The sequence below is a fragment of the Sphingomonas sorbitolis genome (assembly GCF_036663875.1).
Classification (GTDB): Bacteria; Pseudomonadota; Alphaproteobacteria; order Sphingomonadales; family Sphingomonadaceae; genus Sphingomonas.
In genome coordinates this window covers 1-57671 of record NZ_JAXOJS010000001.1, presented here as the reverse complement: position 1 = coordinate 57671, position 57671 = coordinate 1, and the positions used below count along the sequence as shown (strand labels likewise).

General features: G+C 63.1%; 44 protein-coding genes and 7 pseudogenes (1 of these 51 running past the window's edge). 25 read left to right on the top strand and 26 right to left on the bottom strand.

All coding sequences use genetic code 11. The annotated features are described in order from the left end of the window. From U1763_RS00260 to U1763_RS00250, 3 genes and pseudogenes are all read right to left on the bottom strand, one after another. On the bottom strand, positions 1-213 hold the 5' portion of the coding sequence (locus U1763_RS00260) for a GH35 family beta-galactosidase (protein ID WP_332753592.1). 1404 nt of this gene lie to the left of the window's left edge; 213 of the gene's 1617 nt are visible here — the first part of the coding sequence; the start codon lies at positions 211-213; its stop codon lies off the left edge, out of view. A 664-nt stretch (positions 214-877) separates the two neighbouring features. Further along, positions 878-2431 (bottom strand): annotated as a pseudogene (locus U1763_RS00255) (hydantoinase B/oxoprolinase family protein); the annotation flags it as partial. A 10-nt stretch (positions 2432-2441) separates the two neighbouring features. Next, positions 2442-4490 (bottom strand): annotated as a pseudogene (locus U1763_RS00250) (hydantoinase/oxoprolinase family protein). A 188-nt stretch (positions 4491-4678) separates the two neighbouring features. Here U1763_RS00250 and U1763_RS00240 point away from each other — a divergent pair. Continuing rightward, positions 4679-6181: pseudogene (locus U1763_RS00240) on the top strand (aldehyde dehydrogenase family protein). A gap of 888 nt (positions 6182-7069) precedes the next feature. Here U1763_RS00240 and U1763_RS00235 read toward each other — a convergent pair. Further along, a complete protein-coding gene (locus U1763_RS00235; protein WP_332753590.1) occupies positions 7070-7612 on the bottom strand; it encodes an OmpA family protein in 543 nt (180 codons plus the stop codon). Between the two features lie 274 nt (positions 7613-7886). On the opposite strand from U1763_RS00235, the gene tagH reads away from it, so the two are divergent. Beyond that, complete coding sequence (gene tagH, locus U1763_RS00230) at positions 7887-8783, top strand: type VI secretion system-associated FHA domain protein TagH (protein ID WP_332753589.1); 897 nt, start codon at positions 7887-7889, stop codon at positions 8781-8783. Here tagH and U1763_RS00225 read toward each other — a convergent pair. Beyond that, the gene (locus U1763_RS00225) at positions 8755-10362 is read right to left on the bottom strand and encodes a type VI secretion system ImpA family N-terminal domain-containing protein (protein ID WP_332753588.1); all 1608 of its coding nucleotides are present in this window, start codon (positions 10360-10362) and stop codon (positions 8755-8757) included. The genes tagH and U1763_RS00225 overlap by 29 nt on opposite strands. Before the next feature lie 1170 nt (positions 10363-11532). Here U1763_RS00225 and U1763_RS00220 point away from each other — a divergent pair. Then, the gene (locus U1763_RS00220) at positions 11533-12063 is read left to right on the top strand and encodes a molybdopterin-dependent oxidoreductase (protein WP_243643171.1); all 531 of its coding nucleotides are present in this window, start codon (positions 11533-11535) and stop codon (positions 12061-12063) included. A gap of 34 nt (positions 12064-12097) precedes the next feature. Further along, positions 12098-12814 carry a ferredoxin reductase gene (locus U1763_RS00215; RefSeq protein ID WP_443026864.1) on the top strand — a complete coding sequence of 239 codons (717 nt, stop codon included), beginning with the start codon at positions 12098-12100 and terminating at the stop codon, positions 12812-12814. A gap of 160 nt (positions 12815-12974) precedes the next feature. Here U1763_RS00215 and U1763_RS00210 read toward each other — a convergent pair whose 3' ends face one another. After that, the gene (locus tag U1763_RS00210; protein ID WP_332753586.1) at positions 12975-13706 is read right to left on the bottom strand and encodes an SDR family oxidoreductase; all 732 of its coding nucleotides are present in this window, start codon (positions 13704-13706) and stop codon (positions 12975-12977) included. Between the two features lie 179 nt (positions 13707-13885). Between U1763_RS00210 and U1763_RS00205 the strand changes: the two genes are divergently transcribed. Next, positions 13886-15973, top strand: a complete 2088-nt coding sequence (locus U1763_RS00205) for an epoxide hydrolase family protein (protein WP_332753585.1) — start codon at positions 13886-13888, stop codon at positions 15971-15973. 109 nt (positions 15974-16082) lie between these two features. Here the strand turns inward: U1763_RS00205 and U1763_RS00200 are convergent, their stop codons facing one another. Next, on the bottom strand, positions 16083-18563 hold the full coding sequence (locus U1763_RS00200; RefSeq protein ID WP_332753584.1) for a PAS domain-containing hybrid sensor histidine kinase/response regulator: 2481 nt from the start codon (positions 18561-18563) through the stop codon (positions 16083-16085). An 83-nt stretch (positions 18564-18646) separates the two neighbouring features. Next, positions 18647-19219 carry a TetR/AcrR family transcriptional regulator gene (locus U1763_RS00195; RefSeq protein ID WP_332753583.1) on the bottom strand — a complete coding sequence of 191 codons (573 nt, stop codon included), beginning with the start codon at positions 19217-19219 and terminating at the stop codon, positions 18647-18649. A 63-nt stretch (positions 19220-19282) separates the two neighbouring features. Between U1763_RS00195 and U1763_RS00190 the strand changes: the two genes are divergently transcribed. Together U1763_RS00190 and U1763_RS00185 are read left to right on the top strand one after the other, a co-directional pair. Beyond that, positions 19283-19450, top strand: coding sequence for a hypothetical protein (locus U1763_RS00190; RefSeq protein WP_332753582.1), 168 nt, complete (start codon positions 19283-19285; stop codon positions 19448-19450). Between the two features lie 116 nt (positions 19451-19566). Then, a complete protein-coding gene (locus U1763_RS00185) occupies positions 19567-20679 on the top strand; it encodes an alkene reductase (RefSeq protein ID WP_332753581.1) in 1113 nt (370 codons plus the stop codon). Between the two features lie 204 nt (positions 20680-20883). Here U1763_RS00185 and U1763_RS00180 read toward each other — a convergent pair whose 3' ends face one another. Both U1763_RS00180 and U1763_RS00175 read right to left on the bottom strand, forming a co-directional pair. Further along, on the bottom strand, positions 20884-23358 hold the full coding sequence (locus U1763_RS00180; protein ID WP_332754382.1) for a PAS domain-containing protein: 2475 nt from the start codon (positions 23356-23358) through the stop codon (positions 20884-20886). A gap of 618 nt (positions 23359-23976) precedes the next feature. Continuing rightward, positions 23977-24927 (bottom strand): M28 family peptidase, encoded by a 951-nt coding sequence (locus U1763_RS00175; protein WP_332753580.1) that lies wholly within the window; start codon positions 24925-24927, stop codon positions 23977-23979. A 296-nt stretch (positions 24928-25223) separates the two neighbouring features. Between U1763_RS00175 and U1763_RS00170 the strand changes: the two genes are divergently transcribed. Together U1763_RS00170 and U1763_RS00165 are read left to right on the top strand one after the other, a co-directional pair. Then, positions 25224-25613, top strand: coding sequence for a hypothetical protein (locus U1763_RS00170; protein WP_332753579.1), 390 nt, complete (start codon positions 25224-25226; stop codon positions 25611-25613). Positions 25614-25844: 231 nt separating this feature from the next. Then, positions 25845-26960, top strand: a complete 1116-nt coding sequence (locus U1763_RS00165) for a helix-turn-helix transcriptional regulator (protein ID WP_332753578.1) — start codon at positions 25845-25847, stop codon at positions 26958-26960. A gap of 508 nt (positions 26961-27468) precedes the next feature. Here U1763_RS00165 and U1763_RS00160 read toward each other — a convergent pair. The 4 genes and pseudogenes from U1763_RS00160 to rpsI form a co-directional block, all read right to left on the bottom strand. After that, positions 27469-30957 (bottom strand): DUF3857 domain-containing protein, encoded by a 3489-nt coding sequence (locus tag U1763_RS00160; RefSeq protein ID WP_332753577.1) that lies wholly within the window; start codon positions 30955-30957, stop codon positions 27469-27471. Positions 30958-31402: 445 nt separating this feature from the next. Continuing rightward, positions 31403-31584: pseudogene (locus tag U1763_RS00155) on the bottom strand (cysteine--tRNA ligase); the annotation flags it as partial. A gap of 10 nt (positions 31585-31594) precedes the next feature. Continuing rightward, on the bottom strand, positions 31595-32698 hold the full coding sequence (locus tag U1763_RS00150) for a HupA family protein (protein ID WP_332753576.1): 1104 nt from the start codon (positions 32696-32698) through the stop codon (positions 31595-31597). 261 nt (positions 32699-32959) lie between these two features. After that, positions 32960-33121 carry a 30S ribosomal protein S9 gene (rpsI, locus tag U1763_RS00145; RefSeq protein WP_279388885.1) on the bottom strand — a complete coding sequence of 54 codons (162 nt, stop codon included), beginning with the start codon at positions 33119-33121 and terminating at the stop codon, positions 32960-32962. Positions 33122-33424: 303 nt separating this feature from the next. On the opposite strand from rpsI, the gene U1763_RS00140 reads away from it, so the two are divergent. Further along, the gene (locus U1763_RS00140; protein ID WP_332753575.1) at positions 33425-33757 is read left to right on the top strand and encodes a hypothetical protein; all 333 of its coding nucleotides are present in this window, start codon (positions 33425-33427) and stop codon (positions 33755-33757) included. Positions 33758-33882: 125 nt separating this feature from the next. Here U1763_RS00140 and U1763_RS00135 read toward each other — a convergent pair whose 3' ends face one another. The 3 genes from U1763_RS00135 to U1763_RS00125 form a co-directional block, all read right to left on the bottom strand. Continuing rightward, positions 33883-34212, bottom strand: coding sequence for a hypothetical protein (locus tag U1763_RS00135; protein WP_332753574.1), 330 nt, complete (start codon positions 34210-34212; stop codon positions 33883-33885). Positions 34213-34360: 148 nt separating this feature from the next. Beyond that, on the bottom strand, positions 34361-34651 hold the full coding sequence (locus tag U1763_RS00130; RefSeq protein WP_332753573.1) for a hypothetical protein: 291 nt from the start codon (positions 34649-34651) through the stop codon (positions 34361-34363). 186 nt (positions 34652-34837) lie between these two features. Next, a complete protein-coding gene (locus U1763_RS00125) occupies positions 34838-35740 on the bottom strand; it encodes an SDR family oxidoreductase (protein WP_332753572.1) in 903 nt (300 codons plus the stop codon). Between the two features lie 96 nt (positions 35741-35836). Between U1763_RS00125 and U1763_RS00120 the strand changes: the two genes are divergently transcribed. Continuing rightward, on the top strand, positions 35837-36673 hold the full coding sequence (locus tag U1763_RS00120; protein ID WP_332753571.1) for a helix-turn-helix transcriptional regulator: 837 nt from the start codon (positions 35837-35839) through the stop codon (positions 36671-36673). A 49-nt stretch (positions 36674-36722) separates the two neighbouring features. On the opposite strand, the gene U1763_RS00115 is transcribed toward U1763_RS00120, so the two are convergent. Continuing rightward, complete coding sequence (locus U1763_RS00115; protein ID WP_332753570.1) at positions 36723-37415, bottom strand: VIT1/CCC1 transporter family protein; 693 nt, start codon at positions 37413-37415, stop codon at positions 36723-36725. After that, positions 37412-37933 (bottom strand): DUF3833 family protein, encoded by a 522-nt coding sequence (locus U1763_RS00110; RefSeq protein WP_332753569.1) that lies wholly within the window; start codon positions 37931-37933, stop codon positions 37412-37414. The genes U1763_RS00115 and U1763_RS00110 overlap by 4 nt, the downstream gene beginning before the upstream one ends. Positions 37934-38303: 370 nt before the next feature. On the opposite strand from U1763_RS00110, the gene U1763_RS00105 reads away from it, so the two are divergent. The 3 genes and pseudogenes from U1763_RS00105 to U1763_RS00095 all read left to right on the top strand — a co-directional run. Continuing rightward, positions 38304-38747, top strand: coding sequence for a thermostable hemolysin (locus U1763_RS00105; protein WP_332753568.1), 444 nt, complete (start codon positions 38304-38306; stop codon positions 38745-38747). A gap of 83 nt (positions 38748-38830) precedes the next feature. Then, positions 38831-40651, top strand: coding sequence for an AMP-binding protein (locus U1763_RS00100; RefSeq protein WP_332753567.1), 1821 nt, complete (start codon positions 38831-38833; stop codon positions 40649-40651). Positions 40652-40768: 117 nt separating this feature from the next. Further along, positions 40769-41002 (top strand): annotated as a pseudogene (locus U1763_RS00095) (integrase core domain-containing protein); the annotation flags it as partial. Between the two features lie 207 nt (positions 41003-41209). Here the strand turns inward: U1763_RS00095 and U1763_RS00090 are convergent. From U1763_RS00090 to U1763_RS00075, 4 genes are all read right to left on the bottom strand, one after another. After that, complete coding sequence (locus U1763_RS00090; protein WP_332753566.1) at positions 41210-41410, bottom strand: hypothetical protein; 201 nt, start codon at positions 41408-41410, stop codon at positions 41210-41212. A gap of 183 nt (positions 41411-41593) precedes the next feature. Continuing rightward, on the bottom strand, positions 41594-42022 hold the full coding sequence (locus U1763_RS00085; protein WP_332753565.1) for a hypothetical protein: 429 nt from the start codon (positions 42020-42022) through the stop codon (positions 41594-41596). Beyond that, on the bottom strand, positions 42019-43665 hold the full coding sequence (locus U1763_RS00080) for a polyprenyl synthetase family protein (protein WP_332753564.1): 1647 nt from the start codon (positions 43663-43665) through the stop codon (positions 42019-42021). The genes U1763_RS00085 and U1763_RS00080 overlap by 4 nt, the downstream gene beginning before the upstream one ends. A gap of 7 nt (positions 43666-43672) precedes the next feature. Next, positions 43673-44605, bottom strand: coding sequence for a hypothetical protein (locus tag U1763_RS00075; RefSeq protein WP_332753563.1), 933 nt, complete (start codon positions 44603-44605; stop codon positions 43673-43675). A 259-nt stretch (positions 44606-44864) separates the two neighbouring features. Between U1763_RS00075 and U1763_RS00070 the strand changes: the two genes are divergently transcribed. From U1763_RS00070 to U1763_RS00050, 5 genes are read left to right on the top strand one after another with little or no spacing between them, the layout of a single operon-like run. After that, on the top strand, positions 44865-45716 hold the full coding sequence (locus tag U1763_RS00070; protein WP_332753562.1) for a hypothetical protein: 852 nt from the start codon (positions 44865-44867) through the stop codon (positions 45714-45716). Next, positions 45713-47479, top strand: coding sequence for a hypothetical protein (locus U1763_RS00065; protein ID WP_332753561.1), 1767 nt, complete (start codon positions 45713-45715; stop codon positions 47477-47479). Before U1763_RS00070 ends, U1763_RS00065 begins: the two co-directional genes overlap by 4 nt. A 26-nt stretch (positions 47480-47505) precedes the next feature. After that, positions 47506-48927 carry a hypothetical protein gene (locus tag U1763_RS00060; protein WP_332753560.1) on the top strand — a complete coding sequence of 474 codons (1422 nt, stop codon included), beginning with the start codon at positions 47506-47508 and terminating at the stop codon, positions 48925-48927. An 11-nt stretch (positions 48928-48938) separates the two neighbouring features. Then, entirely contained in the window at positions 48939-49466 is a 528-nt protein-coding gene (locus U1763_RS00055; protein WP_332753559.1) for a hypothetical protein, read from the top strand. Continuing rightward, entirely contained in the window at positions 49463-50050 is a 588-nt protein-coding gene (locus U1763_RS00050; RefSeq protein WP_332753558.1) for a hypothetical protein, read from the top strand. The genes U1763_RS00055 and U1763_RS00050 overlap by 4 nt, the downstream gene beginning before the upstream one ends. Here U1763_RS00050 and ispH read toward each other — a convergent pair. Beyond that, on the bottom strand, positions 50041-51372 hold the full coding sequence (gene ispH, locus U1763_RS00045; RefSeq protein ID WP_332753557.1) for a 4-hydroxy-3-methylbut-2-enyl diphosphate reductase: 1332 nt from the start codon (positions 51370-51372) through the stop codon (positions 50041-50043). The two genes, U1763_RS00050 and ispH, sit on opposite strands and share 10 nt — an antisense overlap. A gap of 744 nt (positions 51373-52116) precedes the next feature. On the opposite strand from ispH, the gene U1763_RS00040 reads away from it, so the two are divergent. The 3 genes from U1763_RS00040 to U1763_RS00030 all read left to right on the top strand — a co-directional run bounded on the left by U1763_RS00040 (position 52117) and on the right by U1763_RS00030 (position 53873). Beyond that, positions 52117-52287 carry a hypothetical protein gene (locus U1763_RS00040; protein ID WP_332753556.1) on the top strand — a complete coding sequence of 57 codons (171 nt, stop codon included), beginning with the start codon at positions 52117-52119 and terminating at the stop codon, positions 52285-52287. A 439-nt stretch (positions 52288-52726) separates the two neighbouring features. Continuing rightward, the gene (locus U1763_RS00035; protein WP_332753555.1) at positions 52727-53266 is read left to right on the top strand and encodes a hypothetical protein; all 540 of its coding nucleotides are present in this window, start codon (positions 52727-52729) and stop codon (positions 53264-53266) included. Positions 53267-53636: 370 nt separating this feature from the next. Then, the gene (locus U1763_RS00030) at positions 53637-53873 is read left to right on the top strand and encodes a hypothetical protein (RefSeq protein ID WP_332753554.1); all 237 of its coding nucleotides are present in this window, start codon (positions 53637-53639) and stop codon (positions 53871-53873) included. 62 nt (positions 53874-53935) lie between these two features. On the opposite strand, the gene U1763_RS00025 is transcribed toward U1763_RS00030, so the two are convergent. After that, entirely contained in the window at positions 53936-54841 is a 906-nt protein-coding gene (locus U1763_RS00025; RefSeq protein WP_332753553.1) for a LysR family transcriptional regulator, read from the bottom strand. A gap of 89 nt (positions 54842-54930) precedes the next feature. Between U1763_RS00025 and U1763_RS00020 the strand changes: the two are divergent. Next, positions 54931-55164 (top strand): annotated as a pseudogene (locus tag U1763_RS00020) (aldo/keto reductase); the annotation flags it as partial. Positions 55165-55296: 132 nt separating this feature from the next. On the opposite strand, the gene U1763_RS00015 reads toward U1763_RS00020, so the two are convergent. Continuing rightward, a complete protein-coding gene (locus tag U1763_RS00015; RefSeq protein WP_332753552.1) occupies positions 55297-55638 on the bottom strand; it encodes an MFS transporter in 342 nt (113 codons plus the stop codon). Between U1763_RS00015 and U1763_RS00010 the strand changes: the two genes are divergently transcribed. Both U1763_RS00010 and U1763_RS00005 read left to right on the top strand, forming a co-directional pair. Then, the gene (locus U1763_RS00010; RefSeq protein WP_332754381.1) at positions 55632-56429 is read left to right on the top strand and encodes a TonB-dependent receptor domain-containing protein; all 798 of its coding nucleotides are present in this window, start codon (positions 55632-55634) and stop codon (positions 56427-56429) included. The two genes, U1763_RS00015 and U1763_RS00010, sit on opposite strands and share 7 nt — an antisense overlap. An 8-nt stretch (positions 56430-56437) precedes the next feature. Further along, positions 56438-57403 (top strand): annotated as a pseudogene (locus tag U1763_RS00005) (DUF6607 family protein). Positions 57404-57671: the final 268 nt, after the last annotated feature.

The following is a 57671-nucleotide window of genomic DNA, read 5'->3' as shown; positions in this document are numbered from 1 at the left end:
CGCGAGCACGGTGTTAAGATGCATCGCACGCAGCTTCTTCCAGTGCGGCGCCATGTAGGCTGCGCTGGACGCTGCCGAATTGCTCAGCTCGCCGCCGATGATCAACATTGGCTTGCCGCCGACGATCAACTGCGTCGCGCTACCCTGTTTGCGTAGGGAGGGTGCATCGGCAAACGCCGGCGTTGCCGCTGTAGTTGCAAGGGCCGCCAGCATGAGCAGAGCCGATCGAGATTTCATTATTTGACTCCAAATAAGACAGGAATTTATTCAATTAAGGAATGAGGTAAGATCCAAATTGGGTACTGGCCGTCGGATCTACCAACGCCGATGCAGATCCCTGCAATTCAAGGGCGTTGTCGCATCTTGGAATGTTATGAGCATTGAACAGTCGAGTCCGGCATCGCCCGCTCGGGACATTGCGCCTTGGCATCGTATCTCGAGCTTGCCATTTGCGACCAAGGCTTCGACCTCTCCTCTCACCGAAAGCCGCATTGTTACCGATGCTGTCACCTTGATAGCGATAACATGTCTGACAAACCGAGCAATTGTCAACCGAAGGCGTACCAGTATGGGCGTGAGGCCGTGGCGATCTCGAATGTTGCGGCGTGCCATTCGGTCCTGTGAACTAACGGGTCAATAACCCCGCGGGCACCACGACAGAAGCGTATTGGCAGCGTAGCGGACGGCTGCGGAGCCCGGACGGCCGATCCGACTTTCTAATTTCCAATGCCACCACAGCCTGCAGATTGTCGGACATAACACATCCAGCGGGGGGCGCTACGGATCGTTAGGCGGTCGATTTCCACTGCGGCATCGACCGCTTTAATTGAATTAGGACCAAACGAGACTATCGGCTTTGCACACTACGTCGTGCGGGCTCGCCAGCCTCGACCGGATAATCCTCCAGCTTGTTGCCGAGCACGATCTCGGTCCCGTCGTTCTTGACCAGCACCTTCCGCGCCCGCGTCCCTGGTTCGCCGCCGTTGACGCCCCAGGGCGGCACGAACCAGCGATCGTCGTGGATCGCGATCACGCCGGGCTGGAGGAAGCGGTCCACCATGTTCATGCCGTTGCCGCCGCGGTGCAGCCCTGCCCCGCCGCTGTCCGCGACCGTCTCGTACGTCTCGATCCGGAGCGGGAAATAGCGTTCGAGGAACTCGTTCGGCACGTTGGTAAAGCCGGGCCACAGCGAGTGCCCATCGGGCCCGTCGCCCATCGGCCGTGCGGGGATCCCGCCGAAGCCGATCTGGAACAGCGGGAACCATTTTCCGCTCTCGTCGAGCCCCGAATAGAACAGATGCGGCGACGACGAGAAGCCGGCGGCGTTGAGAAACTCCGGCGTCTTCTGCCCGAGCAGCCCGCCGAGAATGTCGAACAACCGGCCGAGCGCATGCGTCCGCCCCGACAGCGCCGCCGGAAAGCGCGGCTTGAGCAGCGACCCTTCCGGTATCCGCACGTCGATGAGATCCTAATAGCCGTCGTTGAACAGGATCTGCGGATCGAAGACCATGATCATGTAGATGCCGAAAAACATCTTCATCATGTTTTCGTTAAGCAGGAAATTGATCGACGCCTGGCTCTGCGGATCGGTGCCGTCGAAATCGAGGATGACGCGGCCGTCCTCGCGCCACATCGTGCACTCGATCTTGTATGGGCCGTAGCCGAGCCCGTCGTCGCAGATATAATCCTCGCAGCTGACCTTCTCCTCGCCGATCGCGGTCTCGACGAGCTGCTTCATCGCGCGATAGTTGCGGTCGATCAGCAGGTCGGTCGCGGACGCGTAGACGTCGTCGCCGAACCGCTCGCACATCTCGATGATCCGTCGCGAGGCGACCCGGCAGGAGGCGATCAGCGCGTTCAGATCGGCGCGGCACCAGTCGGGCGTGCGCGTCTGGTGCATCACCAGGTTGAGCAGATCCTCGTTGTAGACACCCTGCTTCCACAGCTTCACGGGCGGGATGCGAACCCCCTCCTGGAAGATGCTGGTCGCGTCGATCGGCATCGATCCGGGCACCTTGCCGCCGATGTCGCTCATATGCCCGAACATCGAGGTGTAGGCGACGACCCGGCCGTCCTTGAACACCGGCATCAGCACGAGCCAGTCGTTGAGATGGCTGATCGCGCCCTGCACCGAATAGGGATCGTTGAGGAAGATCAGGTCGCCGTCCTCGACCGTGCCGTCATAGCTTTCGAGGAACGGGCCGATGTACGAGCCGAACTGGCCGACGATCATGCGGCCCTTGCTGTCGGCGATCAGCGGGAAGGCGTCGCCCTGTTCGCGGATGCCGGGCGACATCGCAGTGCGGACGAGCGTCGCGTCCATCTCGATGCGGGCGTTGCGGAGCGCGTTTTCGATCACCTCCAGCGTGACGGGATCGATCGGCACCGTCTCGAACGGTGTGGCGTTGGCCTGGATGATGCGTGCGGGCATGATGGTCCTCTCAGGCCAGATTGATCAGGATGTTGCCGACCGAGTCGACGATGCCGGTGCAGCCGCCTTCGATCAGCGTCGTGGAATCCATCTCGACGATGATCGCCGGGCCGGGGATGACGTCGTTGGCGCGGAGTTTCGACCGGTCGTAGATGACCGCAGGCCGCATCGCGCCGTCGGTCCAGAGTTCGTGATCGCGCAGTTTCGCGGCGATGGGGTCGCCGTTGCCTTCAGGGAGCACCGGCGCCTTGAGATCGAGCAACGGCCCGAGTGCGACTGCGCGGAGATTCACGAGTTCGTGCGCGGTTTCCATGTTGAAGGTGAACAGCCGGTGATGCTCTTCGTCGAAGCGTCCGGTGACGCCGGCGAGCCCGTCGCGCGCCAAGGTCTCGGCGTCGATCGACAACGGCACCTCGAACGCCTGGCCTTCGTAGCGAACGTCGATCTCGAACAGCGATGTGATGTCGCCATCCGCGATCCCCTCGGCGGCGAGCTCGGCACGGGTCTGTGCGGCCATCTCGTTGAGGATCGCCTGGACCTCGGTCTCGTCTGTCTCGCTGAAGCGGCGCGAGAAGCTGCGCGCGGTCTCGGTCCGCATCTGCGTGGTGGCGTCACCGAGCGCGCACAACACGCCGGGGCTGACCGGCGACACCGCGGGCCAGCTGCCCATCAACCGCGCGACCGCGTTGACGTGCAACGGCCCTGCCCCGCCGAACCCCATCAGCGCGAAGTGGCGGGGGTCATAGCCCTGCTGGACCGAGATCATGCGCAGCGCACCGAACATGTTCTCGTTGACGATGTCGATGATCCCGCGCGCCGCCTGCATCAGGCCGATGCCGAGCTTGTCGGCGATCCCCTGCACGGCGATCTTGGCGCCTTCGCGATCGAGCTTGAACGCACCGCCGAGCAGCGATTCAGGCAGGTATCCGAGCACGACGTTGGCGTCGGTCACGGTCGGCTCGACGCCGCCCTTGCCGTACGCGACCGGCCCCGGCACCGCGCCCGCCGACCGCGGCCCGACCCGCAGCGCGTTGGTCAGTTCGGGGACGTAGGCGATCGAACCGCCACCCGCGCCGACCGTCTTCACGTCGAGCGCGGACGCTCGCACCGCCAGATGGCCTACCTCGGTAGTGCGGACACGGCGCGCCTCAAGGTTCTCGATCAGCGCGACGTCAGTCGAGGTGCCGCCGACGTCGAGCGTCAGGATGTTGCGGATGCCCGCGTTCTTGCCGACCCACAATGCGCCGGTCACGCCGCCCGCCGGCCCCGACATCAGCAGCGACACCGGATGCTCCTCGGCCTTCTCCGACGACATCAGCCCGCCATCGGAACGCAGCAGCGACAGGCTCCCCGCCATGCCGCTGTCGCGCAGCTTGGTGCGCAAATTACGGACGTAATTGCGCATGATCGGGCGCACCGCGGCATTGGCGACGGTCGTCAGCGTGCGCTCATATTCCTGCATCTCAGGCAGCACGACATGGCTGAGCGACAGCGGCACGTCGGGCAGGATCTCCGCGGCGAGCTCGGCCACGCGCAATTCATGCGCGCCGTTCAGATACGCGTTGATCAGCGACACCGTCAGCGCCTCGATCCCTTGCGCCTTCAACGCCTCCAGCGCCGCACGGATATCGGCATCGTCGATCGGCCGCACTTCCTTGCCCTGCGCATCCATCCGACCGAGGATCTCGACCGTATCCTCCAGCGCAGCGAGCGGTTCGGGCTTCGGCCAGACGATCCAGCCGGCGAGGCCACCGGGCACGAAGCTGCGCGCAATCTGCATGATCTGGCGATAGCCCTCGCTGGTGACGAGGCCGACGCGCGCCCCCTTGCCTTCGAGCACCGCGTTGGTCGCGACGGTCGTGCCGTGGAGGAAGAACTCGACCTCAACAGGCGTGATGCCCGCCTCCGCGCAGATCCCGTCGACTCCGGTCAGGATACCAACCGAGCTGTCGTGCGGCGTCGACGGCGTCTTGTGCCGCCAGAACCCGCTGCTTTCCTAATCCAGCAGCAGCAGGTCGGTGAAAGTCCCACCGACATCGACGCCCAAACGATAAGCCATGATGTCCCCGCTATGATGATCGCGCGGCCACCATCCGGGCGGCGCTTTTGCTGAGACCTTCCTAGAACCGCGCGATGATGCGGTTGGCCCGCGTCACCGCGACTATCCGCTGTGCGACTTTTCGGGCGTGGCGATTGGTCACGCGCGGCGGGCTTCGCCACGGTGCCAGCCTTGCAGGAGAAGCCGTCATGATCGTCCGCCCCGAACTTCGCGCCGATACGCGCGCCTTCCTAGATCGCCGCGCGACCGGGTCCGGATTGCTGATCGGCGGCGCTTGGCAGTCGGCCGAGGGAGGACGTACGTTGGGAACGCTAGACCCGGCGACCGGCGAAGAGATTGGCCGCATCGCCTCCGCCTCGGTTGGCGACGTCGACCAGGCAGTGACCGCTGCGCGCGTGGCCTTCGACGGCTGACGCACCACCACTCCGGTCAACCGGGCACGCATATTGTGGGCGATCGCCGACCTAATCGAGGCGCATATCGACGAACTCGCCGAACTGGAGACGCTTGACCAGGGCAAGCCGCTGTTCGTCGCGCGCTGGGCGGAGATCCCCGGTGCGATCAACCAGTTCCGCTTCTTCGCCGGCCAGGCGATGGCGATCGGGGGCAACACGATCGAGAGCTCGATCGATTACCAGCCCGCAGGCAAGCAGGTCTCGACCTGGACTCTCCGCGAACCCGTCGGCGTAGTGGCCGCGATCGTGCCGTGGAACTCGCCGCTGGTGCTGACCGCGATGAAGCTCGCACCGGCTTTGGCCGCGGGCTGTACGATCGTCCTGAAGCCGGCGGAGGACACCTCGCTCAGCGCCCTCCGGCTCGCCGAACTAATGACGCAGGCGGGGCTGCCCGCCGGCGTGCTCAACATCGTCACCGGGCCCGGCAGCGAGACCGGCGCCGCGCTCGCCGCGCACCCCGGCGTCGACAAGATCGCCTTCACCGGCTCGACCCAGACCGGCCGCGCGATCCTCGATGCGGCGAAAACCAACTTCAAGCGCGTCACGCTCGAACTCGGCGGCAAGTCGCCCGCGATCGTCCTGCCCGACACCGATCTCGATCTCGCCATCCCCGGCGTCGCCAACGCGATCTTCTTCAACGCGGGGCAGGTGTGCATCGCCGGCTCGCGTCTCTACGTCCACCGCTCGATCCACGACCAGGTGATCGAGGGCGTCGTCGCCTATGCCAAGGGGCTCGCAATGGGCCACGGCCTCGACCCCGCGACGCAGATGGGCCCACTCGTGTCCGCGCGCCAGGCCGAGCGCGTCGCGAGCTTCGTCACCGGCGCGCGGGACGAAGGCGCGACCGTGCTGACCGGCGGCGACCGCTCGGGCGAGGCCGGCACGTTCGTCGCGCCGACCGTCGTGGTCGACGTCCGCCCCGACATGACGATCGTCCGCGAAGAGGTGTTCGGCCCGGTGCTGGTCGCGCAACCCTATGACGATCTCGACGAAGTGGTCGCCGCGGCGAACGACAGCCAATACGGCCTTGCGTCGAGCATCTGGACGCAGTCGCTCTCCAGCGCACACCGCCTCGCCGGGCAGCTGCGCGCAGGGACAGTTTGGATCAACTGCCACGCGATGTACGACGCCTCGCTACCGATCGGCGAAATGAAAGCCTCGGGCTGGGGCCGCGACAGCGGCAAGCAGGCGATGGATAGCTATCTCGAGTGGAAGACGGTCTGCGCGGTGATCTGAACTCCACTATATCCGAGGTAAAGACCTAGTGATGGTTCTGTGACAGTCTCTCAGCCGTCGTGCGCCGCCATCGCAGCTAACGTACGCTTTTATTTATCGCATCCTCGAAGGTGGCCATCCCACAATCGATCAGGATCGGCTATTTCGCGCAGGTCCAAGCGCGCGTACGATTTGCAACTTTCGCGGCGTGTTTTGTCGATCGGGAAACCCGGCGGTGACCGGCTTGAGGCCGAGCCGCCACCTGCATCGATAGGGGTTTCGCAGTTATAATCAGGCTTGCTAGCATGTACTGGATGTTCGGACGGAGTGTTGGGTTACGCCGTCTTCAAGGTCATGCGGAACGCGAACCGTACCGTCCGTTTCCCTGGCGATGGTGAAGACCGCCTTTTCATCCTCTTAATCTCGGCCGTCAAACCTGCTTGAGCGGCGCGCACATAAATCCGGTGAATGGCTTTGCGGATTGGCCGGATCGACATACAGCGTGCGGCCCCGGTGACATCAGGTCCGCGCTTCCGCTCCGGACTCGTTCGCGAGCGCACACTTAGACGATGTTGTGGTGGAGGTCCGCATGATCTCATTAACGCAGACATCGGTCGTTCTAGGCGACATGGCTCACGCAATTGACGAGTTTCTACCATCGGACGCGTGTCGAGGATCCCACCAACGGGGCGCGACGTGAAATAGACAGCGGACTTTACACATGGAGAGCCGCGTCGCCGTCATCATGAAGATACCCAACGCGGCTTTCGACATCATCGCGATTGTTTGGTGGATCATCGACATGGCTGCAGCGCCCGATGTCTATACCCCGGGCCAGCATCTCATCACGCATGAGGCAATTGTGCAATCGGAAGTCGCAGTCATCACGTTCTGCGTTGAGTACTGCCGTCAGATCTGCTTGACGAACTCCACGCGGCGGTTGGCGGACGCGGTCGCGCGAGCGCCTGAGATGGGGCGATCGGGACCGTATCCCTTGGCGGTCAGTCGACCGGAGTCGACCCCGCGGGTGACCAGATAATCTACCACCGACTGCGCGCGCGCCTGGCTCAGCGCCATGTTCCTATCATGTTCGCCGGTCGCGTCGGTATGACCTTCGATCGCGAAACGCATGCCCGCCATCTGCGGTGCCGCCATCGCCTGCGCGAACGCTCGCGCTTCGGCCTGCGCCTGCGGCGTCATCTGCGCGGAGCCAAGCCGGAACGTGACCAGCATATCAATGCCGCCACCCTGCCTGACCTTGACCGGTGCATTCGAACGGCGCGCGGGACGCACAGCGGCCAATATCGGGCTCCGTCGCGTCGCCACCTCGGACGGACGCGCGGTCGGCGCGGTGTGGGCGGTGGTCGACGGACGTGCGAGGCTGAACGCCTTTTCATTGCCGACCGGTACGCGATCACTGTCAAGTCCTGACGCACCGCAACTTCCGGTCATCGAACATATGATAGCTTCGGGCGAGTTCGTGGCGGTCTGAGCCAAAGCCGCGCCAGATATACTTGCGCCAATACCAAACACCAATATACCAAACGCGCGCATAACGACACATTCCCCAAATAGTAGTTCGAACATTTCCGAATAACCATACGCGACTCGACTTTAGCGAAATTTCATTTTCTGATAAGTCGATACAGTATTTGGTAATCTTATACAAATGCTTCATGGACTAGCCGTTGCACAAGCGCTTACGTCAGCTATCAACCGAATCATCATGAATTTCCATCTTATCCTGCACCATGGTCGCACTGCAGCCGGCCAACCGCTGCGATGGCCATTGGCCGGGACAGACTGCGTTATCGGCACCGCGTCCGACTGCGACTGGCGGCTGGACGACGGCGTCGCCCCGCGCCATTGCCAGTTCGGCTATCGCGGCGGGCAGTGGCTGATCGTCGATCTGGGCGGCGGCACTGCCATCAACGGCCGCCCGCTTGATCGCCCGACCCTGATCGCCGTGGGCGACCGCGTGACGATCGGCGGCTGCGAGGTGGTGATCGTCGACAGCGACGCGCCCGGCGTCGGTGCCGGTTCGACACCCGCCGACGCGTTGCTGGCTGCAGCCGGCCTGACTCGCGTGCAAGTCGATACGCAGGACGCTGACCTGATCGCTACCGCAGGAACTCTGGTCCGCCATCTCGTTTCAGGCCTTGTCGATCAACTCGCGCACCGGATGAGGGCCAAGGCGGAGATGGGCGCCGAAGCGACCCAGTTCGCGTTCGGTGCGGTCAACCCACTGAAGACACTGCCCGCTGATCGCGCGCTTGCTGCGTTACTGGCGCCGACGAAGGGCATGATGCCCGCGGACCGCGCGGTGGCCGACGCGTTTGCCGATCTGGAGGCGCATCAGGCCGCGACGCTTGCCGGGATGCAGGGCGCGCTCGCGGCGACGCTCGACCGCTTCTCGCCCGACTCGATCCGCGGCCGAACGCAGGACGGTGGAATGCTGGCGCGGATGCTGCCCGGCGCGCGTCAGGCCGCACTGTGGCAAGCCTATGAGCGCGAGTTCGACGGCGTGGCAAAGGGATCAAGCGATGCGTTCGTCGAGCTGTTCGCGACCGAATTCGCCAAGGCCTATCGCACTGTCAGTTCGGCACCTCGTCCACCATCTTGAACCACACCATCTCGGCGCGCCAGTCGCCCGCGCGCGCCGCGGTCGCGAAACGCTGCGACCAGCCAGGGCCGTGCGATCCTGCCGCTCCCGCGACTAGCGCATCGGAAAACCCGCTCTTGCCGGTTAGCAGCAGGATGCCCGACCAGCCGGTGTGGTTAGCGTCGATCGAGAAGCGATAGCGCCCCTTGCCCAGATCGGCGATCGGCTCGCCCGGCTTGGGCATCGCGTCGAACGTCCGGCGATCGGGCACCAGCGGCGAAATCGTGCCGCTCGGCTCCAGCCCATAGAGCGCGAAATCCTTGATCCCCGACAGATCGAGGTTGATGATCGTGCGCGCGCCAATCTGGCCGGCATAGCTGCTCTCGGGGGGCAGCTTGGCCACTTCGAACGTGCGTTGCGGTACCGTCAGATGACTTGCCCCGACGCTGCGGATCGCCCGGAAGATGTCGACCGAGCCGCATTCTGACGCGCTGATCGGCGCCACGTCGGAAAAATCGGCGGCATCCAGCGCCGCGCCGCTCCGCTCGGCGACCCTGGTGATCGCCGCCTGCGCTTCGGCCGGACGCCCCGCCACGCCGGTCAGCTTGACCGTCATTGCATTACCGCGGTCCGCACCGGTCGCCAGGTCGAGCCACGAACAATCGATCGACGGGAGTGCCGCTGCCACCGCCGCTCGCGCGCGCTCCGCCGGATTGCCCTGAGGCGCGGGCGCGTGGGGCACGGCGACAGTGTTCGCCGCGACCGGACCCGCGGGAATTGTGGTCGGCGGATCGTCGCCCCGAGTCGCGAACCACGTGCCGCCGCCCGCCAGCGCCAGGACCGCCGCGACACCCGCCGCGATCGCTGGCTTGGGCAAACCGCGTGACGCTTCCCCAGTGCGTGCGATCAGCGCTAGACGCTGTAGCGCCTCGGGGGCGATCCCCGTATCGTCACCGCCGACTCCGGCCTCCGCATCGGCGGCACGCGCGTCAGCCGACAGTGCTCGCAGGATCATCCGCAGCGTCCGGCCGCCGTCGCGGTTCGGTCGGACGGTGCGCGCCTGGGTGGCACTGATCTTACCGCTCTCAACCTGCGCGGCAAGCGCCGCCTCGTCCTCGGGAGACCATTCCGCGGTCGGCCCGCACGACTGGGCGATCATCGCCGGCGTGAAGCCCTGTTGCGCCGGTGACGGCATTTTTGCGATCGCGGCCCGCTGCAACGGCAGCGTCAGCGCAGCAGGTCGCGCCAGCGCGGACAATTCGTTGATCCTGGCCACCACCATCTCATCGGCGGGCCCGGGATGAAACGCCTCCCAGAACAGCGCGGCATAGCCCTTCACTAGGGCAAGCGCGGCATTTGCCAGCGCGAAGTCGCCGACGCGCACCGCTGCCTGCAATGCTACCAGTGCGGGTGCCTGATCCTTGGTACGTTGTAGAAAGACATCGCACCGCTGGATCAATTGAATCAACTCTTGCGGCTTCTGGTTTGCGAAGTCGCCGGGGGCATCCTCGATATCGCGAAACTCTGGGTCGCCGCGCAGATCCGGTCCACACGGATTGTCGCCGTCGAATGGCTGGATAAGCGTTTCGTAATCGAGCACGACCTACACGCCCGCCCCGACTGAAGCTCGGACTCGCGCTCCACGTGCTTTAAGACTTTCACCAGTTTGGGACCGCTCACAGCGCATCATTGCTTCCCCGAAATTTGACAAAGCCATGGCTTGACTGACCGATACTGCGTATCGGGTCGACACATTTTGGTAATTACGTGATATCTATCGATTCTTGTATTTGCGGAGTAGACGTCCGAAATACTTCCCCGTCAAGCGAGTCTATTTTACATATTTTGTGAACCGACTTTGAATATTTCCAATATACCGTCATGGTTTGCTAGAAAAGTTCGAATAAATTTGGATATTAACTTTCTGAACGAGGATAAGAAGGTAACGTATATCAAGTATATTTTGTTGGAATTTATGACTGAACGAGAAGGGATATAGGCGGAACGCCGGTAACGGCAACGCGCTACGGCGAGCGCTTCCCCGATTTCGTGAGCGACGCAAAACCGATCCTAGCCGCCCTTGGATCACCAGATCCGCATCTCGAGAGACCCCGCGTCACCGGATTCCGACATCCCCCACTCCTAAATGCTGTGGCCGCGAAAGCGGGCGGCGACATCGACGCCGTACGCGCTAGGAACCATGTCGCGAAGAAACGTCGGCAGATGTCGATGCGGTTACCGTTGGAAGCCCAAAACCCGGGAGATGTCCGACAGCGTCACCACCGAGTTCGCGGTTCGGCGACGCTAGCACCTCCGCCAACGGTACGGTACGCCTGTTCTGATCAGCAAGATTGGGGATCGCGGGGTGTTCCGGATTACCGAATTCGCGTCGAAGTGACGGGCCTAAGCCTATCTGATGTTATTTGAGATAGACGACGAGCAGGATCCATCTTGAGCGCCGTGTCGATGCTATAGAAAATATAGCAGCAGAATATTAGGAAACCGTTCAGCTCGACATTATAGTTCCAGAGCAGCATAACGGTTCTTAGCGAACGAAATTATATTTATCCGAAAGGATCACTGGAAGTTTTTGCCTTATTCGATCGATTACGTTGGGCAATTGCGGGCGTGAAGACCTTGCAATAGATATTAGCCGGAAGCTGGTTCCAACCTGTCATTCCAAGCAAGGGGGTTCGCAATGGTCACCAGAGGATTCACCGGTCGCGGCTCGGGCGAACAGTCCAGCCGGATTCCGCCGGGCCAGCATCCCGTGGAGGATTTCCCCGTCCTGTCTGCCGGACCCACGCCGCACGTGGAGCCCTCCGATTGGAAATTCACGGTCAAGATCGGTCCAAAGCCCGTCAAGGTCTGGAACTGGAACGAATTCAACGCGCTGCGCAAGACGCAGATGACTCGGGATATTCACTGCGTCACCTCCTGGTCCAAGCTGGATACCATTTGGGAGGGCGTGCTCATCGAAGACATACTCGCCGATGCTGGGCTCGATCGGCCCACCGATTTCGTCTTGGCGCACTGCTACGATAAATATTCGACGAACATGCCGCTGGCCGACCTTCTGTCGGGCAAGGCGATGGTCGCCCTCACCTATGCGAACAAGCCGCTTCCGCGCGATCATGGAGGGCCGGCGCGCCTTCTGGTCCCGCATCTCTATTTCTGGAAGTCCGCCAAGTGGGTGAATGCGCTGCAATTCACGACGCGCGACGAGGCGGGATTCTGGGAGGGGCACGGCTACCATATTTACGGCGATCCGTGGCGCGAGCAGCGATACACCAATGACTGAGGGCAGCGCGCAAACCGTGTCGTGGCAGTCCTGCGTGATCGAGGGCATCGTCCAGCAGACACCGAGCATCAAGAGCGTCTTCCTGCGGTTGAGCACACCGTTCGCGCACATTGCTGGTCAGCACGTCGATGTCAGGTTGACCGCGCCCGATGGCTACAGCGCGATGCGCAGCTACTCGATCGCGTCGGCGGCAACCGCGTCCCCTACCATCGAGCTCGCGATCGAGCGCCTGCCGGATGGCGAAGTCTCGTCGTTCTTCCACGATGTCGCGGCGATTGGTGACGAAATCGAACTCCGCGGTCCGCTCGGCGGCCATTTCCTGTGGCCTGCCCCTGCCCCTGCCCCTGGCCCAGATGCAGTGTTATTGATCGGGGCCGGCTCCGGCGTCGTGCCGTTGATGGCGATGATCCGGGAGCGCCGCACGCTGTCCCAGGCGGTGCCGACAGCGCTGCTCCTGTCCGCACGGACCGCCGAGGACGTTCTCTTTTCGGCAGAGCTTCATTCCACCGAAATTGGCGATGCGGCATTCGCCCTGGCGCTGGCGATCACGCGCGAAGAGCCGACCCGTCCATCGGACTTCGGACGACGGATCGACGACGTGATGGTCCAGGATATCGTCGCCCGTCTCCACCGAAGGCCGACCCACGTATTTGTTTGCGGGTCCAACGGGTTCGTCAACATCGCGACGGAGGGCGCGCTGCTGGCCGGCCTGCCCCCATCCATCATCAAAACCGAGCGCTACGGCGGCTAACCGCGCAGGCGTCCAGACCAACGGGGCGGAACGCGTGCGTGGTTCCCGTTCGAAGTCTTTTAGCAGGCGCGGACACCCGATTTTCGGTAAGGTATAGTAGAGGTATTGGCTCAATCCGCCTGGCCATATGAAGGAAACAGCGAGCTACCGCTCAATCTCGTCATGGCGATACCTGCTTGACCGGGCGGATCAGTATCTCCTCCACCAGCACGCGGGGCGGCTGCGCGAACGCGTAGACGAGCGCTTGGGCGACGTCCTCCGACGTCAGCGCGTCCAGGCTCTCGCGCCGGTCGCGCATCGCGTCGCTGACGTTCTGGCCGAACTCGGTCCAGACGGCGCCGGGCTCGATCACCGACACGCGGATGCCCTCGCTGCCCAGTTCCTTGCGGAGCGCGTCGTGGAAGCCGACCACGGCGAACTTGGTGGCGCTATAGACCGACCAGGATTCGGTGCCGTAGCGCCCGCCAACGCTGGCCACCGACGATATCATCGCGCCCGGCCGGCCGCGCAGCAACGGGATCGCCGCCTGGGTGCAGTGAAGCACGCCGTACAGGTTGACGTCGATCATCCGCTTCCAGTCGGCGGGATCGCTCGCCTCGAACTTCGCGTTGACGCCGAGACCGGCATTGTTGAACAGCAAATCGAGCCCGCCGAACCGACGCTCGACCTCGGCGAACACGTCCGCGACCGCCGCGGCGTCGCCGACGTCGGCGGTCAACGCCAGGGCCGCATCGCCGAGTTCCGCGACCAGCGCGTCGATCCGCTCGCGCCGCCGCGCCACCAGCACCACGCGAACGCCTTTCGCGACGAGCAGGCGCGCGGTCGCCTCGCCGATACCGCTCGATGCACCGGTGATCACCGCGACCTTACCGGTCAGATCCTGCATCTTCATCGCCGATCGTCCGTCCGAATTTATCCAAGCGCCTCAGAACGCTTTCCCCTTGAGAAGGAGCCATAATCTTCGGTTCCGTGCAATCGCTGACGCGCGTGAACGCACCTAGGCTTCGCGCGTTAGACATGATGCCTCGATCTTAGAGGCGAGATTCCCTCCTTTTTCGGCAGGACTTCGACATGGCAGATCCGTTCCTCATAGCCGTGCCGGACGAGCGGCTTGCGACCATTCGCGCGAAGGTCGAGGCGTTCGACTGGCGCATGATGCCGGATGCCGGCGACTGGCGATCGGGCGTCGGCCTTGCCGATCTCAAGCGGCTCGTCGATCACTGGCTGACGCGGTATGATTGGCGCGCGCAGGAACGCCGCCTCAACGCGTTGCCGCAGTTCACCGCCGAGGTGCAGGGCCAGCGCCTCCACTTCATCCAAGCACGTGGCGACGGCTCACGTCCCCCGCTGCTCCTGCTGCACGGCTGGCCGGGGTCGTTCCTCGAATTCGAGGCACTGATCGCCCCGCTCGTCGCCGACGGCCACGACGTCGTCGTGCCGTCGCTGCCCGGCTACGCCTTCTCGGGTCGGCTGATAGCGCCGATCGGGCCGAAGCGAACCGCAGACCTTATGCACGGCCTGATGACCGAATTGTTCGGCACACGCCGGTATCTCGTCCAGGGCGGCGACTGGGGTGCCGCGATCGCCGGGTGGATGGCGCACCGACATCCCGAGGCGATCGCCGGTCTCCACCTCAACATGGTGCTGCTCCAGGCCGCGGACGCGGCGCCGAAAAAGCCGGACGAACTCGCCTGGGCCGCAAAGCGCGCCGACCTCGCCAAGGAGGAAACCGGTTATTCGCAGGAGCAGGGCACGCGCCCGCAGACGCTCGGCGTGGCTATGTCGGACAGCCCGGTGGGTGTCGCGGCGTGGATCCTGGAGAAGTTCGGCGCATGGGCCGACGTACCGCGTGACGCAGAGGGCCGCCCGGATGTGTGGCAGGCATTCGACGAGGACCTGCTGATCACCAACATCATGCTGTATCTGGTCGGGGGGGCGTTCGTGACCTCGACCTGGATGTACCGTGGCCGCGTGCTGGAGGGCTCGGGCAAGTTCCCGGCCGGAACCCGGATCACGGTGCCGACCGCGATTGCCGCATTCCCCGATCCGGTCTTCCCGCCGCCGCCGCGCTCGCAGGCGCAGAAGACCTACGACATCGTCCAGTGGACCGAGATGCGCGCCGGCGGGCACTTCGCTGCGCTGGAACAACCCGAACTGCTGCTCGCGGATATGCGCCGCTTCTTCGCGTCCAAAGCGGTTTCGGATGCGCCTAAGCGTTCGATCGCGCTTCGCTCGGCGGGCGTGATCGCCGCGACACTAGCGGCCGCCGCGGTGTATACCAGCGCAACGACCAAGCGGATCGAACAGGACGTGCCCGCAGACGGCAGTTTCATCGACGTTGCTGGTGCGCGGCTTCACTATGTCGATCGCGGCAAAGGCCCAGCTATCGTATTGGTCCACGGGCTGAGCGCGCACCTCCGCAACTTCTCGTACGGCGTCGCCGATGCACTGGCGGAGAATTACCGGGTCATTCTGGTCGACCGGCCCGCCTCGGGATATTCGGTGCCGACCGGCGAACAGCCTGGCATTCTCGGCCAATCGGCGATCATCGCACGCTTCATCGACAAACTGGGGCTCGACCGTCCGCCGCTTCTGGTTGGCCATTCGCTGGGCGGTGCCGTCGCGCTTGGCGTCGCCACGCATCATCCCGGTTCGGTAGCCGGTCTCGCGCTGCTGGCCCCGATGACACAACCGCCTCAAGCGATGCCTGCCCCGGTGGCAAGCGCGATCGAAGGCAACCCTGGTGCGCGTGCGCTTTTCGCCAATCTGTTTGGCACACCGATCAGTCGGGCGGCATACGGCTTGCGCTGGGGTAAGATCTTCGCGCCCGATCCGGTCCCGGCCGATTTCGCCACACGTGGCGGCGGCGGACTAGGCGATCGCCCGGTGTCGGTGAACGCCGCGCTGGTCGAGTTGGCCAGCGCCGATATCGACCTCACCGCGATCGTCAGCCGTTATGCCGATCTGACGATCCCGGTTGCGTTGCTCTATGGTCGTGACGACCAGGCGATCGCCCCGACGATCGACGGCGACCGCGCGGTCGAGGCCATTCCGGGCGCGACGCTGGAGATGACGGACGGAGGCCACATGCTTCCGGTCGCACATCCGCAGGCAAGCGCCGCCTTTGTCCGCAAATGTGCTGAGCACGTCTTGCGATAGCGCCCGACGATCGTAGTTGGCGGCGCATCCAATGCGCTCCGTCACCCCGGACTGGTCCGGGGTGACGGAGACTGAGAGGGTCTGGCCGACCCAACTTAACGGCGCCCGCCTATCGTCGCCGGTACCGCGCAACCTTCTGAATCGCCCTCGACAGCGCATCGATCGAGTAAGGTTTGTGCAGCAACTCGAAGCCGTGCGTCCCGCCCTGCGCAAGCACTTCGCTGTAACCGCTGGTGAGCATGACCGGCAGCGTGGGATATAGGCGGGCGATTTCCTGGCCGAGTTCCACGCCCGACATGCCGGGCATCATCACGTCCGAAAACACGACGTCGAACCGTTCGACGCCGGTCGCCAGTTCCGCCAGCGCCTTGGCCCCGTCCATCGCCAAGACGGTGTTGTAGCCCAGCTCCGCCAACGCCTGCGTCGCGAACATCCCGACCTCTGCATTGTCTTCGACCACCAGAATGCACGCGCCCTCGCCTAGCTGTAGCGATGTATCGCCCGCTTCGACCGCGACGTCGCCGAGACCCTCCACGCGCGGCAGGTACATAGTGAAGGTAGCGCCTTCCCCTTCCGTGCTTTCGACGAAGATGTCGCCACCCGATTGCTTGGTGAAGCCGAACACCTGGCTGAGGCCGAGGCCGGTCCCCTCGCCCACGCCCTTGGTGGTGAAGAACGGTTCGAAGATCTGGTCGATCCTGTCCGCCGGGATGCCCGGCCCGCTGTCGGTGAGGGAGACCGCGACGAATGCGCCGGATACCGCCGGATGTGCGCGAATGGCGGGCATCCGGGATGCTTCCGCCACCATGATGGTCAGGTCGCCCTCGCCTTTCATGGCATCGCGCGCATTGACCGCCATGTTGACGATCGCGGTATCGAACTGGCTGCGATCCGCGTCGATATGACACGGCTCGGACGGCAGCCGGACCGACACCTTGATGCGCGATCCGGTCAGCGTCCGGACCATGTCGCTGATCGTGCGGACGCTGGCCGCGGCATCGAACACCTCGGGCGTCAGCGACTGACGCCGTGCGAAGGCAAGCAATTGCCCGGTCAGCTTCGTGGCGCGATCCGCCGTATCGGAGATCGCATCGATATAGCGTTGCCGCCGGTCGTCGGACACGCCGGGACGACGAAGCAGGTCGACCGAGCCGCGGATCACCGTCAGCAGATTGTTGAAGTCGTGCGCGACGCCGCCGGTGAGCTGACCGATCGCCTCGACCTTCTGCGACTGGCGCAGCGCATCCTCGGCCTTTATCAGCTCGCCGGTGCGCTCGGCAACGCGCTGCTCGAGGTTTTCATTGAGCGCGCGCAGCGCCGCGATCGCGCTGTCGCGCTGGGCTGCGACGGCACGCCGCTCCTGCACGTCGATGAGGACGCCGGGGAAGCTCGACGGCGTACCGTCTGGCGCGTGATCGACACGCCCGTTCGCTTCGATCCAGTAATAATTCCCGTCGACGCGGCGAACCCGGTACTGGTGCGCATAGGCCCCGCCACGGGCGATCACCTCGTTGATCGCCTCGGCCAGTCCTTCCTGGTCGTCGGGATGGACGGTCGCCACGATCTGAGCGAGCGGAATGCCACTCCTGCCCAGCGCCGGGTCCAGACCGAAGGCGCGTGCGAAAGCCTCGTCGATCGTGAACTGGTCGCTGGGAAGGTCCCAATGCCATGTCCCGACGATCGCACCGGCGGCCAGCGCGAGTTGCACGCGCTCGACATTCTCGCGTGCCAGCGCTTCGCTGGCACGGAGCCGATCTTCCGCCTCACGACGTTCGGTGACGTCGTTGAACAGGATCGCGACCTGGAGCTCGTCAGGATCGCCGACCGGGACGGCGCGCACGTCGAACCAGCGCGCAAAGCCCTCGGCATAGCTTTCGAAATTGGCCGGCTCACGCGTCCTGGCGACGCGTCCATAGGTCTCGAACCAGAACCGTTCGAGATCGGGCGCGTGCTCCGTTACCCATTTGCCCCGCAGATCGGCACCCGACTGACGCGCGAAGGCGGGGTTTCCTTCGATGAAACGATAGTCGACCGGCCGATCATCGGCGTCGAACTTCAGCTGTATGATCGCGAACGCGGAATCGACGGTCTCCAGGATGGTCTGGAAACGCTCCTTGGCCTGTTTGAGCGCGACGCCGGCGACATGCTCCTCGGTGCGGTCGCGGAGGATCTTGACGAAGCCCAGATGCACGTTGCCGCCATCATGAAGCGGCATCATCTCGCCCGAGGCCCAGAAGCGTTCGCCGGTCTTGCGCACATGCCAACGCTCGTCCGACGCGCGGCCGTCCTCCAGCGCTCGGGTCATTTCGTGGTCGACACGCCCGTTCGCGACGTCTTCGGGCATGAAGAACCGTTCGGCATTGTCGCCGATCATCTCGTCGGCAGCCCAACCCATCACATGCTCTGCGCCGGGGTTCCAGTCGGTGATGATCCCGTTCGGGTCGGTGATGACCATCGCGAAATCCGTCGAACTGTCGAAGATCGCGCGCTGCCGCGCCGCGCTGGCGACAAGTGCATTCCGGCTGCCCTCCAGCGTCGCCACTTGCGCGCGCAACCGCGCATTTTCCGCTTCAAGGTCTTCTCTGGTCATGGAAATCGGGGCCACGCACTTACGGATATCTGTCGATTGTCGAGGGTTGGTCGTTACAGCCTAACCCCGCGGCGATTGTGCTATCAAGCCGGCAGAAGCCCGGCCGACCGGTAGCTGTCGATCATCGTGTCGAACAGCGCGATATCCGAACGGCCTCTCGCGAAGAGCTGCGCCCCCGCGACGGCTGCGTAGATGGCCCGCGCCCTGCTTTCGCTTTCGGCCGATCCGACGATCTTGGCATCGACGAGAAGCGTGCTCAGCCAGGCGACGTTGACGTCGGCAAAGCCCTGGACTTCGGTCTTCACGGGGTCCGGAAGATCGTCATATTCCGCCGCCATGAAGCTCGAAAGACAGATGCGGTTGTCGTTCGACAGCGATTTGCGGAAGATTTCCGGATAGCGGTGCAGCGCTTCGAGCGGATCGGGCGTCTCGTCCGAAATCGCCGCCAACTGCGCGACGGTGTCCTCCCAATAGCGCCGCGCGACCGCCGCGCCGAGATCGGCCTTGGTCGCGAAATGGTGATAGATGCTTGGCGCCTTGATCCCGACCTCGGCTGCGATGTCGCGAAAATTTAGGCCGTTATAGCCGCGTGCCATCGCACTGCGCCTTGCCGCGGCGAGCACGGCTTCCCGGGAGTTCGACGTCGCCAATTGCATTACCCATCCTGCAAACCAACCAAGTGGTAGATAGACCTTGACGCGCTGGACGCAAGTCCATATTTGGTAAGCTACCGATCACTTGGTAGAGGGCTCACATATGCAACGCTGCTCGAAGAACGGCATGTGCATGCCGACGCGTTCTGGCAGCGCTTACAGCGCCGCCTGACGTTCCTCGCCGCCTACGCCAACCGGAGCAGCGGTGCGCCGGAACTCGACAACCGTCGCTAACCTGCACGCTGCCCGAAACTTCGACCGTCTCGGCGTCGCATCGGGATCAAGTAGCCGCCCGCGCGTTACACCCTCGCCCCGCCCGAATTCTCCTTAATTCTACGGAAGATACATCCATGTCCGATCAGCCTGCCAGCCCCGTCCTGCAACCCGTCACGATCGGTGACCTGCACCTGCAAAACCGTATCGTCATGGCGCCGCTCACGCGCAGCCGCTCGAACGAGGAGGGCATACCGCCCGCCTTCGCCGCCGACTATTATGCGCAGCGCGCGGATGCCGGCCTTATCATCACCGAAGCGACGAACATCTCCGCGCAGGCGCGTGGCTACGCGCTGACGCCCGGCATCTGGTCCGACGCGCAGGTCGTAGCGTGGAAGCCGATCGTCGCGGCGGTCCACCGGCGTGGTGGCAAGATCTTCCTTCAGTTGTGGCACACGGGCCGCATCTCGCACCCCGATCTGCACGGCGGTGCGCTTCCGGTGGCGCCGTCCGCGATTGCGCCGGAAGGGCAGGCCTTCACCAATGACGGCCTGAAGGATTTCGTCACCCCGCGTGCGCTTGAAACGGACGAGATCCCCGCGATCGTCGAGGACTATCGGCATGCCGCCGAACAGGCGAAGGCCGCCGGCTTCGATGGCGTGGAGGTCCACGCCGCGAACAACTATCTGCTCGAGCAGTTCATCCGCGACAGCACCAACCAGCGCACCGACGACTATGGCGGCTCGATCGAGAACCGTCTGCGTTTTCCGCTCGACGTGGTCCGTGCCGTGGTTGAGGTCTGGGGCGCCAATCGGGTCGGCATCCGCATCTCGCCGGCGACGACCGAGCCCGGCAAGACTCCGCTCGATAGCGAGGTCGGCCGTACGTTCGACACATTCGTCGACGCGCTGTCCGAGATCGGGCTGCTCTATATCCACGACATCGAAGGCGTGACCCAGCAGACGCGCGACGTGCCGGACGGTGTCGACTTCCAGGAACTGCGCAAGCGCTTCTCCGGCGCCTACATCGCCAACAACCAATATACGCTCGATCTTGCCGAGCAAACGCTGGCGGACGGCAACGCCGATCTGTTCAGTTTCGGTCGGCCCTTCCTTGCCAATCCCGATCTCGTCGAGCGGCTGCGCACGGGCGCCCCGCTGGCCGAAGCGCCGAAGGACTATTGGTATGGCGGCGGCTCCGTCGGCTACTCAGACTGGCCCGGCATGAACGGGAAGATCGAGCTTGCGTAACACGGCCCGACAACGCGCATGATGTGACCCTGGGACGAGGACGGGCGCAATTACACTGCTCTCGTCCCATCGGTCGCAAGCCTTGCACGACCTGCGACATTGAGCCCGAGTTCGATTCGTACTCCTTGGAAGAAGACCTACGCCAACTTCGTCTGGTCGCGCGGGCCCTTACTAAAAAGAGTCAGCCAGACAGCGATAGTTGCCTTATCTCGCCAGCATCGTGGCGACCTTCGACGAGAGCGCTTCCAGCGTGAACGGCTTCGTCAGAAGCTCCATGCCTGGTTCCAGATGGCCGTTCCCCACGGCCGCATTTTCCGCAAACCCGGTGATGAACAACACCTGCAATCCCGGCCTTAGCCGTCGCGCTTCGTCGGCAACCTGGCGGCCGTTCATGCCGTTGGGCAACCCGACATCGGTAATCAGCAGGTCGATCCTCGCCCCGGACTGCAGCACCTTGATGCCAGCCGCACCGTCGCCCGCGCCGATGACGGTGTAACCAAGATCGTCCAGGACCTCGTCGATCAGGTGCCGGATGGTCGCCTCATCGTCAACGACCAATATCGTCTGCCCGTTTCCACCATCGACCAGCGCGCTAGTCTGGGTGTCGATGTCGAGCAGCGCATCACCGTGATGCCGTGGCAGGTATATGCACACCGTCGTGCCCTCGCCGATCTCCGAGTAGATCCGTACCTGGCCGCCGGACTGTCGCGCGAAACCGTAGATCATCGAAAGGCCGAGTCCGGTGCCCTGGCCGATCGGTTTGGTGGTAAAGAAGGGCTCGAACGCGCGCTCGATCGTCTCCGCGCTCATGCCGGTGCCAGTATCGGTCACGCACAGCGAGATATACTGGCCCGGCGGCAGATCACGTTCGCGGCTCGTGCGATCGTCGATCCACTTGTTGGCGGTCTCGATCGTGAGCTTGCCACCGTCGGGCATCGCGTCGCGTCCGTTGATGCACAGGTTCAGGATCGCATTCTCGAGCTGGCCCGCATCGATCTCGGCGGTCCATAGCCCGACTGCGCCGACGATCTCGATATCGGTCGTCGCGCCAACCGTACGCTGGAGCATTTCCTCGAGGCCGAAGATCAGCTTGTTCACATCGGTCGGCTTCGGATCGAGCGTCTGCCTGCGCGAGAAGGCAAGCAGCCGCTGCGTCAGCGACGCGGCCCGTCGCCCTGCCCCCTGTGCCGCATTGACGAACCGGTCGAGGTCGTCGTGCCGCCCGCGCGCGACACGCAACTGCAACAGCTCGAGGTTGCCCATCATCCCGGTCAGCAGGTTGTTGAAATCGTGCGCCAGCCCGCCGGTCAGCTGTCCTACCGCCTCCATCTTCTGCGCTTGGCGCAGCGCCTCCTGAGTCTCGGCGAGTTCGGCGTCCGCGCGAAGCCTGACCGATATGTCCCGGGCGTAGTGAAACGCGCCTATCACAGTCCCCGCTGGGTCACGCAGTGGCGAATAGGAGACCTCCCAGCAGGGCTTGGCGAGATCGGGATCCCCGAATTCCTGGCTTACCGTATAGCTTTCACCGGCCAGGGCGCGCGCCATGAAACGGCGTATGATCGGCGCCTGATCGTCTGAAAACAGGTTGGGAAAAACCTCTCCAATCTGAACGCGATGGCCGTAGATCCGGTAGAAGTCGTCGCTGTGCGCCTGGTTGAACGCAATGAGCCGATAGTCGGTGTCGAACGCGCAGATCGGATCGACGCTGGCCTCGATGATGTCCTGCGATAGCTGGAGCTGCGCCGTCCGGCTGGCCACCTCCTGCTCCAGCCGCTCGTTCAGGCTCCGCAGCGCGTCCTCGGCACGACGACGGGCGGAAATGTCGTTGAACAGGATCGCGATGCGCCCATCATCGGCGCTGCCGACCCGGAACGCGTAGACGTCGAACCATCGGCCCAGAACGTCCGAGCCTTGCTCGAAACGGATTGGATCGCCGGTGCGCGCGACGCGTCCGTATGTCTCGTACCAATGCTCCTCCAGATCGGGGACGGCTTGGCGCAACCAATGTCCGCGAATGGCTTCGGGGAACCCGGTTTGTCGATAGAATGCCGGGTTTGCATCGGTGATGCGGTAGTCGACCAGTCCCGCCGAATTATGCTGCACGACCTCGGCCAGGCAGAAGCCGGATTCGATGGATTCGAACAATGTCCGGTAGCGCGCCTCGCTCTCCTGCGCCGCCGCATATTGCCGTTCGCGCTCGCGATCGGCTCTCCGCAGGTCCAGTTGCGCCATGACCTGACGCGACAGAACGCGTAGCGTCTCCAGTTGAAGCGCGGTCAGATCTCGCGGGCGGTAGTCGAGCACGCATAACGTGCCGATCGGTACGCCTTCCGCCGTTTTCAGAACGGCACCCGCGTAGAACCGGATATGCGGCTCACCGACGACCAGAGGATTGCGATCGAAGCGACTATCCTGCGTGGTGTCCGGCACCAGCAGGAAGTCATCCTCCAGAATCGCCTTCGCGCAGAACGAGCTGTCATAGGGCGTCTCGCGTACGCCGAGACCTGTTTCCGCCTTGAAGAACTGACGCTCGTCACCGATCAGGTTCACCACCGCGATGGGCGTGTCGCAGAGCTTTGCGGCCAGCTCGGCGAGCTCGTCGAACGAGGGCTCGCGCGGTGTATCCAGAACCTCATAGCAGGCCAGTGCGGCAAGCCGCTGGGCACCGCGCACATCCATCTCACTCACGCCAGCCATCCCGGTTCAGTATACCAACACGCTTTGGCATATCCGTGATGGTGACTCGAGGACACAAATTTAGTGTTCAACCGCTGACCGATGCGTAGGCTGTTGCCCTTCCTTGCCTGTCTGATGCTCGTCCTGACCGCCTGGGTAGGATCCGTCACCGACAAGCACGCTACGCGCATGCGGAGCGCGTTCCAATCGATCCTGAAGCGGCATCGGATAGACACTACCTACTGCAACGAGCGCATATGATGTCCGCGCTGCACGGCGCCCGTCGCATGGGTTTGCGCGTGGCCGATTAGAGACCGTAAAACGGTGATGGCGTCGGGCCGGAGGACGGCATGCGAGGCGTGTGGGTGAGGATGATGCCCATCTCCTGACCGGTTCGTCAACGAGTGGAAACTGGCCACCGGGCCGACCAGTCCTGCTCGGTGATGCGAAAATGTAAATCATGGCTTGCTGTCGATGCTGGCGTCGAACCAGCCCTTAGAGGTGCTTCTCGGCCGGAGCATAGACTGGCACCACCCAGTACCGGAATTAAACGCTACTTTCCGCGCTTCCTCCCGCCAATTATACGGCGCAGGCAAACGTGGCCGCAAGAAGCCCCCATAATCAAGGCTGTCGGGCTGCCTGCGACTTTGCGCGTTCCGCTGCAAACGGCTCGGCCGCGGACCAGCTAGGCCAACTATGTCCCGTGGCGATCTCGCGACCGAGCTCATAGGCAACGCTGCCCTCCTGCGCGGCCCCCGTCATGTCCCAGCGGGGATCGAATTCGTCGCAAGTCTGATGATAGCATGCCGCGTTGTAGCGCGCTCGCTCCCGCTCGCCGGCAACGAGACCACCATTGACGAGATCGCGGCCCGCACGGAAATACACGCCGGGCACGCCCTTCTGTGCCAAGGCGTAGTGATCAGACCGGTAGTACCAGCCTGCCTCGGTGTTCTCCTCGGGCACGATCTTGAGCCCTTGCGCAGCAGCGACGCGCGCTAGGTCGGTTTCCAGCGGCGTCCTGCCGACACCGATCAGCTCGAGATCACGCGTCCGGCCCAAGACGACATGCGGATCGAGATTAAACTGCGCCGCCGTGATTGCGAGCGGCAGCGCAGGGTGTTCGGCATACCAGCTTGCGCCGAGCAGCCCCTTCTCTTCTGCCGTCCACAGGGCGAACACTACCGAGCGCCGGGGTCGCTTCGCACTCACGAAGGTGCGGGCGATCTCCAACAGCGTCGCGGTCCCAGTACCATTGTCTATTGCACCGTTGCGGATGCGGTCCGCGGGCGGGTCGAACGCATTCTCGCCATACGCATCCCAGTGCGCACCGTAGAGCACACTGCCGGCGGCTGGATCAGTGCCGGGCAGGATACCGACGATGTTGTGGCTGACGACACGGTCAAGAGAGACAGTCGTCGACGCGGTGAGATACGCACCCTTGAGTTCGACTGCCCCAAAATCGGCCTTCTGCGCGGCGAGCTTTGCGGCGGCATAGTCGAGACCACCCTGTTTGAGCAGCGCGATGCCGATGTCATTGCGCGGGGTTCCACGCAAACCGAATGCAGCCGGCACGCTGCCGGTGTCGAGCGCATATCCCGGGACTGCATCGCCCTTTGCAAGTTGAAGCCATGGGTAACTCGACGGGAACGTGTCGTGGATCTGGAAGAACGCGGCAGCACCGCGTTTCTGCGCCTCAGCAAGCTTTGTGCGTACCGCGGGGGATGAGGCCCGGCCGCCGAAGCCGAGGTCGCGCCCCGCCTCGACATCCGGATCGCCACGACCACCTTACCGCGTACATCCACGCCGCGATACGGATCATAGCCGAGGCGCGGTTCGACAACGCCATAGCCAATGAAGACGATGGCTGCGTGGTCCAACCCGGCGGTACCGACGATCCGGGAACTCGCCGCGACGTCGGTGCCGGGTGTAAGCGCCCGCTTGGCGCCCCCCAGATCAAGCGTGAAACTGGCACGATCGCGGGTCCAGCGGAGCATCGGTACCGTCTGGCGATATCCCTCATCGCAGCCCGGCTTCAGACCAAGCTGCTTGAACCGAGCATCAAGGAACGCGAGCGTTACCGTTTCACCGGCCTGCGTCGGTCCACGGCCATGGAAATCATCGGCGCTGAGCGTGCGGACATCGGCCTTGATCCGAGCGGCGGACAGAATCGGTGGTGCCGGATCGGTCGCCGCGGTGAGGAGGAGGACGAGGGGAAGCAAGCGTTTCATTACAACAGGATGACCGCGAACCGGCATTGACACAAGCGCGATACGACAATCGATCGGACTGCATCACCACGCCGCTCGTTCGGCACATGAACTTCGCAAGGTATGCAATTATGGACTAAACCAAACTCGGTACCACCGGCCTCGACGTATCGCGGTTGTGTATCGGCAAGCGCGGAATGCCGCCGGAACGGGCTGGTACCCAGTCAGAGTACTAGAGCGGTACCAGACGCCATGGTTGGTACTTTCTCCCTAGGCGTTACCATGGCCGGCATGAAGACAGACAAGATCGACGACAGCATGCGGGCCGCGATCCTGCGCCTGACGACAGGTGAGCGGGAGTGCTTGAAGCGTTGTCTGGATCATCAGACGGCCAAGGAGATGGCGCTGGATCTGGGCGTCTCTCCTCACGCTGTCGAAAAGCGCCTTAAGATGGCGCGAGCCAAGCTGGGCGTGTCGTCCTCGCTTGAGGCGGCAAAGCTGGTGGCAGCAGCCGACGAGTCCAACCGCTTGGTACCCCAAGCGTCCGGCCTTTCCGGAACCGGCACGATCGTTGAGGAGGTTCCCGCCGCCATTCCGCACCCGCCGATCACGCGGGGTGAGCAGCGCCCCTCCACCTACGTGATTTCAGGAGCGATCCTTATGATCTTAGTCGCGGCAGCCGCCCTCATCGTCTGGCTCCAGGCCTCTGGCCCTGGCGGCCAACAGGCATTTCCACCCGCCGTCGCCAATGCGGCGCCGGCAACGTCAGCGACCGCAGCGCCAATACCAGGCACCGAAGCTGTGCTGCGGCAGCTTGTCGCCGGTCTCGCGAGCGGCTCACCTAATTACGAAAAACTTTCGCCTGGGTTCGCTGAGGTCGTTCGCCGCGACCTGCCCATGACCCACCCCATGTTCAAGGCCCTCGGCGAGCTCAAATCTGTGACGTTTCGCTCACGCGGCATGAAGAACGATGACATCTACAACCTTGTCTTCACCAACGGTGAGGTACTGATGTCGGCCGCGCTCGATGCCGAGGGCAGAATGGCGGGCGGCATACTGCAACCAGGCAACCGCATTCCTTCCTCGGCGGCGCCATCACCTGGCACTGAAGCTGCAGTAAGGCGCCTTGTCGCTGGTCTGGCGAGCGGCTCCCCGGACTATGACAAGCTTGCCCCGAAATTCGGCGATCTAGTGCGCAGTGATATGCCGATGTCACAACCCATGTTCAAATCCATGGGCGAGTTGAAGTCGATCACCTATCGGGGGAAGGGCAGAATGGGGGACGACGTCTACAATCTGGTTTTCGCCAACGGTGGAGTATTGATGTCTGCTTTCCTCGATGCGAACGGACGAATGGCCGGAGGGTTCATCGCTCCGCCGAGCACACCGCTTCCCTGATCCTGCAAAAGTGGCGGACCGGAGAGCTGCGTCCATGACGCAAACGCTCACACCGCGGGAGCGAGGTCACGTCTTACAACTGCCCCGTGACCTCGCTCAATCGCCTGAGATAGCGGACTGCTGAGTGAGCGCTGCCACGGTTTTGGATGGGAGAAAGCGGCCGTTTTTCCTGTGCAGCGACAACCCATTTTCCGTCATTCAGATTGGCCTTTTGTCGGGCACCTGCGGACATTCGTCCATGCCTGGCGAGGTTTACCAGCAGGGGCGCAACCAGCCTTTTGCCTTCCATAAAAATCATCATCTATTTCGGCTAGCCAAGTTCAAGTACCGAAATCGCCGTCGTGATGCGGACGATCTTGAATATTCTATCTCGCTAGATCGTCGCTGTCTGGATCGCGCTGTCACACGCAACAATTCGGATTTGCCAGATGCCTCCGGAGCGCGCCAACACATAAGCGATCGATATCAGACCCCAAGCCCGTTCGAACGCTTAGTCACGTTCGGACGTTCAATAATCGCTCCAGCCCTGGGTCGTTCCGGCGTAGCGGACAGTCCGGCCATATTTTACGAATTCCGCCTGCACGGCCGGCATGGTGCGCGCGCGCGCCAAAGCATCGCGACGGAGAGTTTCTAACGGCGTGCGCGCCTCGGGCGCGGCGAAGCCGATGAACAACCCCATCGCGGCGGATCGCGCGTCGTCGTCGCGCATGCGGGCGATGAGTAGGTCGGCGATCGCCTGGATGTCGTTCCGGCATGTGGCAGCCGCGGTCGCCGCGCTCCAATTGTCGGAGGGCTTGGCTGCGAGTTTGACCTCCCTAGCCTCGGCCTCATCCAACCGACCGAGCCCGCGCATCCCACAGGCCTGGTTGGCCCAGATCCACGTCATCCCATAGGCGCTGACTAGCTCGGGGTGCTTTTCGAGCTCGGCCAGACTGTCGAGCCCGGCCTGGTAGCGGCCTGCGGCGATCAGCATCTCGGCGCGGTTGATCGCCATCGATACGAGTTCAGGGTAACGATCAGTGCCAAGGGACAGCACTGTGTCTATCGCCGCGATCGCATCATCCATCCGTCCGATCGCACGTAGGTTGTAGGCATATTCATTGACCAGCCAGAACCCGTCAGTGCCTGCGACCTCGACCTTCGCCTTGTCGCCGGCGAGCGCCTTGCCCGCGATCAACGCCTCCTCGAACCGGCCCAGCGCGCGCAAAGTTTGCATTTGGGTCATTACTGTTTCGTAATTCCCGGGCGCCGCAGCAACTGCGGCCGTCGCGCGCGCGGATTCCTGTTCCAAGCTTTTGCGAAAACCATCCTGACCGAACCGGTCGACGTCGGGCCACAACGCGCGGTGACGTCGATCGATCGCCAGCGTCACCAGCGTATCGGTCGAGGGAGCCTTGGCGAGAAGCGCGCGGGCCTCCGTCAATTCGCCGCGCAGGCTATGCGCGGTGATCGCACAGCCGAGCATCGCATTGCCGAACGAGGTCCGCGGCGCCTGCTGCCAGCCACTTTGGGCCAGCGCGATGCAGATATCGCCGCGGACCGCTTCGCGCTTCTCGGGCGCCAGCGCCTGCGCCTTTTGCATCGCGAGACGGGTATATTGCGGATCGAGCGTGGCGATGACCGTCGGCTGGACCTTACTGGTCCGCCGCATCGCCTGCGCCACCGTCTCGCCCGTACCGAGATCGAGTTCGTACCCGATCCACAAACGATATACCGTTGGATTGCCATCATATTGCTGGGTAGCCGACCGCAACGCAGCCAATGTAACCTGGGGTCGCCGCAACTCGGCCAGGACCGCGCCCTTGATACCGTCGATCATGCCGGCAGCCGGCGAAGGATGCGCGACCTTCGCAGACGCATCGGCGAGCAATGACAGCGCTTCCAGCCTGGATGGCTGGTCCTCCTTCTGGATGAACGCGACGACCTTCTCCATATCTGCCTTGATCGCCGTCCAGCTCACGACGTCGATACCCACCGGGGTCGCCGATGAACGCGGAGCCTTGTCGAAATGGAACTCGATGCCGACCTCGTCCTTGATCTGGTCCGACAGCGCGTAAATCGATTCTGCGTCAGCGGCCGTTACTTCGGAACGATCTCCGGTGGTCATCCGGTAGGTGATGCGGAGCCCATCGGGCAGCTTGCTCGTCTGGCGTGAAAACGCGGCCGGACCGGCTTTCGTATCGATATCGGCCAAGCCATCGAGCACGCGATCGGTGACGTGCAACTCGATAGTCTGATCGTTCACAATGTGATCGTTCAGCGCTAACGGCTGGACGCGGGGATTGGCTTGCCGGTCGGGCAGGATGCGCTGCACCGCGTAAGCGCGCGTCACCAGCTTCGTACCGAGGCCCGCCTTGACGAACGCCCCGTGCGGCAGCGTGTAGCTCTCGACCATCGTCAGCACGTTGCCGTCGCGATCGTCACCGAGTTCCAACGGCTTGCTCTCGACCAGGCCGGGAAAGCGCTGGCGGTAGAAGTCGAGATTGCCATCAGCGAGCTTCCGTGGCGAACTGGCGGCCCAGCTTGAGCGCGTCGTATCAGCACGCGCATCGGTGAAGCGGGTCTCGACCCGCAGGGTCAGCGCAACGGGAGCCGCTTCGTCTATCGTGAATCGTTCGAGCACGGTCATGCGGCCGCTATGCTCGCCGAAGCCGTCGAGCCGTTCGAGTGCACTCTGACCGACGCGGATCGGCAAGGCATAGCCAAGGTGTGATGGTGTGATTTTAACACCGCGACCGCCGCGATGCGCACCAGTAGCATCGACCCAGATCGGCTTGCCGTCGATCACCGCCCGCACGATCACATGATCGAACTCAAGCGCCGAGGGCAATCGTTCGGGCACGCGCTCGCCGGCCCGAGTAGTAACGAGCGCCGGTACAGCGTCGATGCCCAGGCGCCGCAAGGCGACCGCGAGCAACAGGCTCTTGTCCTTGCAGTCGCCATAGCCACGCTCGATCACGGTCTTGGGACGACGCGGGACGTAGGAGCCCTCGCCCAGTTCCTCGCCGACATAGCGGATATTGTCCTGAACATAGCGCATCGCCTCGGTCAGCCGATCGCCCGGCTTGGACCAAGCCGCGGCGATCACATTCAGACGCGCCTCGAAATCGGCGGGCAGGCTTTCGTCGCCCTGATATAGTCCGCTCGCCCAGCGGGCCACTTCCGACCATTCCTTCATCGTCGATACGTCGACGCGTCCCCATTGGAAGGCGGTGGCAGGAACGGCGTCCTCTCCGCGCATGGCCGGCGGATCCTGCGCGATCCATTCCCACTCGGTACCATCCGCAGACTTGCTGATCGAGAATGCGATATCGCTGTTGATCGGCTTGTAGGTCGGCGTCATTCCCGCCGGCCAGACGAGGCGTACCGCACGCATCGCCAGCGGATCTGAATAACGCTGCGAGAAATGATAGAAGGCGTGGTTCGGCCACAGGCGCGTGCTGGTATGCACGGTCGTCGCGTAGTCGACGATGTCGCCGACCCGGACGTCATGCAGGTTGCCGATCGCCTTGAGCGTACCACTGACGATGCCGTCGTCGAGTTCACTTTCACGCTCCACGACGCGGAACTGCGTCTCGCGGGTCAGGTCGATGACCTTGCCGTCGCGGATCAGGTGGATGAAATTGAGCTCGATGCTCTCGAAACTCGGATTATAGGCTATGTCAATCTGCCCGGCGGACTCAAGCCCGCTCCGGTTGGTGATCTTGCTGGACGATCTGAACCAGGCGTCATGCCCATCAGCCCTCGTCCGGTATTGCTCGTCCGTCAGCAGGTAGGCAATGCCGTTCTGTGCCTGTTCGACGCGGGCCGCGGTGGATTTGGGAATAGCGCGATCGCGGACCCACCCGGCCCTGGCTTCGACAGCGACAATAGGTGTGGCAGTGCCAGCCTTGGTTGCGGCCAGCTTGGTAGGCCGTGAGTTGATCGGACCGGCCGCCGGGTCGCTGCTGTCGACGCCGGCATAGACAGTAGACGCCACACCGCTGGAGACCAGCACGGCGAGTATACTCGCAAAACGCGACCTGAAAAATGTGCCCACGTCTATTTTAGCCCCCGCTGATACCGTGTGCTATGATGTCGACCCGTCGCTTACAAGTTCATTCCACGGTCCCGCCATACCGAGACGGCGCTATTCCCGAGACGCCGGCCAAGCTTGCAATGCAGCTGCGAAAGGCGCCGGATGCAAATCGTCTGGGGCCAGTCGCCGCTTACGGCAACGCCATAACGGCCTCGCGACGCTGATTGTCGCAATCGTCGCGCCGTAACGCCCCGAGACCGCATGCCTCACTGACAAACTGGCCCCATACCCGAACATTCGCGCGCCCTTCTCCGCTTCCCAACGTCAGACACTTCGTCATTTCCACGCTAACGCCTATCTAAGTCGGATTTTTCGGCATGAACGTCGTAACTGGGAAGGAACGCGGACGGGCTGCTTTCGAGGATTTCCACGTCAGCACGCGCGACAGCGTGGCGTGAAGACGTAGGCGCGCAAATTGCCGATATGCGCGTGATTGTAGACCATCGGCTCAAAGGAATAGATGCCGACATTGCCCGGATCGATCGGCATGAAGCGCTCGATTTGGCGGGAGAGGCTGTTGTAGAGCGTAAGGCGAGCACGGGTCATACCGCGAGCCTTACCCGGGTGCGGGGCAAAGGGGCGAGAGAGCGCTACTCACGCGAACCGACGCGGCATATCGTTCCGGCGCCGGACCGTGCGAAGGCGAAGCCGCCGCGCAGATCCCGCAACCGTGATGCTGTGTCAGTCTAGCTTCTTTACCCAAGCCTACGCCGGTGATGTGCGCCGTGCCGTCGTCGACCGCTAGGGTGAAGCCATATTCCCTGCCACCCGGACCGAAGAACCCGCCGCTCAGCTTGCCGGTCGCCCCGCTTGCGGTCGTCACGACGCCCTGGAACCGCGTCGTTCCGGGTATCAGCGTGGCTGTAAAATTCACGGTATAGGTCTTATCGCCCACCCCGGTCAGGGTCCCCTTCAGCACGCCGCTCGCGAGGTCGAAGGTGACGGTGGTGATGCTCCGGGCGTCGGTCGAGTCTTCCGGATTGTCGGAGCCGGTCGTCAGAATGCTGAGCGAAACCAATGAGCCGTAGCTGCCGGACGACAGCTCACTCAACGATACCGTCGGTGTACCGCCGACCAGGATCAGACCGGACGTATCCGCAGCAGGCGGTACCGGGTCCAGATTGACCGCGTACACCGCCGTCACCGTATAGGCGAGCGCGAGGCTGGACGGAATGCAGCCAAATCCGAAAAGATTAGCGCCTGCGCTATAGGCGATACCTTCGTCACCGGGTTCCGGGATATTGCGCTGCGCCCCTGTGAATGAGGCGATTGTCGAGCCGTTGCGTACCAAACTAACGTTGCGGGTTGCGGCATCGAGCTGGAATGACGAGGTCGTTCCGAGATCCACCAGTGCAGCCGACGCGGACGCGTACCGATAGGTGCTGGGCGAGGGGAACGTGGGTTTCGCCTGCACCTCGGCGCCAAACAGCAGGTTTACCGCTTGGCTGCGCGTGAAATCGCAAGGGGAGACATAAGAGGCAGGCGTCGGCGTCGGCGTAGGGGTCGGCGCTGGCGTTGGAGCCGGCGTCGGTGCTGGCGTCGGCGTCGGCGTCGGCGTGGCACCGGGGACCGTCGTGATCGGCGGCGTCGTAGCCGAACCGTCGTCGCTACCGCAGCCGGACATCAGGACGATCAGGCTGCACGCGGCAACCCCGGACAACAGCTTACGCATTACACTAACCCCCGAACATCGATACTAATTCGCGACTTTTACAAAAATATAATTCGATAATTCATCGCAGCCGTCAACGTGGTCTTTGAAGATACATCGAAATGCGATCAATATTATTTCCTGCAATCAGAATGATGCGCGCGCCACCGTCGCCAATAACGTTCGGGACTGGCCGCGTGCCAGCCCCGAACGGAAAAGGGCGGCCCGTTGCCGGACCGCCCCATTTCGTACGCGATACTGAAAGGTCGTTTAGCGCTTAGAGAACTGGAAGCTGCGACGGGCCTTCGCCTTGCCGTACTTCTTACGCTCGACGGTGCGGCTGTCGCTGGTCAGGAACAATCGGTCATGGGCGACGTCCTTAGCGAAGCTACGTTCGGCACGAATATGACCACGGAACTCACAAGGAACCATTAGCGGGAAGGTTGCTTGGGCGTTCGCGCTGAGAGCCGTCCGGGGCACACCCTCTCCCAAAATCAGTCCCCAATTCCTCTTTCCCGAAATGGCCTTTCGCGGACGGAGAAACGGAAAAGACCGTGCTTAACGAATGGCCGTTATCAAAAGCCCCGATCATCAGCCTGAATGTCCTGTTGTGGGCGAACGCGGAATGGCCGGAATGGGAAGGGAATTGGTCATTCGCTGTTGCAACGGGTCGGGCACTAAGCGAGTGTGAGGTCGACATTGATCGATGCTGTCCAACTATGAGGGATCCCGATTATGAAGAAGATTGTCGCCTTGACGCTTTTGGTAGTTTCGGTTCCGACTTTCGGTCAGAAGGAGGGTCCTAGCCCGGCCATGACCGGTCCTAACTACTCAACATCTATACCCGATCTGAATGGCAGGTTTAGGCTTGAGGACACGCCGACCATGCGCGCTCGGAAACAAAAACAAGCAATTGCCTTACGCCTTGAGGCTAACAATCTACTGAAACAAGACGGTGGCAAGCTTACGCCCGCTCACAAAGCTTATATTCGTAGAAAATCTTGTGATATACTTGGTAATCCACCTGCTCCGACGGGAACGATGGTTCCTCGACGCCGCTGTATCTGAAGATTGTTCTGAACGAATGACCGTTTCCCGGGGGGGGCGTTCGTACCCCCGGCGTCCGGCATCCGGCATCCGGCATCCGGCATTGGGCGTAAGCGGATTGGCCGATATGGAGAGGAAAACGACCGTTAGATGCCACCGCCGGAGATCAGCACATAACCCATGAACGTCAGCATGGCGAAAATCATCCAGGCAATAATAGCTTTGATGTTGCCCCAACACCCCCGCCTTATCAGCAACAACCAACTCAGTGGCAGGATCGCACCAAAAATTAGAAAGGCTAGCGAGCCACCGCGATACCAGCGTTCTTGCTCGGCGTTCGAGTATGTCATCATCGCAAACGTGTAAGCAATGAGACCCATCGGTATCAGGTTCACGACAGCGACCGTTCCCGCGCATCCTAAGCCAGGAATTGGCTCTGAACCGTTACGGCTAACGCGCGCCTCATCATTGGTCATGGACCGACGTAACACGCCTCAAACACGTCCGCTACTGGGCGAACGCGCTACTGAACTATGGCGTCCGGCCAGACCCACTTGCCGCCGGTCGCGCGCACCTAGCGGCTCCCAAACCCGGACGCTTGTTCACGATGCTTGTTCGCTGGGCCTAAGGGTTGTTAAAGCCGCTTCGCACAACAAACCGGTGCTGCGACGATGAGCCGGGTCCTTCTTGCGCGCTACGTCCTGAACATGTCGAGGCGTAGGCGTCGTCGAAAAGCCCCCCTTGCTTCCAGGAGGCGATAAAGCCGCGGGTCTGGAGCCACGTAAAGAACGCGCGGTTGACCTCGCCGCCTCCGATCTTCGGGGTTATCCAGCCCGGTCGTATGTCGGCCACCGGGCGCGGAATGGCTTGCAGCACGTCCTTTACATCCTCGTCATCCAGGCGTTCCTGAAGCATTGCTGGCCAAGGTCGATGACCCAGAAGGCGACATTCGCGGCCATTCGCACACTACCCAAGAACGGACATCCGTTCATTTCGGTAGTTCATAAGCGTCACCACTCGGATCGACATCTGCAATCCTATCAAGCCGGAAAAGGCATCCAGCGTCGCTCGGCGCTCCGGGCAGCGAGCGACGGCGGTTGATCAGGCGTCGGCGAGCCCTGACAAGTCCATCGCGGCGAGGTCCGTGAGCAGATCAGGCCCCGTCGGCTCCCATCCAAGACGCGCGCGCGTCCAGGCACTCGATGCGATCATGTCGAGCGCCGCAAACGGTGCCATCCAGCCGAAATAGTGCTCGACTTCGTCGCCTGTCACCGAACGGACAGGCAACCCAGTTCCCCTTCCGATCGCCTCCGCGATGGCGCGTGCCGTCACGCCCTCCTCAACGGACGCGTTGTATCGGGCACCGGGCTCGCCTTTCTCCAATGCCAGAACGTAGAGCTTGGCGACGTCACTGACGTGTGCAGCAGCCCAGCGCGTGGTGCCCTCGCCCACATACGCCATCGCTCCGGCACGGCGCGCCTCCGCGATCAGCGGCATGATCAACCCGGCCTTGGTGGTGTCGTGCACCTGTGGCAGCCGAATGGTGCGTACGTCGATGCGCTGGGCGATCAACGCCGCGCCCGCGAGTTCGGTCGCGATGCGCGGATTGGCGTGGCCCGGGTTGAGCACGTCCTCGGTCGCGGGGCCGCCGTCGAGCGGCGTGCCGATGCCGACGCCCGAGGTGATCAGGATCGGCTTGTGCGTCTCCGCCAGCGCCGCGCCCATTGCGGCAATGTTGCGTTCGTCCTTACGGGTGTTCTCGAAGAAGGTCGTGAAATTGTGGTCGAACGCGCAGTGGATCACCGCGTCGGCCGCCGCAGCGCCACTCGCGAGCGTCTCGGGCTGTTCAAGGTCGCCCCGATGGACTTCGACGCCGGCCGCTTCGAGGCTATGGGCACCCGCGTCGGAGCGAGTGAGGCCAAGCACCCGATGCCCTCGAGCGAGAAGTTCGGGAATAACGTGCGAGCCGATAAAGCCGGTCGCGCCGGTTAGAAACACGCGCATGGGAGATCTCCTTGTTGCCAAGGCGACGTATCGCGACCCGTCCGACCGTGTTAAAGTAGTGACCTTATCGTGGTATAGCGTGTAACAGGATCGATCATGGCCGGTGAGGCGCCAAACCCGCTCGGAACCTATCTCCGCGATCGTCGAACCCGGCTCGACCCGGTGGCCTTCGGGTTCGGCGGCGGCCGTCGGCGTACCCCTGGGCTACGCCGCGAAGAAGTGGCAAGCCGCGCCAATATCAGCCCGACATGGTACACGTGGCTGGAACAGGGGCGTGGCGGCGCGCCATCGGCCGACGTGCTCGACCGCATCGCCAAGGGCCTGATGCTCACCGAGCCGGAACGCGAGCACATCTACATGCTCGGCCTCGGTCGTTTGCCCGAGGCGCGCTACCAACCGGTCGATGGCATCAGCCCCCGGCTTCAACGCGTGCTCGACGGAATGGTGCTGAGCCCGGCGATCATCAAGACCGCGATGTGGGACGTCGTCGGCTGGAACCGGGCGGCGGCGCTGTTGCTCACCGACTATGCCAAGCTCCCGCGCGAAGGTCGAAACATCCTTCGCCTGATGTTCGGCAGCGACCGTGTCCGCGCCCGGAACGAGGATTGGGACGGCATCGCCCGCTACGTCGTCGCTGCCTTTCGCGCGGACGTCGCGCGGGCAGGCGCGAACAACAGCACGGCCACGGCCGACTTGGTCGCCGAACTGTCTCGGATCAGCCCCGAGTTCGAAGCCCTATGGCGCGACAACGATGTGGTCGCGCACACCGAGGGGGTGAAACGAATCCATCACCCAGATGTAGGATTGCTCGCCATGGAGTTTTCCTCGTTCGCCGTCGAAGGGCGGCCCGAACTCGGAATGATCATCTACAACCCCGCATCGTTGGCGGATGCGGAACGACTGCGCGTAGTGTTGGACGCTCGCGGGGAGTGATCGAGATCGACCGGTCTAGGCTTGGTCGTTTCGACCCAATAGTCGATGGTCAGACCGCGGTGCCGACGAGGTGGCCGATCCCCGCGGTCGCCGCCATCGCCGCTGCCCCCCACAGCAGCACACGCACCGCGGGGCGCAAGGGGCGGGCACCTCCTGCCCTTGCCCCGATCACGCCGAGAATGGCGAGACAGATCAACGTCGCGACGATCACCGCGACCAGCCGCCGCGGCGCCGGTGTCAGCGCCGCGACTGCGAGCGGGAGGATCGCGCCGGTGACGAAGCTGACCGCGGAGGCGAATGCGGCCTGCACCGGGCGGGCCATGACGATTTCGGAAATGCCGAGCTCGTCGCGGGCGTGCGCGCCGAGCGCGTCGTGTGCCATCAACTGCTCGGCAACCTGATGCGCCAACGCCGCGTCCAACCCGCGCGCGACGTAGATCTGCGCAAGTTCGTCATGCTCGTGCGCCCAGTCGCTGGCGAGTTCGGCATGCTCGCGCGCGAGGTCGGCGGCCTCGCTGTCCGCCTGCGAACTGACCGAGACATATTCGCCCGCTGCCATCGACATCGCGCCGGCGACCATCGCCGCCGACCCCGCGACCAGCACCATGCCGGTCGTCGCACCCGATGCCGCCACGCCCGCGATCAGGCTGGCGGTCGAGACGATGCCGTCGTTCGCACCGAGCACTGCCGCGCGCAACCAGCCGGTGCGCGAGACCAGATGGCGTTCGGGATGCGCGCTCATGATGTCTTCCTGATGGTTTCCTCGAGAGTCGCGACGGTAACGCCCAGTTTGCGGACGATCAGGTGGTTCTGCGCCACCTGCCCATCGGCCGACAAGGTCAGCCATTGATCCACCCGCATCCCGCCTTTCATCGGAAAGTGGAGATGCAGCCGATTGCCTTGTGTCTCCCCCGTCACCGGACCCGACGCATCGGTCAGGGTCCCGGTGTAGCGCCCGTTGCCAAGCGGCCGGATCCGCCACTGCCGATCGCGCGCCGGTTTGCCCTGCTGCTCGATATGCTGATCGAGCGCCAGTACACCGTCGGCACCGACATGGCCAACGCTGGTCACGTGCGTCGTGACCGGCGCGTGCAGCGCAATCTTGAGCCTGCCGACACCGCCGAGGCGTCCGGCGAAGAAGCGCTCGGCTATGAAGGGGGGCGCGGCGCTGGCGGTAGCCGCCCGTGGCGCGCCTGCGCAACTTGCGAGAAGCAGGGCAAGCGCGGCCGATATGGCGGCCCTCATGGATCGGTGCGGCATGATGGAACGAGGCTTTCGACAGACGCGAGGTTTGACGGGGTCGGTATGGAATTTGGTTGCGCGGCAACGCTGGTTTCGCGGGCGCGATCCAGAGTTGACCAATCGATACCGGGCCCACAACCCGTTAGGTCGCCTATTGTCAATCTACACGCCACCAAGCGCCAACTAAATTCGCGTTCATGATCGATTTTTCGGCACTCTATACTGATAATGCTTATCAATTCGCACGGCGTAACTGCAATCTCCACGTTAAAGCGGTCGATCCTACGACGATACCTCCAATGAGATCTGTATCGCGCGATTTATTTGTCACGACAGACTGAGGTACCGAGCTCCGGGCGGCGTCCCTCCTGCATCTGGGAGGAAGCCTATGCGTGATGCCGCGCTGATTTCGTTGATCCACGACCGTTACGCCGCCGTCCACGGGGCGATACCGGCCAGCGACTACGCGACCTATCTGACGATCGGCGCCCCCGATCTGCCGCAGGCGACGCTCGGGTACCGTCTCGCAGCTGGTGACGCGCTATTCCTCGAAGCGTATCTCGATCGGCCGATAGAGGCAGTGCTGACCGAAGCGTTCGGACGGCCCGTACCTCGCGCGCGGATCGTCGAACTCGGCGACCATGCCTCGCGGCGCGCCGGCGCGACCGTCACCTTGTGGCGCGAGGCCGCCGCGGCGCTTGCCGGGCAGGCGGATGTCGCGGTCGCGGTCTTGACCCGGCCGTTGCGATCGATGTTCGGGCGGCTGGGCCTCGACCTGATCGAACTCGCCCCGGCGCGGATCGACGCGCTTGGCGAGGCGGGTTCGGCCTGAGGCCGCTATTACCAGACCGACCCGGTGGTCTGCGCAGGAGACATCGCCGCCTGTCGTGCCATGCTCGATCGGAGCGCCCGCGCATGACACGGTTGCGGGATGCGATCCGAGGCCATGCCGAGCGCCGGCCCGATGCGATCGCGATCAATGGCGCGGCGCCGGTCACCTGGGCGACGCTGGCGCGTGTCCTTCCACAGTTAGCCGAGGATCTGGCCACCCGGTTTGCAGATGGCCGCCCGGTTGCGCTACAGGTCGATCAGGGCGTCGGCGAATGCCTCCTCGATCTCGCGTTGCAGGAAGCCGGCATACCGACCATTCCCCTCCCTGCCTTTTTCACGGCCGCGCAGATCGATCACGCACTCGATGCGGCCGGTGCGGAGGTCCTGCTGGCGGGACCGGTGGCTCTTTCGCTGGATACGTATCCAAGCTTTCAGGGTCGCGAAGACCGACGCAGCAGATCCGTCAGCCTCCTGCCAGACAGCACGGCACGCATCACCTTCACCTCGGGATCGACCGGCGATCCGAAGGGGATCTGCCTTTCGTGCGACCATCTCCTGGGCGTCGCGCAGGCCGTAGTGGATACGCTGGGTGTCCATCATGCCGGGCGGCATCTGCCGTTGCTGCCGCCGGGGATCCTGCTTGAAAACGTCGCCGGCTTCCAGGCGACGATGCTAGCAGGAGGGACCTATGTTGCGCTGCCCCAGTCGACTGTCGGCATGGCCGATCCGTTCCGTCCGGACGTCGTGGCGATCCTCAACACGATCGAGCGGCAGGCGATCACGTCGCTGATCCTCGTGCCGGACTATCTCGCCGGCCTCGTTGCGGCGATGCGCGCGACCGGCATCCGGCTGCCGCGTCTAACTTTGGTCGCGGTCGGCGGCGCGCGGATCGATCCGCTGCTGCTAGACGCGGCGGCCGACATGGGCCTGCCGGTCCGCCAGGGCTATGGTCTCACCGTATGCGCCTCAGTGGTCGCGCTCGACGACGGCGATCCGGCATCGCGCGGCAGTGTCGGTCGGAGCATCGGCGCCAACACCATCCGTCTCGCCGACGACGGCGAGATCCTGATCGACGGGCCGCTGTTCCTCGGCACCGTCGGCGCGCCCCGCGCCGCCGGGCCGCTCGCAACCGGCGATCTCGGACGGATCGACGACGCCCGCCGGCTCTGGATCGAAGGCCGCAAGTCCGCGCTGATCGTGACAAGCCACGGTCGCAACGTCTCGCCCGAATGGGTCGAGGGCGTGCTGACGCGCCAGCCCGCGATCTTCCAGGCGATGGTCCGGGGCGACGGGCGCGCGACGCTCGACGCACTGCTCGTACCGTCGTCGCCGAGCGCGGACGTCGATGCCGCGGTCGATGCCGCCAACGCCGCGCTCCCTCCCTATGCCCGCGTCGCGCGCTGGCAGGTGGTCGCGCCGTTTACCCCTGCGACCGGCCTGCTCACCGGCAACGGCCGCTTGCGCCGCGCCGCAATCGACGCCGCCTATCCCTATCAGGAGACCCTCGTGGATCAGCCCTTCTTCGACCGCCTCGTCAGTGAAACCCGCGAGGCGCAGGCGCGCTTTGCGATGACCCCGCAACTCATCGCCGGGATGACCGGTCGGATCACGCGCGCCGACTACATCGCCTATCTGACCGAAGCGCTCCACCATGTCCGCCATACCGTTCCTCTGATGCAGGAAGCCCGAGCCCGGCTTTCGCACCGACCGGTCCTGGTCGCCGCACTCGACGAGTATATCGAGGAAGAGACCGGCCACGAGGAGCAAAGCGGGACTTTGGTCCGGCTGATGCCCGACTGGATCGCAGGAAAAGCGGCCATCACCGCGGTCTATCCGGTCCGCGACGGCATGATGCCCGCGGTTCGCCTGTATTTTCACCAAAGGCCTACGACGGCCCGGGAATGAGTCTGAAGAGATGGATCGGCTATGTCGCGAAGAGCGCCTCATGGTAGGCCAACGTGGCAGCCGGAAGCGCGCACTATATCCGCAAGGCTCTTCTGGGCTTTGCGAACAGCAGCGGCAGATGGTTTTGAGGGATCGTTCAATGGTCGCTTGCGCGACGAGTGCCTGAACGAGCAGCTGTTCCCAACGCTGACTGCAGTCAGACGGATAATTGAGGCGTGGCGTACGGACTATAATACCGTGCGCCCGCACAGCAGTCTTGGAGGGTTGGGACCCTTGGAGTTTACGAACCGCCGCTGCCAAAGGCATATAGAGATCGAAGCCAAGTTTCCGCGACCTCAAAACGGAGATTAGGTTAGAGTTTCCCCAATTTGAAGAATTTCGCTAAATTGCTTTCAAGCAAGCATCCACAGAAAGATCCGATCTTAAGGCTCATGCGGGACCTTTTGATAGGTTTTGGCCGCTACGTGACGAGATTTGCCAGCTGAGCCGCATCATAAAAAGTGCGGTTTGCGGATCGGGTAATTTTTCATACCAAGCACCAATTGACGGGTTGTAGGCTTATGCAACTTGCTTGCTTGCGTTCAGGATATTGCGGGCCGACACCACCACGTCGATTTGGGCATTCGGCGTCTTCCAAATGATCGCGCTGTTCACATAAACCCGACCAGGCGAGCGATCCTGCGGACGGTTGAATGCGGAGACGTAATAGGAGGACTGGTAATCGGCGTCCGCCAGCCGAAGCGAACCCGCGGCCGCCAAGGGCAGGTCGTAGCTCGCGCCAGGTCACGGTTGCCGAGAGCAGGTTTTCAGGAATGCCCGCACAAGCTGCGGCAGCGCGATTGGGAATCGGCACCAAACCACCGATCTGCCCCCCGAGCGACGCCGAGATGCTGGCGCCCGACATTGGCCGCGCCCCTTCTCCACCGGGCAAAAAGCCCGGGATCAAGCCGGGACGGCGGCATCCCGCATGAGATCGGACCCGAGCGAAATCAGTCCAATGGCGACATCGCGAAACAGGTAGAACCCGGCTTCCAGCTTGGGGAGATCCGATAAATCGGGTGCGGGAACCCCCGACAGGCCCATCCACGCCGCAAGCGGCTGGACAATTTTCATCAGCATGTCCGCATCAACCGGCGCGAGATCACCATCGAGGATAAAGTCCTCAAACTCGAACAGGTCGAATAGCGTTTGCCCCGCCTTGTAGAACGGATGCGCTTCGAACTGCAGGACCAGTGTTTCGGCCCGATCAGGGTCAGCGCGGCGCACCCGGACACCGAGGCGTGCGAGTGTGGACAGGCCCGACCGCAGCACATGGTCCTGTCCCGCCACCAGCGCGAGCAGCGCCCGGTCGGAGGGGGTCAGGCCGGTCACAGTGCGCGCGTCACGACGTAGTTGGCAACTTGGCGGAGCACCGCCTTGCTTGGGTTATCGGGCACGAAAGCTAGGTCGCGCTCGAACCGGTGCACGCCCTTTCCCGCAAGCGCCAGCGCGTGCGCAATTCCATAATCGACCGAGCCGACTTTGTGCATCGCCGCTAGCATTTCCTCGGCCACAGCGAACGGCTTGTCGATGCGCGACATGGCGTTGATTGCCGTCATGCGCGCAACCACTTCGGGCGGACTCGATCGGAACAGGTGGATCATCATTACGGTCCGTTTCCCTTCGAGAAGATCGCCCAACGCTTCTTTGCCGTAAAGCGCGGTATCGCCGACAAGGTTGAGCACGTCGTCCTGGATTTGGAAGGCAATGCCAATAAGACGAAAAGCTTCGTTGAAGCGGTCGAGATCGACGGGCGCGGTCACGCCAGCCGCGACGGCGCCGATACGGCATGGGCTGATGCACGTGTACCAGCCCGTCTTTTTGGTACTCATCATGCTATAGTCACCATCGCGCCGCGGCACGACATTGCGCCGGATCCAGCCGAGTTCGATGGCTTGCCCCTCAACAGTCTCGCGGCACATGTGCAGAATCTCGTGGATCAACGCGAGGGTGCGCGACAGTCCGAGCGTCGACAGGTTCGACAGTGTCATGTCGACCGCGAACAGGTGCATCGCGTCGCCCGCGTTGATCGCAAGTCCAATACCATGCGCCTCATGCAGCGTCGGCAATCCCCGACGATGCGTCGATTCATCAGCGATATCGTCATGGACCAGAAAGCCATTGTGGAACATTTCCAGGGCCGCTGCCGCGCGGACCCCATCCTCGATACGCCCGCCAAAGGCGAGGCAGGTCGAGATCACCAGTGTCGGTCGCAATCCCTTGCCTGCACGTTGCACATAGTCGCGCATCAGGTCGTATAAGTCGCGCCGTGGCCGCTTGTTCGGCACCAGCCGCAGGATCTCGTCCACGACCAACTGCTTGAATTGCGCCATGGTTGCGTCGAGGTCGTTGTCGAACACCGGCGGCGCGGCTTGCCAACTGCCTGCCTGACGTCCTGTCCATAGCGATCGCGCCGGGGCCAGCACGGGCTCGCCACGCGCAATCAAATCCTCGCCCGCCGGATGCCGCTGATCGAGCCAGTCGAGCGCAGGCCAATGGGCTATGTCCCAGTGCGTTCGCGTTGTCCGCCGATCCGGGGTTACGCCCGGTTCGGAAGGAGACCAGCCCTTTGCCGCGCCGTTGCGATAAGCGAGCCATATCTGCTGGACTGCGCGCAACCCCGAAGCGCGCTGGGCAAGCAAACGGAAAGTCCGCCAGGTTGCCAGCACGTCGAGACGCTCGCCCCGAACATCCAGACTCCCTTCCATTGCTTGCTCGACCGGCCACCCGGCCCCATCGAACAGCAGCGCGAGACTGCGGTCGTCGAAGTACGCCTCGACCTGGCACGACGTGTCTGGGATCGCATGGGCTGCGGTCAGCATTCCTTGCGTGTTGGCGAGCATCGCATGACTGCCATCGCCAAAATGAACCAACAGGTGGACCGTGCCCAATTGCTTACCCGCCGCCGCGACGATCGCGGGTGCCCGTCGACTCAGCAGGCCGATCGTCCCGACCATCAGGTCTGCCGACAGCATGGCAGCGTTATCCGGCATCGGCACCGCCCGAAAATTCGACGATACCGCGCGTCTCAACGGTGAATCTTTCGCCGTTAAGTTCACCGGTGAGCAGGCAGTCGCCAAGCAGTTCGTGTACCGAGAACGCATTGAGACTGGTTTCTGACGGGATGACGAGCCGCGCTGCCGTTTCGGCATCGAAATCGAGCACGACCCAGTCGTCGCCCTGCCGGGCCGAAATGGCGAGACGACGCGGAACGGCGGCCATTGGGGCCACCCCGAGCAAACCGGCGAGCGGCGGTGCGAGCGTCACGCGGTCGCGCGGTAATTCGCCGCGTACCGCAAAGGTGGTTGCGCGCCGGGGGAAGTGTCGACGCATCCGGCCGTCCTTCCACAGCATGAAACTGGCGGTCGCATGGGGCGCATCTCCGGTCGGACGAATGAATGTGAAAACGCCAGCCCATCGCGGTGGCCTGTCCGGCTCGGGCGAAAGGTCGTTGGCAAAGCCGAACACCCACTCGCCCAGATCGGGCCATCCCCAGCGCCCGCGCACGCGTTCGTGATAGCCAATCAGGTCAACGGGAACCGGACCCGACCCATAATTGAAGCTTCCCGATCCGCGCACGCCGGTTTCCGACTGCCAGCGCAAATGCTGGTGCCGGGCGAAAAACGCGCACTGGCTCGTGCAGGGCTGGCTGGTACGGAACAACGAAAGGTCGACAGCGGGCGCACCGATCGGCGTATCGATCGCCAGGTTACGTACCTGTCCGTGCGGAAAGGGTCTGGCGAAGGCCGACCATGGCAAGGCATCGCCGATATCGGCGTTGAACTGGCTTGATTTCCACCCATCTGCGCTATGCGAATCGTGCAGTAGCAGGATGGTGGTCAGTCGTTCTTCGCCGATCTCACCACTTCGCAACTCTTCTTCGGGCGGACCCAACCAGGCGGCATTGGCAACCATTGCATGGCGACCGTCGGTCGAAAGAAAAGCATAGTGAAGCCATCGCCGGTCGATTGCTCGATGCAAAGGTGCCGTCGGGAAGGGGCCGGCCGGACCCAGTCCTTGGGCGCCTACCGACAAGGTGCTTGGAGTAATGAACCCAGACATTTAGCCCCCGTGCTTCGGAATACGAAATAATTCGGCGTTTTGTCCGAACACTGAATCATGTTATCCCACAATTGTAGGAGTCGGAAGCCCTACATCTTGGGAGTGTTCCGTGATGGAAGATACTCAAAAGGGCCGAACCGGCGTCAGGATGTTCACGGATCGCAGGCGGTTTTTATTGCCGTTGCCGATTCCTCGTGATTCCAAAACAGTAAAGGTAGATAACGAACGCCAATTGCTTGCGATGGCGCGAACTCTCAAACAGCGTGTCGAACAAGACCCAGAGTTCAGCATATTGTTGATTGCCAACCCGGTTCTTGCGCTCAAAGCCTATGGAATCGAACTGTCGCCACAGATGCAGGACCATGTCCTGCGCTCGCTACGGCATCCAAAGCTCCTGCGCGAACGCCGCGCGCTCCTCGAATCCCGCATCTACAAAAATCTGGGCGAGGCACCCTGTCCCGACGATCCCGTGTGGTTTGCCCGATTGGTCTTCGAAACGTGCCGACTCAAGCCTAAAGACTTGCGCGGTCTCGAACCCGCTTATGAAGCCCAACCCTTCGACAAGGCGATCAAGGCGCTGCAAGATGCGCGCCCTGCCCCCACATCGCGCTATCCGGGCGTGCGTCGTTTAGGCGGTAGTCAGATGCTGTCGGTGGGTCCGCCGCGGCCTGCAACTAGGCGGCTCGATATCGCCGCTTCTGTGCCGGACGCACCGATTTTGAAAACGGCGCCGAAGACTCTCACCCTTGAAGAGGCGTGGTTCTACAAGGACGATCCGGCTGTGGCTGACGTGGTTGAACTGGGCATAATTATGCGTCGCGCCCTGCCGCTCCGCACCGCCGAACAGTTCAGAAAGCTGCAAAGCGGTGAGGCGACCGACGTCTTCCGGGCCTTTGTCCGCATGGTGCATGTCAAGGACAGCAAGGGAGGGATCGCACCCGAGCCGTCAGCCGCCGCGTCATGAGCAATACTTCCAACTTCGACTTTTGCGTGCAGTTCGGGATCGCGCCGTTGAGAGCGATATTCCATCTGGCGCTGAAGAACGAGGCGATGTTTCCGCACAATCTGCCACCGGTCTCGCGCGACTTCGGCGGACACCTCGCGACCGTCTACGTCCGCTTGATCGACGACGACACGAACGCTGCGGACGTCGGGTTCGAAGCCGGGGACAACAAGGCGCTGCGGTTTTCCCTGCCGGTCGCGATTACCATCGAAACGCCTGATGCACCCGATCCGGCCTTGTCGCGGGTCACGCTGAGCTCGACGATCTCGGTTCCCGGTGCGCTCAGTCACTGGCCGGTCGATGGCGAGGACCAGCTCGGGATCGATTTCGGCGGCGTGGAGGCCGCCGATGTCGACGTCCCGGTGCTGACGGGGCTGCCAACGCTCGACTCGACGGTGTTCCTGGCGGCGATCCACACCCGCTACATGGCCCTACCTGCGCGCCAGTTCAGCCTGGGTCCCAACACGCTGACGATCTACGACGGCACGCGCGACCCGATGCTGAACCCACCCAATAAGGCGGGCAATCCCGAAATCAGTGCCTTCCTCGAGCTGCACGGGGGCAGGACCTGGTTGAAAGTCGTCCTGCCGCTTCACGCCAGCGTGCCGTCGGCAGCGGGCTTTTCGAATTATGGTGCCGCAACTTTCTGGCGCGAAGTCATTGACGACACCGGCGCTGCCCAGGTCAGGGTCGAGATGGGGACCGAGCCCGATGTCAATCTGCCCGGCCTGAACGGTCTTGCGACGTCGATCGACTTCGACGGCACACCATTTGCAGAGCAGCTCGTCATCGCCAATCTGCTGTCCCTGCTCAAACAACAGCTGGCCGGTTTCGGCACGATCGCCGCGCCATGGTTCGATGAGGCGGCTGCCAAGACGCTGATCGCCGAGGAAGCCGCAAACTATCTGAAACCGCGCAGATATCCCTATTACACACCGCGCTCGGGTGATCCGGCGCATCCGCTATCGACCCCGGTGGGCTTTACACTGCCCGATGCCCAGGCGCTGGCCATCCTAATGAACCGTCTTGATGGCACCACCGAGGCGGACGACGCCCCGCCGGACGCCTTCATCGGCAACAAGCAGGTGGCGCTGGCCGCGAGCCGACGCGTCCTCGACAAAACCATCTCCGATGCGATCGCGGCCGAGTTTCCGGACTTGGACAATGGCGGGCATCTGGTCAGCACTGCCGAGGGCAATGCGACGCTCAACAGCCTGTCGGTCACCCCGTCGGACGCGGGCACCCACGATATGGACGAGGGCCATTTGTGGGTCGAAGGCGAAGCCGAAGTCCATATCGACTGCTGGTTCGATCCCGACGTCAGCTTCGACGGATCGGTTCTGCTGCGACTCGACGTCGAGGAAACCGATACCGAATGCAAAGGCACGTTCCGGTCGGAAATGCATAATTTCGATGCGGGTGAAAGCTGCTGTGACGTGTTTGTCGATCTGATCATCCCGATCGTCGGCTGGATCATGCTGGGCGTGGTCGAAAGCATGATCGACAAGGTCGGGGGCGAAATCGCCCGCGATATCGCCGACCAGCAATCGGCGCAGCTTCAGCCGATTCCGCCCGTCGTCGCCGGCGTTGCGGAACTGCAGGCCTGCCTCGAATCGGTGAGTGTCAGCACGCAGGGTCTCGTGATGCCGGGCCATTTGCGGATCCGCCGCGACGGCACCAGCTTCGAAGATCTGTCCGCGACCGGAGACCTGCCCCGCCCATAAATTCCCGCAATCGAGGAGCGAAAGCGATGACTACCATCCGAGGATTTGTCGAAGCGTTGGAGATCAGTCGCGCCGGTCAAGCGAGTGCGTTCCTGCTTCATGGCGACGGCAGCCGCGCAACCTATACGATTGCGGACCTCGATGCCGATCCCGAACGCTTCAACGAGCGGCTGTCGCAACTCGGCCTGTTGCGCGACGCGATGGACCGCGCCGAGCCGGTCGAACTCGAATTCGACAACAATGAAGACGGCGGCGCGGCGGTCACCCGGGTCCGCCGCCTGACACGAGACGCGCTTGAGCGGCCCCGCGAAACCACCCGCGCCAGCGGCCAGGTCGTAGGCTTGGCCATCGGCATCGAGTCGCGCCCCGATATGCCCGAGCCTTCGGACTGGGCGGTGATTGCCCTGCTAATCGGCGGCAGTGTCGAGCGTTTTACGATCCAGCTGCAGACGCCCGAACGTAGCACCGCGATCGCCATGGTCGAAATCGCACGGGCAGCGCAGACCGAGGGTGGCACTGTCACGGTCGAATTCGACGACAAGAATCGGATGGTGACGAGCATCGTATCGGGCGGACTCGACGATACGGACAGCGGCAAAGACGCCGATGAGTTCGACGCCTTTGTCGAAGAGATCGCCCATGGACCCGGCATCGACATGATGCAGGTTGCGGTCACGACGGCGCCGCCCTTTGCGGCGGGCGATGGCAATGTCGTCGCGCTGGTTGCGTTTACGCCGGAATCACGCGCGCTGCTCGTCCTGCGCGGCAGCCCTGAATATGCGCTATTCGAAGCGGGCCTGCGCGACAAATTGCGGATGCGGGTTGCTTCGCTCGCCCCGCGTGACCGCGAAACGAAAGAGGAAAGCGGCGGAACCGAGACCAGGCCGAATGATGCGACAAACGGCGCACCGGCCCAACCGCCGACCGCGGTCCCCGCTACGCCCGCTTCACCCGACACATCCACCGCCGGTCCGGAGGTGATCGGCATTCTCAAAGGCTCCAGGTTGGGTTATGATCGTGGGACGGAGAAAGCCAGGCCGGAGCTGGTGCGGGGTGCCCATTTACTCGCGCCACTGTGTTCGGCGGCGCGTCCCGTGTGGATACAGGTCAACCGGCACGCGCTTGACGTAGGTCCGGAGGGAGACTGCCTCGAAGGGCTGCCGACCAGCGATCTCAGCCCGCGTTCGATGCGCGAAATCAATCTGCCCTATCGCGCCGAGTGGTGTGGCGTCGCATGCTGCAACCACGGGGTCTATCGCTTCCAGTTCGATCTCGATGTCGATTTCACGGTGTTCGTAGATGACGAGGAACTCTGTGTGCACGCCGACGAGAAACGGCATATGCGCTTTGCCCATGCCTGCCTCGACGGCGAACACGATGTTCGCGTCGTGCTCGAGAGCTGGACCTGCCGTCAGAAATTCGTGATGGATGTCTACCGCATCCGATAGGGAGACGTGTCATGGACGAAGAGACCGAGACTTTCGTCATCACCCAGCCGCTAATCGGCGACGAGCGGCAGGCATTCCGCCATGCGGGCAGCGATTGCGACCCGCCGATCGCACACCGGTTCGAAGGTGGCGTCACCCACCGTACCGATCAGCCGGTCGTTCGCATGCATTTGTGGGACCAAGACTGCGTCGGCAAACTCGATGGCCAAGTTGTCGTCCGCGGCGACCGCGACGCGCCGATCACCTTCGAGCACAGATTTGCTGATGAGCTCCAGCAATCGCACCGGATCCAGACGAAGCTCGCCGAGCCGATCCACCATGCTCTGCAGATGCGGACTCCGCTTCAGGTGCGCTTTTGTAATGTTTGGCAGGTCGCGTCGGACTATTCGGTCGGCATCGACGTGGCGGGAAGGCGTCTGATCGACATCAGGCTGACGGGTGCGACCGTCGCCACGCCATTGCGCTGCGATGACGACTGCGCGGCGCCGGCTGCGGCGACAACTCCCGCTTCGGGTCCGGTTAGCGACATTCGCGGATGAGTGATCCGACGGCGTTCGACGGGGTGCGTCAGCTCGCCGGCAATGCCGTGGATGTCGTGCTCAAGGCCGGTGTGGTTGTTACAAAGGGCTTTGCCGACACCGTTTCGGGCAAACCCCAGACCGTGGTTTTGGGGGAAGCGCCGTTGCTCGCCATCGTTCGGCACACGAGCTCAGGTCTGTCCACCCTCGCGCGCGTTGCATTAGATGCCGCGCGCGAGGGCGGCCAGCCATCGCCAGCGCCGCAAGCCGCACCGCCGACCGGAACTCAAAGTCCGACGCGGAACGGGCCACGGGTTGCTCCCGGTGAAACTCTGCACATTCCGCTTTCCGTTGACAATCCCGGCAGTCAGCCAATGGCCGATCTTGTCCCGACGGTGATTGGGATGCGATTTGGTGGCGCCGATGTGGCGCCGCCAGCCGTGCGATTCCTTCCGGCCACACTGACCGTCGCGCCGCGCGACTTCGAAAAGCTGGTCATTGCGATCGACGTGCCCATCGACGCACTTCCAGGGCTCTGGCAATTGAGCTTCACCATGGGGGTCGGTACAGCCCCTATCGAAATCGTATTCAGCGTTCAGGCGTGAGCCACAGTGTCTGGGCGACGCCGCAGCAGCAGATCGACGCCATCGATCCCGATGTTGATCGCCACCGCCGCCACATCGATGCCGAGGTCGAGCACAGTGTGCGTGCTTTTGCGGACACGGGCGACCGCAGGTCGGCGACGCGCCGCTTCCAGCGCCTTTGCGTCGAGATTGCGGTCGCGAAGCTCTTCAGCCGTGCGCGTGACGCGATCAACCTGATCACTGGCGAAATCGGCAACGTCTTCCACCGTTTCGCGTAACCACGTTGCAAGATCGGCTGCCGCGTCGAGTGCGTCCGAGACACCGTCCGTACCGCCCCGCTTCCGCGATACGGAAATAGCCTCCGCGCCCTTTGCATCGTTCTCGGTCATCTCGATCGTCTCCTTCGCTAAGTTTCTCACGGCATGGGGCAGGTTGAAATGCACTGTTTCAGGTCGACCGACAGCGGTGACCCGCAACGCCGGATCATGGACACGCAGCCATCCAATCACCGCCTCGACCAAGTCCTCGGGAGCGGAGGCGCTCGCGGTAAGGCCAATCCGCGAAACCCCGGCGAACATTTCGGGGCGCAGGTCATCGGCACTTTCGATCAACAAGCTGGTCGTGCCGCATTCGCGGGCGACTTCGACCAATCGGTTGCTGTTGGAGCTGTGCGACGCACCGACGACCAGCACCAAGTCGCAGTTTCCCGCGATCTTGCGAACTGCCGTCTGACGATTCTGGGTCGCGTAGCAGATCGTGTCGCCGTGCGGATCAGCCAGCTGCGGAAACCGTTCGCGCAATTTCCCCACGATTCGCGCGGCATCGTTGACTGCCAGCGTCGTCTGCGTGACCCACGCCACCGCCCCGGGATCGGGTGGGTCGAAAGCAGCGATCTCGCGTTCATGCTCGATCACGGTGACCGTTCCCGACGATCCTTCAGGAATATGGCCGATCAATCCCTCGACCTCGACATGGCCACGATGACCGATGACGACGACAGATCTACCGGCGCGCGCCTGTCGCGCCACTTCCAGATGAACCTTGACTACCAGCGGGCAGGTCGCATCGACGATTTCCAATCGCCTTTTTGCCGCTGCCTCAATCACGCTGGGCGGCACACCATGCGCAGACAATACGGTCAGCGCCGCTTCTGGGATATCTTCGGTTCGATCAACGAAGATCGCACCGCGCGCTTCGAGCCGCTGCACGACGCGCCGGTTGTGCACGATCTCGTGACGCACATGAACCGGTGCCCCCCTGAGTTCGAGCAGGGTTTCGACCGTTCCAATCGCTCGTTCGACACCCGCACAAAAGCCGCGGGGATTGGCCAGCAAAAGCTCCACCATTCCCTCCTTTTATTTACAGAGTATCTCTATCATATTCGGAGTCGTGGCGCTATTTTTCTTTCGGGAACTGTAATGCCGTGCCCACGATCCCATACTTTGTTGTTCAAGTTTCGATGGGTAAGGCACTTTGAGGCCTCGCAGGCGCAGATCAAACTACACAAATTGTTTTAGCACCAGGTCTCGACTTATTGGTTCTAAGGATAGCACCGATGCGCGGCGGTACCGCGAGCACTTTAGATTCATAGGCTTTGGCATTTGCGCCGACGACGATTAGATGACTGCCGAGAAGACGGCGTCGGTCAGTCTCGCGCGGAATTTCTTGTGTCTCGTTCGATAGCAGGGGGAAGCGAAGTGCACGGTAAAGGTGCTCACTCAGCGCCGAAGTCGGTCTGCTGCAACGGCCGGTAGCTGGACCGCCCGATCACCGCACCTCTCTAATCTGCTTGCTGCCGTAGAATTTTGTCTGAACGAGCGTCCGCTATCGACCCCGCGCGCGCGGAGCGGACAGACCGGTTTCCACCAATTTTGCCAAAATTCCGAGCGTTCGCAGTCGCATCAGCGGTCTAACTCACATCCGTGATTCGGAAAAGGCCACACGCTCCCGAATACGACCGATCAGGCGGTGATAAAACGCAGGCTAGTGCCTCAACCCTTTCCGAAGCCGATACCGCCAATCCCAATACTATCCGGAGAAAGAAAGGAATGTTCCTTCGAAAGGAAGGGCAAATGAAAGGAAGAACAATGTTGATCTTGACGCCTTACCTCAACGCCGCGCGGACACTCCTCACCGGGGGTGCCGATGTCCCAAAGCTTCGCTTCACCTCCGGTCCGGTGCTCGATACCCACGAGTTCGTGGGACTCGCCTCCATCGCCCAGGAGAGCGACCTCGACGTCGTCCATCTGGCGCCATGACGCCCGCCATGGTCATACCGTCCCGAGCTGGTGCGGTCCTGCCATGCAGGCGCGGCTCCACGCCGATTGGCTGGCAAATCTACCGAACGCGATGCGCGCAGCGGCGGTCACGCCGTACCGGGCTGGTACCTACACGCAGGCACATCCTGACTGCGCTGCGCTCTTCGGCATCTTCGAGCATCCGCCGCGGCAGCGGGGCGCGCGTTCCAGGCGTGGCATTCGGCATCGTCCGAGCCGCAGGATCAGGGTGAAGCGTAGCCCTTCGCCCTCGGCCTCGGCCTCGCCAGACCAGCAAGGCGTCTAGCGCGCAAGGCACCTGCGGCGCTGCAGGCACCGAGGCCGGCACCGCGCCCCCACGTCCAACGAGCAGATGAAGTGCGCCCTGTGGCGGGGCGGAAAAGGAAGACGGGCGATCCGCCAACAAACGGAGTTTACCAACATGACCATCCAGCATTCGAGCGATACCATGCAAGCCTGGACCTATGCCTTGCGCATCATCATGGGCTATCCCGCCTTCGCGCCGATCGGCCATACCATCACCTTCGCCTCCGGTGGACGCAGGGATCCGGTGGAAGCACTGCAGATCGCAGCAATCGTCGAACAGATCGGATATGATATAATCCACGTAAACTTCGAACTGCCGATCGCCGACGGTCCGGTGGGGGTGTCGCTTGCCACCCGTGCCACTTGTCACGTCGATTGGCATTCGGAGGTGAGCATCTATGCTGACAGCGACGAGGCACTGGTCGAGCTCTTAACCGACCGGCATCGCTGGTTTGTCGGGCCGCGTGCCGTCCTTACCGCCGCGCCGCTCCCGCCCCGCGGCAAGATCAGGCGCGGTATCGAGCGCGCCATGCGGCGCTGGCACGAGCAGGCGTTGCGATCTCACAACCTTGACCTGACCGGCTCGGTCTTCGTGCCTCAGGGTGCAAACTTCGCCCAAGCTATCCCCATAGAGAGTCTCGCTCGAGCCGCCTGATCGACTGTTCCGCCGGTCCGGTAGAACTGCCCGCGCAGCGCAAGCCGACTGGCGAATTGACCCATTTGCAGACGCTCAGTTTGCCCTACCAGCTTCCCAACTTCCGCCAGTTGTGGACGTTCGCGGGGTAATTTCCGCTCCCCAACTTCGGCCCTTCGTTCATCGACGCGGGGCTCATGCCGCACGCGTTCTACTATGCCCGACGGCCCGCCAGATTCTCGAAAAGGATGGTCGAGCGGGAATAGGCGTGCTTGTAGAAGTGGGTCTGCCGAGCCTGAAGGGTAGAAATGTGCCGAACAATGCGCTGCATATAACCCTTAGGACTCGTGACGTTCTCCATACCGTCTTTCCGCCGAACTTGTGGGAGAGGGTGGAAACGACGCTGATGAACGATTGTGGACCGCCGCAGGTCCATTCTCGAGATCTCGATGGCGAAGCAATGGAGCGCATTTGGCTCGCGACCTTGAAACTGTCGGATGGGAGCATCACTGCGTTCGAGAACGCGGTGCTTCTCGCCCAAATCGACTGGCGCGATGTCCTTTTGGGCGCCGGGTTCGGGAACGATTTAGACGCTCATATAAAATGGGCAGCCGTAATAGCGGCCTAATATTTTGCCGATTCGACGATTGCGACTTCTGCTCACGTGGAATTTTCAAAACTTGAGATGACCTAGGTTGCACTTGCTTTGATGAAGTCGATAAACGCGCGCAGCGGGGGCGGCACCAGACGACGGTCCGAATAATAGAGGAAAGGTCCGGAAAACGGCTGCCACCAGTCCTCCAGCACCGGCTCCAGCGCGCCGCTTTCGAGATGCGGGCGCAGCCAATCCTCGAACAGCGAAATGATCCCGACGCCTGCGACTGCGGCGTCGACGGCAAGATCGGTCGCCCCGCCGACCTGCACGATCAACGGCCCGCGCGGTTCGACGCGGACGATCTCGCCGGCGCGCTCGAACTCCCAGGGACTCGTCAGGGCACCGCTCGCGAACCGTCCGAGCACGCATGCGTGTTCCAGCAGGCTTCGCGGGTGATTCGGGCGGCCATGTCGATCGAGATATGATGGCGCGGCGGCAGTCGCCATCCGCTGGACACGCGGCCCGATGGGCACCGCGATCATGTCCTGTTCGAGCCGCTCGTCATAGCGGATGCCCGCGTCGCACCCCGCGGCTAGCACGTCGACGAACCTGTCTTCAGCAACGATTTCAAGCCGGATGCCGTGATTTGCGGCGAGAAAACCTGGCAGGAACGCGGGCAGCACGAGCCGCGCGGCGCTGACCGGCACGTTCAGTCGCAGCGCCCCCGCCGCACCGTCCCGGAAGCGTCCGACCGCGTCTAGCGCGGCATCGACCTCGCCGAGTGCCGGGGCCAGTCGGTCGATGAGCCCCGCACCGGCCTCGGTTGGCGTGACGCTGCGCGTGGTGCGGTGGAGCAGGCGGACGCCGAGCCGCGTCTCCAGGCGGCGCACGGCTTCGCTCAGCGTCGAGGCGCTGGTGCCGCTCGTCCGCGCCGCGTCGCGAAAGCCGCGCGCTTTTGCGACCGCGAGGAACGCAGTCAGGTCTCCAAGATCAGCGTCCATCGTTCGGTTTTCCGTACAGCCCGTGCGGATAATGCGAGATTATCGCGCGCTTCGGCAACGCCTATCTGGAGGGGGAAGAGGAGAACGACATGCAGACGATCGAACAGGCAGGCAGCTTCCGGCTCGGTGACCGCAACGTGAGGCGGCTCGGCTATGGTGCCATGCAACTTGCCGGACCCGGCGTGTTCGGACCTCCACGCGACCGCGACGCGGCGCTCGCCGTCCTGCGCGAAGCGATCGAAAGTGGGGTCGACCATATCGATACCAGCGACTTCTATGGGCCGCACGTCACCAACCAGATCATCCGCGAAGCGCTCGATCCGCCTCGGTAACGGGGTCGAAGGTGTACCCCTCCTTTGGCTTGGTATCGACCGCTATGTCGGTGCGGTAGCGAGGCATAGTCTCGGCATCCGCAAGGTCAGCGAGGCAGTGCAGGAAGGCAATGTCGGGAAATGTCATGACGTGCGCCTGTTAGACGTGGCCGCCTTCGCGCATAGCGGCACGAGGCACAGGAGGGCGGTGAGCAGCCAGAAGGCGGCGGGCAGACCAATGATCTGCGCGAGAAAGCCTATCCCAGCGGGGCCAGCGAGGATTCCGGCGTACCCGATGGTTGTGATCGAGGCGATCGCGAGGCCAGCCGGCATTACTGTTTGCGCGCCGGCCTGGCGGAAGAGAATGGGTACGACGTTCGCAGCGCCAAGCCCAATCAGCAGGAACCCGGCGAGCGCCACCGGTGCAATCGGCGCGAGAAGCATGACGACATAACCTCCGATCGACAGCAGGCCGCCCCATAACATCGTCCGGCGATCCCCCAGTTTGGCAACGATGGCGTCGCCGGTCAGGCGGCCGGCGGTCGCCCGAGCCGAACCAGATCAACAACGGCTTTGCCATCATCACGCAGAATTACCGATCGATCCCCAACCCCGATCTCAAACCCGAGACGAGCAACAGCGTCGAAGGTGGCATCCGGTTGAGCGGCACCGGCTGGTCGCTGAGCGGGACCGCATTCAGCAGCAGCTTCCGCAACTTCATCGACCAGGTTCAGGTCAGCGGCGCCTTCACCGCGGCGGATCCGGCGGTGTACCAGTATATCAACCGCGGCCGCGTCAAGATCGAAGGCCTCGAAGCCCGCGGCGAGGCGCGCCTGCCGGTCGGCGTCGGCGTCCGCGCCGCGGCGTCCTACGCGAGGGGCACGATGCGGACGACCGGCGTCGCTGGCACGCAGCCGCTCGACAGCATCGAACCCGTCAAGCTCGTCGCAGGCCTGTTCTACCAACCCGACGCCGGACCGTTCCGCGCCGAGGTCATCGCGACGCACTCCGCGGGCAAGAAGGTCGGCGACACCAACAACAGCTGCAACACCGCGGCCACCAGTTGCTTCACGCCGTCGGGCTTCTTGATCCTCGACGCCACCGCGTCGCTGCGCGTGATGGATCATGCGACGCTGCGCGCGGGGATCTTCAACATCACCGACAAGAAGTATTTCTGGTGGAGCGACGTCCGCGGACTGACCTCGACCTCGGTCGTCCGCGACGCCTATTCGCAACCCGGCCGCAACGCCGGGCTCTCCTTCTCGCTCAACCTGTGAGGTCCCCGATGTTCCGCTCCTTTCTCCTCGCGACCGGGCTGACGCTGGCCGCGCTCCCCCTCGCGCCGACGATCGCCTCCGCGCAGACGCAGGCCGTTTACGGCGACCAGGCCCGCGATCACGCGTCGATCCTGGCGATGGCCGGCACGTTCAAGGTGACGTTCGACATGCGCGAGACGACACCGCTGGTCGCGGGCTACACGCCCTACCCGGCCAAGCTCAGCGGCGGGCACGAGGTCGTTCGCGCGATCGTCGATACGCCCGACCACGTCGTGCTCCAGCATCTGCTGGTCGTCACCGACGGCAACGCCAAGACGATGGTGATCAAGCACTAGCGACAGGACTGGACGTGGCAACCCGCGACTGTCCTCGTCTACACCGCGGCTGGCCGCTGGACGCTCAGGCCGCTCGCGGAAGCCGAACGGCGCGCCGCTTGGTCACAGACAGTGTGGCAGACCGACGATTCCCCGCGCTATGGCGGGATCGGTCGCTGGCGCTACGACGACGGCGCCACCCGCTGGACCAGCGACGAAACCCGCCGCCCGCTTGCCCGCCGCGATGCGACCCGTAACCCGCCCTATGATCACTATATCGGCAGCAACCGCCACGTGCTCACCCCCGCCGGCTGGGTGCACGAGCAGGACAATGCCAAGATCGGCATGAAGGACGGCAAGCCCGCCACCTACGTCCATGAATACGTCATCAACACCTACGACCCAGCGACCGACTTCGCGGTGGCGGCAGCGGATGCGTATTGGGCGAAGACGAAGGAGTATTGGGCCGCGGTCCGCACCGACTGGGACCGCGCGGTCAAAAAGCGCTCAGGCATGAACGTTGTGGAGGACGCGTCAAACGGATCGACCACCGGCCACCAGTTAATGCTGCTCGCCGATGACATCGCGGCGGCTAAAATCGATCAAAAGTCGGGAGAGGCGGAAGCCGCGGATCTGATCCGGCGTGAAAGCGGGACATGATGAATTCTCACGGCAATCTGGCCGCTTCTTTAGCGACCCAGAACCGGTCATTCGCGCGCCCGTCCCCGCTCCCCAAACTCAGACTTTCGTTCATCTCCGCACGGACGACTTTTGGCGCATGATCGCCAGCCATTAATGTCCTGAACGGGAAGGAAGCACGAACCCGCTGCGCGGGAGGGTCGTGCGGGGCGCGGTTGAATTGACATCGCGGGTGTAGCGCATCGGTTGAGCGCTACGGGAAGCAGGCAGAGCATCGGGGTTCCACGAA

Coding starts and splice junctions, on each gene's coding strand:
- U1763_RS00165 (WP_332753578.1), top strand. CDS start 25,845: ATGGCCGGCATGAAGACAGACAAGATCGACGACAGCATGCGGGCCGCG.
- U1763_RS00070 (WP_332753562.1), top strand. CDS start 44,865: ATGGAAGATACTCAAAAGGGCCGAACCGGCGTCAGGATGTTCACGGAT.
- U1763_RS00100 (WP_332753567.1), top strand. CDS start 38,831: ATGACACGGTTGCGGGATGCGATCCGAGGCCATGCCGAGCGCCGGCCC.
- rpsI (WP_279388885.1), bottom strand. CDS start 33,121: ATGGTTCCTTGTGAGTTCCGTGGTCATATTCGTGCCGAACGTAGCTTC.
- U1763_RS00120 (WP_332753571.1), top strand. CDS start 35,837: ATGGCCGGTGAGGCGCCAAACCCGCTCGGAACCTATCTCCGCGATCGT.
- U1763_RS00025 (WP_332753553.1), bottom strand. CDS start 54,841: ATGGACGCTGATCTTGGAGACCTGACTGCGTTCCTCGCGGTCGCAAAA.
- U1763_RS00185 (WP_332753581.1), top strand. CDS start 19,567: ATGTCCGATCAGCCTGCCAGCCCCGTCCTGCAACCCGTCACGATCGGT.
- U1763_RS00060 (WP_332753560.1), top strand. CDS start 47,506: ATGACTACCATCCGAGGATTTGTCGAAGCGTTGGAGATCAGTCGCGCC.
- U1763_RS00130 (WP_332753573.1), bottom strand. CDS start 34,651: ATGCTTCAGGAACGCCTGGATGACGAGGATGTAAAGGACGTGCTGCAA.
- U1763_RS00200 (WP_332753584.1), bottom strand. CDS start 18,563: ATGACCAGAGAAGACCTTGAAGCGGAAAATGCGCGGTTGCGCGCGCAA.
- U1763_RS00040 (WP_332753556.1), top strand. CDS start 52,117: ATGTTGATCTTGACGCCTTACCTCAACGCCGCGCGGACACTCCTCACC.
- U1763_RS00195 (WP_332753583.1), bottom strand. CDS start 19,219: ATGCAATTGGCGACGTCGAACTCCCGGGAAGCCGTGCTCGCCGCGGCA.
- U1763_RS00125 (WP_332753572.1), bottom strand. CDS start 35,740: ATGCGCGTGTTTCTAACCGGCGCGACCGGCTTTATCGGCTCGCACGTT.
- U1763_RS00135 (WP_332753574.1), bottom strand. CDS start 34,212: ATGACCAATGATGAGGCGCGCGTTAGCCGTAACGGTTCAGAGCCAATT.
- U1763_RS00180 (WP_332754382.1), bottom strand. CDS start 23,358: ATGGATGTGCGCGGTGCCCAGCGGCTTGCCGCACTGGCCTGCTATGAG.
- tagH (WP_332753589.1), top strand. CDS start 7,887: ATGAATTTCCATCTTATCCTGCACCATGGTCGCACTGCAGCCGGCCAA.
- U1763_RS00115 (WP_332753570.1), bottom strand. CDS start 37,415: ATGAGCGCGCATCCCGAACGCCATCTGGTCTCGCGCACCGGCTGGTTG.
- U1763_RS00140 (WP_332753575.1), top strand. CDS start 33,425: ATGAAGAAGATTGTCGCCTTGACGCTTTTGGTAGTTTCGGTTCCGACT.
- U1763_RS00050 (WP_332753558.1), top strand. CDS start 49,463: ATGAGTGATCCGACGGCGTTCGACGGGGTGCGTCAGCTCGCCGGCAAT.
- U1763_RS00065 (WP_332753561.1), top strand. CDS start 45,713: ATGAGCAATACTTCCAACTTCGACTTTTGCGTGCAGTTCGGGATCGCG.
- U1763_RS00055 (WP_332753559.1), top strand. CDS start 48,939: ATGGACGAAGAGACCGAGACTTTCGTCATCACCCAGCCGCTAATCGGC.
- U1763_RS00205 (WP_332753585.1), top strand. CDS start 13,886: ATGGCAGATCCGTTCCTCATAGCCGTGCCGGACGAGCGGCTTGCGACC.
- U1763_RS00015 (WP_332753552.1), bottom strand. CDS start 55,638: ATGTTATGGGGCGGCCTGCTGTCGATCGGAGGTTATGTCGTCATGCTT.
- U1763_RS00210 (WP_332753586.1), bottom strand. CDS start 13,706: ATGAAGATGCAGGATCTGACCGGTAAGGTCGCGGTGATCACCGGTGCA.
- U1763_RS00235 (WP_332753590.1), bottom strand. CDS start 7,612: ATGACCGGAAGTTGCGGTGCGTCAGGACTTGACAGTGATCGCGTACCG.
- U1763_RS00035 (WP_332753555.1), top strand. CDS start 52,727: ATGACCATCCAGCATTCGAGCGATACCATGCAAGCCTGGACCTATGCC.
- U1763_RS00075 (WP_332753563.1), bottom strand. CDS start 44,605: ATGGTTGCCAATGCCGCCTGGTTGGGTCCGCCCGAAGAAGAGTTGCGA.
- U1763_RS00105 (WP_332753568.1), top strand. CDS start 38,304: ATGCGTGATGCCGCGCTGATTTCGTTGATCCACGACCGTTACGCCGCC.
- U1763_RS00110 (WP_332753569.1), bottom strand. CDS start 37,933: ATGCCGCACCGATCCATGAGGGCCGCCATATCGGCCGCGCTTGCCCTG.
- U1763_RS00080 (WP_332753564.1), bottom strand. CDS start 43,665: ATGCTGTCGGCAGACCTGATGGTCGGGACGATCGGCCTGCTGAGTCGA.